This window comes from Pseudomonas sp. BIGb0176, from assembly GCF_024810175.1.
In the GTDB taxonomy this organism is placed as follows: domain Bacteria; phylum Pseudomonadota; class Gammaproteobacteria; order Pseudomonadales; family Pseudomonadaceae; genus Aquipseudomonas; species Aquipseudomonas protegens.
In genome coordinates, this window is sequence record NZ_JANUEC010000007.1 from 112,328 (window position 1) to 169,998 (window position 57,671).

A 57,671-nucleotide genomic window follows, 5' to 3' on the forward strand; every position below is an offset into this window, starting at 1 on the left:
TGGGTGGTGGTACGCGACGAGAAAGTCCTGGCCAGCGTGCAACTGGCCCTGTGCATGAAGGCCAACGGGCGCAACCGCGCCGAGGTGCAGAAGCTCCAGGTCCTGCACAGCGCCCGCCGCCGCGGCCTGGGCCAGCAGTTGATGAATGCCCTGGAACAGGCCGCCCGCCAGCACAAGCGCGGGCTGCTGTACCTGGACACCGAGGCCGGCTCCGCGGCGGAAGAGTTCTACCGCGCCCTGGGCTATACCCGGGTCGGCGAACTGCCCAACTACTGCCAGAGCCCGGACGGCACCTATACCGCCACCGCCATCTACTTCAAGACCCTGGGACAACCCCTATGATTCCTGGCCAATACCAGATCCAGCCCGGCGAGATCGAACTCAACGCCGGGCGCCGCACCCTGCGCCTGAACGTATCCAACAGCGGCGACCGGCCAATCCAGGTCGGCTCCCACTACCACTTCTTCGAAACCAACGACGCCTTGACCTTCGACCGAGCCGCCAGCCGCGGCATGCGCCTGAACATCGCCGCCGGCACCGCGGTGCGCTTCGAACCGGGCCAGACCCGGGAAGTGGAACTGGTGGAACTGGCCGGCAAGCGCCGGGTATTCGGCTTCGCCGGGCGGATCATGGGCGACCTCTGATCCCTCGACCCTACGCACGTAGGAGCCAGCTTGCCGGCGAATGCGGTCTTTCGGGCCCCTTCGCCGGCAAGCCGGCTCCTGCAAGACCTGTTTTTGTAAGGAGCTGCGATGAAGATTTCCCGTGAAGCCTACGCCGACATGTTCGGCCCCACCGTGGGCGACAAGGTGCGGCTGGCCGACACCGAGCTGTGGATCGAAGTGGAGAAGGATTTCACCACCTACGGTGAAGAAGTGAAGTTCGGCGGCGGCAAGGTGATCCGTGACGGTATGGGCCAGAGCCAGTTGCTGGCCGCCGAGGTGGTGGACACCCTGATCACCAACGCCCTGATCATCGACCACTGGGGCATCGTCAAGGCCGACGTCGGCCTCAAGGACGGGCGCATCGCCGCCATCGGCAAGGCCGGCAATCCGGACATCCAGCCCGACGTGAACATCGCCATAGGCGCCAGCACCGAGGTCATCGCCGGTGAGGGCATGATCCTCACCGCCGGCGGCATCGACACCCATATCCACTTCATCTGCCCGCAGCAGATCGAAGAGGCGCTGATGAGCGGCGTCACCACCATGATCGGTGGCGGCACGGGACCTGCCACCGGGACCAACGCCACCACCTGCACCTCCGGGCCCTGGCACATGGCGCGCATGCTCCAGGCGGCGGACGCCTTCGCCATGAACATCGGCTTTACCGGCAAGGGCAACGCCAGCCTGCCCGAGCCGCTGATCGAACAGGTCAAGGCCGGGGCCATCGGCCTCAAGCTGCACGAGGACTGGGGCAGCACCCCGGCCAGCATCGACAACTGCCTGAGCGTGGCCGATGAGTACGACGTGCAGGTGGCGATCCACACCGACACCCTCAATGAATCGGGCTTCGTCGAAACCACCCTGGGCGCCTTCAAGGGCCGCACCATCCATACCTACCACACCGAAGGCGCCGGCGGCGGCCATGCCCCGGACATCATCAAGGCCTGCGGCCTGGCCAACGTGCTGCCCAGCTCCACCAACCCGACCCGGCCCTTCACCCGCAACACCATCGACGAACACCTGGACATGCTGATGGTCTGCCATCACCTGGACCCGAGCATCGCCGAGGACGTGGCCTTCGCCGAAAGCCGCATCCGCCGGGAGACCATTGCCGCCGAGGACATCCTCCACGACCTCGGGGCCTTCTCCATGATCAGCTCCGACAGCCAGGCCATGGGCCGGGTCGGCGAAGTGGTGACCCGCACCTGGCAGACCGCCGACAAGATGCACAAGCAGCGCGGCCCGCTGCCGGGGGATGGCCCGGGCAACAGCAACTTCCGGGTCAAGCGCTACATCGCCAAGTACACCATCAACCCAGCGATCACCCACGGCATCAGCCATGAGGTGGGCTCCGTCGAAGTGGGCAAGTGGGCCGACCTGGTGCTCTGGCGCCCGGCGTTCTTCGGGGTCAAGCCGAGCCTGATCCTCAAGGGCGGGGCCATTGCCGCCAGCCTGATGGGCGACGCCAACGCCTCGATCCCGACCCCGCAGCCGGTGCACTACCGGCCGATGTTCGCCAGCTTCGGCGGCAGCCGTCATGCCACCAGCCTGACCTTCATCAGCCAGGCGGCACTGGAGGCCGGGGTGCCGGAGCAGTTGGGGCTGAAAAAACGCATCGCCGTGGTCAAGGGCTGTCGCAACGTGCAGAAAACCGACCTGATCCACAACGACTACCTGCCGGATATCGAAGTCGACCCGCAGACCTATCAGGTCAAGGCTGATGGCGTCCTGCTGTGGTGCGAACCGGCGGACGTGCTGCCCATGGCCCAGCGCTACTTCCTGTTCTAGGGCCGGCCCACCACTGGGCAGAGTGGCTGCTGAAATGTTCGATTAGGCGCTAAGATGCGTCTCGGTTTTCCACTCACTGCCCAGTAAGGTGCCCGGCTATGCGCCTGTCCGATTTTATCGTGCAGCACGTTGATCGAATCGTTGATGAATGGGAACAATTTGCCAGGAGCCTCGCCCAGGACTCCCTGACCCGCACGGACCTGCGTGACCACGCGCGCTCCATCCTGCTGGCCGCCGCCCGGGATATGTGCACCGCCCAGAGCCCCGGGGAACAAAGGGCCAAGGCCAAGGGCGAAGGCCCGGAAAAAACCCCCAGCCTGGATGCCGCCGCCGCCAGCCATGGCGAGCTGCGCCATCACGTGGGGTTCGACCTGGTGCAGATGACCTCGGAATTCCGCCACCTGCGAGCCTGCGTGATCCGCCTGTGGGTGGCCAGCCTGCAGACACCGGACCTGGCCTACCTGCAGGACATGATCCGTTTCAACGAAGCCATTGATGAAGCCCTGGCCGAGTCCACTGCGGCCTATGCCGAACAGGTCAGCCGCTCGCGGGATATCTTCCTGGCAATTCTTGGCCACGACCTGCGGGCGCCGTTGCAGGCAGTGAGCATGTCCACTGAAATGCTGGCACGCAAAGTCGCCCTGGACGGCGACGCCCAGGCCTTCGTTTCACGTATCAAGAGCGGCACCCGGCACATGGGCGCCATGGTCAGCGACCTGCTGGAGTTCGTGCGCAGCCGCCTGGGCAGCAGCCTGCCCATCGAACCTGCGCCCATGGACCTGGCCAGCGCGGCCAAGGCGGCCATGGACGAAGCCTGCGCCGGGCAGCCCGATTGCACCCCGCTGATGAGCTTCGAGGGCGACAGCCATGGCATCTGGGACCGCGGGCGCATCGAGCAGATGCTGCAGAACCTGATCGGCAACGCCCTGCAGCACGGCAACAACCGCCGCACCGTGACCGTGACCATCACCGGTGGCGCGGAACAGGTGCTGTTGACCGTGCACAACTACGGCACGCCGATCCCCCCGGAGGCCCTGGGCACCCTGTTCGACCCGTTGGTGCGCAGCGTCGACGAAGAACTGGGCAACCCCAGCACCAGCCTTGGCCTGGGGTTGTTCATCGTCAAGGAAGTGGTGGTTGCCCACCAGGGCAGCATCGAAGTCAGCTCCAACGCCAGCGATGGCACCACCTTCACCGTGGTCCTGCCGCGCGTCTCCCGCGCCACCCCGTAGGAGCTGGCTTGCCAGCGAAGGCGCCAGCACAAGCGACGCAAGGCTCAAGGGCCTCTTCGCCGGCAAGCCGGCTCCTACAGGGGGCGGTCAGTCCACCAGCAGGCGGCCCAGGCGCTGTTTGAGCATCTGGTTCTCGGCGCGCAGTTGCCGCACTTCGTCCAGCAGGTCCAGGGCCAGGGCCACGCCTTCCCATTCCAGGTCCAGGTCGCGGCGCAACTTCGCCGCGCGCTTGGCCAGGGACAGCTCATAGTCGTTGAAGCGCCAGTCCTTGGGCGCCCGGCCCTGAGGTTCGAGGATGCCGTGCTCGACGATTTCGATCACGTAGGCCGCCGACAGGTCGGCCACTTCACAGAACTCTTCCATGTCCAGCTGAACGATCAGGGTGCTCATGATCAGCGCCTCCTAGTGTCGAATCAGAAATTTTCCCGGGGGTCGAACGCTGCCTTCTTCGCCAGCTCCTGCCACAAGGCCTTGACGTCGTCGCCCGCCTGCTTGGGCATGACCGCCTTGAGTTGCACGAACAGGTAGCCGCGCTGGCCGGCCTTGTTCAGCAGGCCATGGCCCTTGGCGCGCATGCGCTGGCCATTCTGGCTGCCGGCCGGAACCTTGAGGTTGATCTTGCCGGTCAGGGTCGGTACCGCGACCTCGGTCCCCAGCGCCAGCTCCCAGGGGGCCAGTGGCAGGGTGATGATCAGGTTCTCGCCTTCGACATCGAACTTGGGATGCGGCGCGAAGCGAATAGTCAGGTACAGGTCGCCATTCGCGCCGCCGCCCACGCCCGGTGCGCCCTGGCCCTTGAGGCGGATGCGCTCGCCGTCGGTGACACCTGCCGGAATCTTCACGTTCAGGCTCTTGCTGGTGTTGCTGACGTGTTGTCCATTGGCGTTGTATTGCGGCACCTGGAAGCTGATCTTCTTCGACTCGGTGGACAGGGTTTCTTCAAGAAAGATCGGCAGTTCCATTTCCACATCCTGTCCACGACGACCGCTGCTGCGGCGCTGCTCCGGGCCGCCGAATCCTGGCCCCCGGTTACCAAAGATCGAACTGAAGAAGTCCGAGAAATCGCCACCGTCCTCGCCGCCGCCAAAACCGCCACGGCTCTGCCAGCCCGGCGGGCCCTGGAAGGGCTGGCCATGCTGGCCGTACTTGCGCAGGTCATCGTACTCGGCGCGCTTGTCGGCGCTTTTCAGCGCTTCATAGGCTTCCGAGGCGTCCTTGAACTTGGCCTCGGCATCCTTTTCCTTACTGACGTCGGGGTGGTACTTGCGCGCCAGCTTGCGATAGGCGGCCTTGATCGCCTTGTCGTCCGCTGTCGGCTCCACGCCGAGAATCTTGTAATAGTCTTTGAAGTCCATCGAGGGAATCACCATCCGTTATCAAAGTCGCGCGGCGTGCAGCACAGCATGCTCGGTCTGGCAGCATGAGAATTGATCAATCTCAATCCTCTGACTGAACGGCGCATCAGAAGTTTATCGGCAGCCGCGGGCGGATCTTGTGATCCCAGGTGGCTGCGCGGCCCATGCCTGCAAGTTTGGGGGTCAAGGATAGTCTTTCAAGGCACGACAGGGGGTGATTTAGCAGATAGTCGGCCTTTGCAAGGCGCGAGGACTGGCGTACGCTGCGCGGCCGTTTTTTTCACCGGATCCAAAGACATGAACAACGCCACCCCGGCCCGTGCCTGCGGCATTGACTTCGGTACCTCCAACTCCACCGTCGGCTGGCTGCGCCCCGGCGAGGAGACGCTGATCACCCTGGAGGACGACAAGATCACCCTGCCTTCGGTGGTGTTCTTCAATATCGAGGAACGCCGTCCGGTGTACGGCCGCCTGGCGCTGCACGAGTACCTGGAAGGCTACGAAGGCCGGCTGATGCGCTCGCTGAAAAGCCTGCTGGGTTCCAAGCTGATCAAGCACGACACCAGCGTGCTGGGCACTGCCATGCCGTTCAAGGACCTCTTGGGGCTGTTCATCGGCCAACTGAAAAGCCGCGCCGAAGCCGCCGCCGGTCGGGAATTCGAAGAAGTGGTGCTGGGGCGCCCGGTGTTCTTCGTCGATGACGACGCCGCCGCCGACCAGGAAGCCGAAGACACCCTGGTGGAAGTGGCCCGCAAGATCGGTTTCAAGGAAGTGTCCTTCCAGTACGAGCCCATCGCCGCGGCCTTCGACTACGAATCCACCATCGAGCGCGAGGAACTGGTGCTGATCGTCGACATCGGCGGTGGTACCTCGGACTTCTCCCTGGTGCGCCTGTCCCCCGAGCGCCGTGGCGTCGATAACCGCCACGACGACATCCTCGCCACCGGCGGCGTGCACGTCGGCGGTACCGACTTCGACAAGCAACTGAGCCTCCAGGGCGTGATGCCGCTGTTCGGCTACGGCAGCCGGATGAAGAGCGGCGCCTACATGCCCACCAGCCACCACATGAACCTGGCGACCTGGCACACCATCAACTCGGTGTACTCGCAGAAATCCCAGCTGGCCCTGGGCAGCATGCGCTATGACATCGAGGACACCGGCGGCATCGACCGTCTGTTCAAGCTGATCGAACAGCGCGCCGGGCACTGGCTGGCCATGATCGTTGAAGAGACCAAGATCCAGCTGACCCACGCAGAGAACCGCCTGGTAGCCCTGGACCGAATCGAGCGCGACCTCAGTGTCGACCTGAGCCGGGCCTTGTTCGAAACCTCCATCGACGGCCTGCTGGAGCGCATCCGTACCAGCGTCAGCCAATTGCTGAGCGACGCCAATGTCGGTGTAGGTCAGGTCGATACGGTGTTCTTCACCGGAGGTTCCAGCGGCATTCCGGCGCTGCGCCAGAGCGTGGCGGCGATGCTGCCCAATGCCCGGCATGTGGAAGGCAATATCTTCGGCAGCATCGGCAGCGGCCTGGCCATCGAGGCCAAGAAGCGTTACGGCTGAAACAGCTTCGCCGGCCCGCCGGCTCCTACAAGGTTCTGTAGGAGCCGGCGGGCCGGCGAACAAGGTTCACACCAATCCCGCCAGCTTCAACTCGCTCTTCAGGTACGCGTAATAGATCGGCCCCGCCACCACCCCGGGCAGGCCGAAGGCGGCCTCGAACACCAGCATCGCCAGCAGCAGCTCCCAGGACTTGGCACTGATCTGCCCGCCAACGATCCGCGCGTTGAGGAAGTATTCCAGCTTGTGGATAAAGATCAGGTAGCCCAGCGCCGCCACCGCCACCCAGATCGACAGCGACAGGCCGACGATGGTGATCAGTGTGTTGGAAATCAGGTTGCCGATCACCGGCAGCAGGCCCAGCAGGAAGGTCAGCACGATCAGGGTCTTGGTCAGCGGCAGCTTGACCCCGAACAGCGGCAGGATCAGCGCCAGGAAGATCCCGGTGAAGAAGGTGTTGAGCAGGGAGATCTTGATCTGGGCGAAGACGATGTTGCGAAACGCCTGGACCAGCAGGTGCAGACGGTCGAACAGCGCCGCCGCCAGAGGCTTGCGCTTGGTCAGGTCGGGGACCCGCTGCAGGGCAATGATCGCCCCCAGGACCATGCCGATCAGCAGGGTCACGAACATGTGCGCCGCGTCCTTGCCCACCAGTTGCAACTCGCTCAGGTGCTTGCTGGCCCAGGCACCGATGGCAGCCTGGAACTCGGCGGCGCTGGCCGGCAGGTAGGAATCGAGGAACGGCGGCAACTGGCCCCGGGCCTTGTCCACCACCACCATGAACTTGCCCAGCGAGGCACCCGGGTTCTCCGCCTCATGCAACAGGAAGCTGATGGCCCCGGCGAACAGTAGGGTCAGCAGGCTGACCACCAGGGTGCCCAGCAAGGCCACCGCCAGCCAGCGCGCACGCCGGCCTTCGATCAGCCGCTGCAGTTGCGGGGTGAGCATGTTGACCAGCTCGAACACCAGCAACCCGGCCAGCAGGCTGGGCAGCAGACGCAGGGGCAAGGCCAGCAACAGGCCACCGAAAATGATGATCCAACTGATGAACAACAGATGACGCTGTGAAAACGCTGGCATATAGCCTCAAGACAGACAGCGGGGAAAAGATCGGCAGTCTGCCAGCCTTCACCCCTGAGGAATAGTGGCAGGCGCCGTGAGGACGCGGGCTTACAGGGTACTGGAGTGTTGTGACAGGCGAAGGTTCAGTCGGCTTTGGCCCCGGGCGCCGGGGCCGAAAGGTCGGGCAGCGGCACATCGTAGCCGCAGTAGTGCAGGCGGGTCAGGGTCAGGCGCTTATCGGGGTAGTCATCGCCCCATCTCAGGTTCTGGTCGTAGCGCGACTTGAGATGGGCACACGCCTTTTGAATGCCGGCTCGAGCCTTGGCCAGTACCGGCTCTGGCAAGGGGTTGATCTTCAGGCTCTGGAACAACGGCTGGATAAACACCTTATCCAGGTCGTAGCCCTTGCTCCCCAAGGGCAGGCGCTGGCCGGCATGCACATAGAACGGCTGCTGCAGGCCGCTCTCCTGCTCCCAGCACCAGTACTTCACCTTGTCCTCAAAAATACCGACCGCCGCCCCTTCCCAACGCTCGTATGCACGCAGGCATTGATAGCCCTGCAGGGTCACCCAGTCGAGGCTACTGGGCTTGACGCCGGTATGGGATGGCAACGCCTGCCTGGCCAGCAAATCATCAAGAAATGCCTGCTTCGGATAGAGCAGCCCAACTCCCTGCCCATCGAGAAAGCTGTCGACCCGCATATAGAGCGCTGATGCCGTCACCTGGGTGTTGCCATAGGAAAAGGAACCGGAAGTTCCCACAGACAATGAGTCACTGGCCTTTTCATAATAAAACCCTCCGGTAACGGTTCCGCATTCGGCATGCCGGTAAGGCCCTGGCAAATCGAAGGAGTAGCGCTGCATCAGGGTGACCCGCTTCGCGCCTTCCTGGCAGAGCAGCCGGTTGTCGAAGCGAGCGTTTTCATAGACCAGGGGCGGACTACCACAGCCCGCCAGCCCCGCCAAAATCAGAAACGTCAGCGCTATTCGAAAAGGCATCACTTTGTCCCCAACAATTTGTCGTTGCCTTGGTGGTCGATCAGCGTCGGGACGATGTACTTACCGGCATCCTTGAAGCGCTGCTGAAGTCCGCTTGAGCCACCACCGCAAATATCTTTCGCGACACAGAGGTAGTTGGAATGCGGACTATTCACGCCCTTCAACTCTGCCACCGTGGCCAATGAGCCAAAGAATCGAGCGGTCGGATCAGAAGAGTGCCGGAAGTTCCCCCCCAACAGGTCAGAAACCGTATCGGTCACCGGCACCATGTCAAAGAACGTTCTGGAAGTAGGCCGGTTGACCTGGAAGTAGGCTCCCTCACTGATATCGAACCCGGCGTTTTGAGCGGCCTGGAAGAAATCGGCAGAACCCACAGGTGCTCCGGACAGTTGAATATTGCCTACCTTACCGTCCACCTTGAAGTTAAGACCAGCAATGGCCCGATACGTCAGCAATCCACCCTGGCTGTGTCCGAAAACATCCAGCATGTTGCCCTGGTCAATACCTGCGCCGAGGAAGTCATTGAGCTGTCGGGCATTGCCTGAACGCACGGCCCCCCCCAGGGCCACGTCCCACAGCGACTCCACCAGATCACCCAACAGGCCATGTTCGGGGTTGTAAGCCTGAATGAAGCTGTCCTGGCCTGTTTGCATGCCACCATTGACTAGAGCCGAATCCAGCGAGTTTTGAATGCCGTTGGTGAAAACAGCAGCATTGCCATCAGGTGTCAGCAGGTTGGTGAGAGAACCCAGTGTTTTCTCCACATCCATCACCGGTTTACCCGATACCGGATCAATCTCGACCTTGCCGTTCGCGTCTTTTTTGTACTCCATCTGCACACGATAGAAACTCATGTCGCCAGTGAGCAACGCGGGTATCTGTGTGACCACGCCACCATGACCGGTAACCCCAGGCATCGCGCCCAGCGTGTAGTAATCCGCATTATCCATGGCCTTCTGCAAGAACCCCGGTATCCAGGCCAGAGGCGCCAGTGCCGGGTTGTCTGCCAGGGCCTTGTCCGCCGCCTTGGTCAGGTCAGCGTATTGGGAAAACGCCGCCGAGGCATTCTTGCCATAGTCCTTGAGCCCCTGGGTCCATTGGTTCAGGGTCTGCACCGGATGACCCACCGCATCCAGGGACGACTGGGACACATACAGGTCGGTACGCTTTTCCTTGTCCTTGGTGATTTCATAGGCCAGGGACACATCGCGGTTCAGGCCTGCAGTGGAGTCGGCGCCAGTCTTGGCGTCGTTGCGCACGGTGATGGTGCCCGCGCCCACTGTGGCGCGCACTTCCTGCTCACGCTCCTTGCGGTAGTCATAGCCGCTGACGCTCCAGCCGGACGCCCCGGTCTTGCCCTTCCCTTCCTGGCTCTTGTCCGTGGTGAAGGCCACGTCCTTGCCGCCGGTGGCCTTGGCGCCATCGCCGCCGCCCCAGCCAAAGGTGCCGCCCGCATTGACGTAGTAGCTGTGCTCCTTGTCCTGGCCGGAGATATCTCGGAAGCCCAGGGTGCCGGTGTCCAGCTTGAGGTTGCCGTTGTCGGCGGCGACCAGCGCGCCGTCGAGCTGGGTGTGGTTCTCGGTGCGGATGTCCACTCCGTTCTTGCCGGTGATGCTGGTCTGCTCCTGGACCCAGTTGGTCTTGCCGGTGGTCTTGCCCATGCCCAGGGAACCGCTGACGCTGCCACCGCCGCCCAGGCCGATGCTCACGGTGACACTGGCATCCATTTCCTTGCCGCTGACCTTGCCGGTGTCCGGCACCGAGGACACGGTCAGGTCACCGCCAACCCGGCCGATGACCTCACCACCGCGCAGGGTGGCGCCGGCGATGGTGGTGTCCTTGCCACTGCTGAAGCGCAGCTGGTCGCCGGCTACCAGATTGGCGTTCTGCTGCCGCTGGTTGTCCCGGTCCAACTGGCCCTTGCCCATGTCGACGCTGGCGTAGACCGAGATGAAGTCCTTGCCGCCCACGGCCAGGCCCACTTCACCACCGCCGCTGTGGCGGCTGGACTCGCTGCTGGAATCGTTCTGCGCGGCGCGGATGGTCAGGTCGTTACCGGCGCCCAGGTCGATATCGCGCCCGGCCTGGACCTGGGTTCCGATCAGGGTCAGGTTGTTGCGCGCTTCAAGGCTGACATCACGCCCGGCGAGGAATACCGACGGGGTGTTGGTGCCCTGGTTCATCTGCTCGCTGGCCACACCGTTGCTGCCGCCGATACCGGCACGGGCGCTACCGCCGCCGCTCTGGCCATTGATGCCGCCCTGGCTGCGGGCGGTCTTGCTCTCTTCGGAGACCGAACCGCGGGCCACATCCACATTGATGTCACGGCCCACCAGGGTGATGTCGCGCCCGGCGTCGAACTGACCACCGCGAATGTTGATGTCATTGCCGGCCACGGCGCTGATATCCCGCCCGGCCCCCAGGCTGGCAGGGCTGTTGCTGTGCACTTCCTGGCGCGAGCTGCTGGACTGGCTGGCCGTACCGAAATGGGTCGCGGCGGTCGGGCCCGAGGTGAACTGGTTGATCGCATCCACGGTGCTCAGCACGCTGGAGGCCTTGCTGGTGTTGTCCTCGCCTTTGCCGGTGCCCTTGAGGGCGTCCATGGTGTTGCCGTAGTTGTGGCTGACATTGACCGTCAGGCCATTGCGGTCACGGCTTTTGCTACGTTCCTCGATCGAGGTTTCCTTGCCCGCGTCGATGCTGATATCGCGCCCGGCCTGCAGGTTGATATCACGCCCGGCATCCACTCGCGAGCCTTCCAGGGTCAGGTCACGTCCGGCCTTGATGGTTGCATCCTGCCCGGCCAGCAACTGGCTCGGCGCCACGGTCTGCTCGGCATTGCGCGATTTCTGCTTGAGGCCTTCGCTGCCCAGGAACGCGGTGACGCCATTGCGATCGCTCTCCAGGGACAGCCCCACATGCTTCTCGGATTTCCAGTTGCTCTGGTCCGAGCTGTTGCTGCCGGCCAGGACGTTGATGTCGCGTCCCGCCCCCACATTCAGGTTGCGCTCGGCCGCCGCCGTGCTGCCGATCATGTTGACGTCACGGGATGCCTGCAGGGTGGTGTCACGCCCGCCACTGACCACGCTGCCGACACTCTGGGATTGAATGTTTTCCTGGCCGGATTTCTTCGAGGAGGCAATCGAAGTGAAACTGCCGGAACTGGAGAACCCCACCTTGCTCTTGTACTTGTCGCTCTGGCTGCTGGAGGTGTTGGCCGCGTCCATCAGGTTGATGTCGCCGTTCTTGTCGATCAGCCCGGCGCGCACTTCGGCATCGCGCTTGGCTTCGATGGAACTGGCCGAGAGGTTGACGTTGGTCCCGGATATCACCACCGCGTCATTGCCGGCACTCAGCTCGCTGCCCACCTGGGTGGTGCTGCTGGAGGTGCGGCTGTTGCCGCTCTTACTCAGGCCGAAGCTGCCTTTCTTCTTCTGGCTGTAGGCGCTGTCCTGCTGCTCCTGGGCCGAGACCAGGCTGACGTCCCGGGTAGCGCCCACCAGCAGGTCGTTGCCGGCCTTGAGCTGGCTGCCGACCACGGTGACGTCGCGTCCGCCGTTGAGGCTGATACGGCCATCCTTGTCCTGGCTGACGTTGACCATCAGGTCGTGCCCGGCGCTGATCTCGGAGGCCACGTTGGTGGTGGAGGAATCGGCGCTGCGGGTGGTCTTGCTCTTGCCCCAGGAACCTTTCTTCTTCTGGTAGAAGGTCGAGGATTGCTCGTCCTGGGCCGAGGCGATGACGATGTCGCGCTTGGCATTGAGGGACAGGTCGTTGCCGGCGCTGACCTGGCTCGCTACCACCGCCAGGTCGCGCCCGGCATTGAGTTCCAGGTTGCCGCCGGTGGTCACGCTGGAGCCCAGGGTCTGCACCGTGTCGTTGGTCACCAGGCCGCGACGGATCGCGCTCTGGGTGAAGGTGTGGTCCTGCACCGCCAGCAGGTCGATGTCGCGACCGGCGCTGAGCTTGGCATCGCCGGCACTGGCGAGCTGGCCGAGGTTGGTCAGGTCGCGACCGGCGCTGAGGTCCAGCTGCTGGCGCGCGGTGATCTGGCTGCCCTGGTCGAAGATGGTGCGATTGCCCGAGCCGTAGCCGACGGCCACTGCGGTGCGGTCGTTGATGATGTCGCCCTTGATCGAGGTGACGCTGACCTGGTTGCCGCGGATTTCCCCGGCCAGGGCGTTGCGCACGCTGTCCTGGGCCATCAGGCTGACCCGCTCGTTGGCCTCGATCAGGCCGCCCTGGTAGAGGCTGCCGCCAGCATTCACGCTCAGGTCGTTGCTGGCCCGCAGGGTACCGACGTTGGTCAGGTCGCCGCCGGCGATCAGGGTCATGTCGCGCCCCTGTATCAGGCTGCCACCGCGCAGGTTGCGGGTTTCCGCCTGGGCCAGGTAGAGCACCGGCACCAGCACTTTCTCACCCTGCACTTCGCGGGTTTCCATCCACACGATGTCATGGGTCAGCGAGGCCACCTGGGCCGGGGTCAGGGACACGCCGATGCTCAGGTTCAACTGGTCCTTGGAAGCGATGGCGTTGTCCATCAGGTAGCGGTACTGGTCGTAGTCGCTGGTCAGCCCGGCCGCCAGGAAGCGCTGGCCGGTCTGGGCCAGCACTGCGTCGCGAATCAGCCGGGTCTCGTACAGGCCGTCGCCCAGGCGGCGCCAGGTCTGGTCGGTGTTGTAGTTGAGGTTGCCGAGCATGTAGTCCGAGCTCATGAAGCGCGACAGGTCGGTGAAGGTCGGATTGGTCTCGATCAGGTAGCGGCCCTGGGGGTTCTGGCTCTTGACGAACAGGCCGTACTCGCCCTGAGGCACGCGGAAGCTCGACAGCGAGGTCGGGTCCACGGCGGCGAACGGCACGCCGGAGAAATCCACCGGGACGAAGCTGACCTGGGTGGTGCCGTCGGCGCCGACCTTCTCGATGCGTTGCACATCCTTGGCCACCTGGTTGGCCGCCGCGGAGCTCTGGGCATTGACCGTGATCACCTGGCCGCCCACCTGGGCCAGGTTGTTCTGCAGCGTCTGCCCGGTGAGCTGGGCGCGGCTCTGTTCGCTCTGCACGCCGTTTTCAAGGGTGCCGCTGACCTGCAGGTGCAGGCGCTGGCCGGCCTGCAGGGTGGAGGCGTAGGCGCTCTGGGAACCCGGGGTGATCACCGTGTGGCTGGCGGGTTCGTAGATCGGGTACTGGGTCACCACGGTCGGCAGCGGGTCCTGCTGGCCCGGCGCGCGATTGGCGTTGGCGGCGTTCCAGGCGATGGTGGCGCGCTCGGCGGCGCGGAACGCGCCCTTGGAAACCCCGTGCAGGAAATAGCTGATGCTCTCGACCCGTTTGTTCAGGGTCAGGCCCCGGTTGTACAGGTTGTTGGCGGTGATGGAGACATCGCGGTTGGCGGCGATCAGGCTCTGGTCGTTTTCCACCGTATCGGCATTGATGGTCAGGTCACGGTTGGACACCAGGCGGGCGCCAGCGGAGTGCTCGCCCATAGTGCCTTCGTAGGTGGTGTTAACGATGTAAGTGGCGGTGTGGTAATCGCCGGAACAATCGGTGCAGTTGATCACGATATTGCGCTGGGTGATGGTTTCGCCGACCTGGTAATGGTCCATGGCGTTTTGCAGCAACGCCACGTTGAGGTTCATGTCGCCCTCGCTTTCGATGGTTCCGGAGCGGTTGCTCAGCAGGGCCGCGCGGCCCCCGTCGAGGGCGGCGAAGCTGAGGTTGCCGGCGCTGTAGATGTCGCCGTAGCTGTTGGCCAGGCCGTTGCCCCGCAGGAGCATGTCGCCGCCGCTGTAGATCAGGGTGTCGGCCGAGGTGGTGATGCCGTTGCTGGAGCGCAGCTGCATCTGCCCCAGGGCGCCCAGGGTGCCGCGGTTGTTGATCTGCCCCGCCGACACGTAGAGGTTCTGGCTGGCGATCAGCCGGCCCAGGTTGTCCAGGGTGCCGCGCAGGTTCAGCTCGGTGTCGCCGCCGCTGGCGATACGACCGCCGTTCTGGTTGAGGTCGCTGGCGCCCACCGTGAGCTTGCCCCGGGACGACAGCAGGCCGCTGTTGTTCAGGTTGCCCCCCAGGTCCAGGGTCAGGTAGCCGTCACTGGCCAGTTCCCCGGCGTTGTTCAGGGTGGCGGCGCCCACCCGCAGGCCGCTGGCGCTGGCGATACGGTCGCCCGCACTGAGGTTGAGATCGCCACCGGTGCTCAGGTCCAGGGCGCCGTTGAGCTGCATCAGCCCGCTGCGGTCCACCCAGCCGATGTCCCAGTCGCCCCGGCCCAGGCCGGTGATGCGCCCCTGGAGGCCCGAGAGCCCGCCCAGGTCGAGTTTGAACAGGCCGTTGCCAGCGTGCTCGATGCTGCCGCCGACGTTGTTCAGGTTGCCCGCATTCAGGCTGAAGGCGTTGGAGCCCAGGGCCAGGCTACCGCCCTGGTTGTACAGGCTGCCGCCCAGGCTGACCCGGCTTTGCTCCCCGCCTACGGCGCGGATTCGCCCGCCGGCACTGTTATCCAGGTTGCCGCCCACCAGCAGCAGCGAGCCGGCCGACTCCACCAGGCCGCCCTGGTTGTAGAGGTTGGCCGCGGTGGTCAGGTCCAACTGCTGGGCGCTGATTTCGCCGCCCCAGCGGTTGTCCAGGGTCTGTCCGGAAGCGCTGAGCAGGCCGTTGGCGTAGAGCTTGCCTGCCTGGTTGGTGAGGCGGTCCACCACCAGCTTCAGGTTGCCGGCCTGGCTGCTGATCAAGCCGGCCTTGCCGTTCAGGGCACTGTTATCCACAGCCCCGGCCGTCACCGCGAGGGTCGCGCCCTGCAGGGTGCCGCCACGGTTGTCCAGGCTGCCCTGGCCCAGGGTGACTTCACCATGGCCGCCCTGGGCCAGGATCATCCCTTCGGCGTTGTTCAGGCCCCCGGTCACCAGGTTCAGGCCGTCGCTGCCAGCGAGCAGTTGCCCCTGGCGGTTGTCCAGCGCGCCGCCATCGACCTCCAGGCGCTTGCCCTTGAGGGTGCCGCCCTGGTTGTCGAGACGGGCCAGCTGGGTGACCTTGAGTGCCTGGTCACCGGCGTCGATGACCCCGGCGCTGTTGTTCAATACGCCATTGTTGAGGGCCACATGCAGCCCCCCGGCCTTGGCCACCACTGCGCCCCTGGCGCTGTTGTCCAGGCCCGCGGCGTTGATCCCGACGCTCTCGCCGAGGATCACCCCGCCACTGTTGTTCAGTTGGCCGCCGTTGACTTGCAGATGCCCGTCGCTTTGCAGGCGCCCCTGGCTGTTGAGCAACTGCCCCGGGGTGGCGCCGTCGGCAGTCAAGGTCAGCAGCAAGCCGTCGCTGCCCGCCGCCAGCAAGCCTGCGCCCTGGTTGTCCAGGCGCTGGGTGCTCAGGCTCAGGCGGTCGCCCACCAGTTGCCCGCCACGGTTGTCCAAAAGGCCGTTGTTGGTCAGCAGCAATTGATTGCCCACCACCACGCCGCCCTGGTTGTTCAGGCTGCCGGAGCCGATCTGCACATCGCCGTTCTTGGCCTGCAAATGGCCCAGGGCGTTGTTCAGATGCTGCTTGACCGTCAGGGTCAGCTGGCCGGCTTCGGCGCTGAGTACCCCGCCCTGGTTCTGGCTGAGGCTGTCGAGGTTGGCAGTCAGTACGTTGCCGATCACCTGGCCCTGGTTGTTGGCCAGGTCCCGGGCTTCCAGCAGCAGGTTGTCCTTGCCTTGCAGCAGGCCGCCCTGGTTGTCGATATCCGCGGTGTGCAGCTCAAGCCCGGTGGCATCCACCGTGCCGCCCTGGTTATCGAGCTTGCCACTGCTGGTGAGGGTCAGCTGCGGAGCAACCAGGGTGCCAGCGCGGTTATCCACGCTGGCGGACTTGAGGCTGAGCAGCGATGTGGCCTGGAGCTTGCCACCCACATTGATCAGGTCCTGGGCGAGGCTCACCTGCAACTCGCCCTTCTCGGCGCTGACCAGGCCCTTCTGGCTGTTGTCCAGGCGCGTGCCAGTGATCTTGATCTGGTCGGCCAGCAGCTTGCCGCCCTGGTTGAGCAACTCTGCGCCCTGGGTTTCCAGCAGGGTCTGGGCCTGGAGCTGGCCACCGTTGTTGTTCAACTGCTCGCTGACCTTGAAGGTGGCGCTGCCCTGGCTGGCCCCGATCAGGCCCTGCTGGTTGTCCAGCCGTCCGGCGCTGATCTCTACCCGGTCGGCAATCATCGAGCCTTTCTGGTTGCTCACTTCGCGGGCCTTGAGGGTCAGGTCGGCGCCCGCCACTTCCAGGCGCCCGCCGTTGTTGTTCAGGCTATCCAGAGTGAGCGTCGCGGCCTGCTGCTCGCCAAAGCGGATCAGGCCGCCCAGGTTGGCGATGGCCGGGGTGGTCAGCACCAGCTCGTGCTGTGCCAGCACCCGGGCCTGTGCGCCCTGGTTGACCAGGCGCGCGGTCTTGACCTCGACCTTGGGCCCCTGAATCACCCCGTTCTGGTTGTTCAGGGCCTGGCGCGCGGTCAGCTCCAGGTTGCGGCTGGCCAGTACGTTGCCGCGGTTCTCCAGGGTGCCGGCGGTCAGCTTGACCTCGCCGTGATCGTTGCGGCTGTTGTCGGTGTTGACTCCGGCTTCGATGATGCCGTGGTTGACCACCTGCGCGGCGTCCACCACCTGGACCCGGTCCCGGGCCGCCAGGCTGGTCTGCACCTGGATCTGCTCGGCGGCCTGCAGGGTCGCCTCGGTGCCGGCGTAGGCCTTGCCCTTGAGCTCGATGCTCTGGGCCTTGATGGCGATGGCCTGGTTGGCGCCCATGCCGGCGACCGTGACCTTGCCGTTGGCGTCGATCTGGATATCACCGGTGCTGGCCGCCATTTCCCCGGACATGTTCACCCCCACGCCCTTTTCCGTGCCCACCAGGCGGATCGCCCCGGCGTACATGCCGCCCAGGGCCGAGCTGTCGATGGCCAGTTCCGGCTTGGCGCTGGCGTCGGCATCCCGGGCCGTGACACTCAGGTCATCGGCCTTGACGTCGTTGCGCCCGGTGATGACGTTGAGCTTCTTGGCGTACAGGTCGGCATTGAGCTTGGTACTGCGGGTGATCAGGTCGAACTGGTCGATGTTGCTGGCGTTGAGGCCGGCGCCTTCGATGCTGATGTCGCCGCCATCGACCTGGAAGCGATCGAGTTTCTGCCCTTCGATCACCGGCTTGCCGGTGGTCAGGGTGGCCCGTGGGGTGTTGATGAAGCCGCAGCCGTTGCAGGTGATGCCATGAGGGTTAGCGACGATCACCCGGGCCGACTGCCCGGCCACTTCGGTATAGCCCGCCAGCTTGCTGCGATTGCTGCCGGTGACTTCGTTGAGAATGACCTGGGCCGCCTGCCCCTTGAGGTTGGGGTTGCCCATGATGTAGCCGCCCAGCTGAGTGTTCTGGGTCGAGCCGGTACCGTTATTGAGGATCAGGCCGTTGCTGCCGACGTTGTATTCGCTGAACTTGTTGTGGGACAAGCCGGCGCCGTTGGCGGCGTTGATGTTGACGATGGGTACGCCATTGCCGGCCGCGCCGATGGTGGCGTTGCCCCCCGCGGCCGGGTCCAGGGCCAGGCCTGCGGCCACGCTGACGATCGGGTTGAGAAACAGGATCCCCGACAACGACAGGGCAATGCATTGGGCAAAAGGCTTGCGTACGTCCATGTGCGAATCATCCATTCAATAACGTTGCGGGCGAGTCAGAAGAACAGGTCTACCCGGAAGTACACCGGGTGCTCTCGCCTCTCGATAATTGCCGGTCGCTCCAGGGAGCGTGCGAAGCTGACGGATGCAGCCAGGTACTGGCCGCGGGCATTGAGTTCCAGGGCATTGCCGCTCATGCGGCCGCGGGCATCGTGGTTGTAGCGATCGCCCTTGATCACCCCCACGTCATACGCAAAGGCCATGCCGTATTCCTGGACAAAAGGCTGCAACGCCGGCCAGGTCACCGCACGGCGCCAGCGCAGTTGGTTGCGCCAGTAGCCGCCGCTGTTGCCGGACAGGGTCTGGTCCTGGAAGCCACGCACCGAGTTGAGGCCGCCGAGGCTGATGCGCTGGGGGCTGAAGAGCACGTCCTCGCTGCGCTGCCCGGTGGCCAGGCTGTCGAAGCTGAAGTTTTCGTTCCACAGGCGAAAGGGCTGCAGGTAGCTCAGGGTCAGGCTGTATTTGTTGTAACGGGCGACCGGCTCGCTGCCATGGGGATTGCCGCTGGCCTGGGCATCCAGGGCGCCGATGCCCTGCTGCCAGCCAATGTCGGCGTTGACCAGGGCATTGCCGATGCGCCGCCCATGGTTGAAGCCCAGCTGGCTTTCGGTGATGCGGTTGCTGGACACGTCGATCAGGTTGTCATCGATGTAGTTGCGCGTGCGCAACTGGCTCAGGCCCAGGCTCATGCCGGTCTTGCTCAGGTTGTCGCGGTGCAGCACCCGTTCGGCGCGCAACTGCTGGTTCTTGCTTTCGCCGTCCATGGTGAAGTCGAAGCCGGTGCTGTCATTGCGGGTGCGGTAGTAGCTCTGGCTGTAGGAATAACTGAGGGTCCACCAGCCCCAGGGCAGGCTGTAGAACAGGCTCTGGTTGTCGGAGTGGCGCCAGCGGTCACTGACCGTGTCCTGATTGGCCCGCAGGCTGAGCTGGTCTGCCAGGCCCAGGGGGCTGTCCCAGTCCAGGCCGAGGCCGGCCTGCTGCTCGCCGGTGCTCTTGTCGCCGCTGTTGTTGCGGGTGGCCGATACCCGCCAGGGTTTCAGACGCTGGCCCTTGAGCCCGACACGGCTGTCGCCCAGTTTCTCTCCCGGGGCCAGTTCCAGTTCCACCTGGCGCGAAGGCAAGCGAGTCAGCTGGTCCACCAGTTGCTCCAGCTCCCGCAGGTTGAGCACCTCGCCGGTGGTGCCGGGAAAGGCCATGGCCAGTTCCCGCGAGCTGGCCAGGGCGGAACTGTCCAGGCTCTCCAGGCGGCCTTCGACCACCACGATGGTCAGTTGCCCCGAGGCCAGTTCCTGGGCCGGCAGGTAGGCCCGGGTGGTCACATAGCCCTGCTGCAGGTAGTGATGGGTGATGGCTTTGAGCAGGGTGTTGATCTGCGTCACCGACAGGCACTGGTCGCGATAGGGCGCCACCAGGCGCTCGCGATCGGCGGCGGAAAGATGATCGGCACCCTTGAGAATCACGGTCTTGATGGTGAAACAGCGCTGCTCGCCCGGTTGCGGGGCAGGCTCGGGGGGCAAGGTCTTGCCGGGGAGTTGCTGGAGTTCGTCGAGGCGCTTCTGCTGCTCTTGCAGCAACTGCTGCTGGCGATCCCGAATCAGGTCGCGATCACCCGGCGTCTGCAGCGGCGCGGCGCTGAGCGCGAGCGAAGCAGACAAAGCACAAAACGCTACTACAGGCCTGAACAAGCCAAAACGCGACATGCTTTCCATTCCCTAGAATCACGGATTTTGGCTGGCCAAACGTCCGCGTGGTGCGTCCCGGCACCTGTTTTCGAAGGGAACAAAGTGTAAATGTAAAAAAATTTACATAACAAAAAAGCGACGAGCGGTAGCTGCCAGACCTATCTCATTGAAAGCTAATGGTTTACGTGCTGCGAAACTCTGAAAAACCGATGCAGGCCAAGGTCCTGTAGCGCGCGCGATACCTCGGCCCCATCGATTCAGGCTCATTTCTTCTTCAGGCAATCACTCATGAACGCCTTGCGCGCATCGCCCTTGAGCGCCTGGGTGGTGGCCGTGGCGTTGCAGGTCTTCATTCTTTCCTGAGGCGTGGACGGGGTAGCCGCAGCTGCCGGGGCCGCCTTGAGGCAAGTGCTCATGAAGGCTTTGCGCTCATCGCCCTTCAGGGTCTTGGCGGTGGCCTCGGCATTGCAGGTAGTCATCTTGTTCTGCTGGGCGGTGGCGGCAAAACCCTGGGAGCACAGCAGCAGGCCCACCATCAACAACGGAATACGCAACATCTTCATGGAGTTTTCTCCTTGTCACCGCACCGACGGGCACGGCCTCCAGCGCAGTGTAGACAAAGCCTGTTACACCTTCACCTGTTCTGCAGGCCGGCCCGGCGATACTGCTCCGGCGTGCTGCCAGCCTGGCGCTGGAACATCGCGATAAACGCCGAGGCGCTGCTGTAGCCCATGTCGAAGGCGATTTCCTGGATGCTGCGCGAGCTCTCCAGGGCCTCGATGGAGGCCAGGAAACGCTGGCGCTGGCGCCATTCGCCAAAACTCATGCCCAATTCCCGCACGAACTGCCGGGCCAGGGTCCGCTCGCTGACATGGGCCAGCCCCGCCCAGTGGGCCAAAGGCTGGTTGTTGCCCGGTTCGGCCTGCAGGGCCTGGAGCACCCGCAGCAGGTCGGGGCTGCTGGCGTAGGGCAGGTAACAGGTATGCACCGGCGCCTGGCGCAACTGGTCCAGCAGCACCTGGGCCAGGCGCTGGTCGGCCTCGCCCTCGGGGATCTGCACGTCACGGGCGGCGAAGTCCTTGAGGATCGCCTTGAGGATCTCGCTGATGGCCAGGGTACTGCCCCCGGCCGGCAACTCGGCACACAGCTCCGGGGCCAGCAGTACGGCGCGGTAGTTGATCGGCTGCGCGGTGTAGAAACTGTGGGGCGTCTGTGGCGGCACCCACACCGCATATTGCGGCGGCGACATGAAACGCTGGCCGGCAATCTCCATGTGCATCACGCCGTGGGCCGAATACTCCAGGCAGCCCCAGGGGTGGCGATGCTCCAGGGCATGGCTGTGGGCGGCGAAGTCGGCATAGCGGAAGTACACCGGCGCGGGCAGCCCGTGGAAATCCAGGAGATCGATGTGTTTTTTGCTCATGCTGTCCGGATGTCGGGGCGGGTTGTCCGGTTCGCAGTATAGGCATTGATCCGGACAAGAGGATAATCAGCCTTCATCAACTTTCTGGTTGTCTCCATGCAATACGCTTATCCACTGCTGGCCATCTTTATCTGGGCCGGCAATACCGTGATCAACAAACTCGCCGTGGGCGCGATCTTTCCCGCGGAGATCGGCTTCTATCGCTGGTTGCTGGCGGGCCTGCTGTTCACCCCCTTCATGCTCAAGCCGGTGATCAAGCACTGGCCGGAGGTCCGCCCCAACCTCTGGCGCATCGCCATTCTCGGCGTGCTGGGCATGGCGGTGTACCAGAGCCTGGCCTACTTCGCCGCCAGCCTGACCTCGGCCACCAACATGGGCATCATCCTTTCGCTGATGCCGCTGATGTCCCTGGCCATGGCCATCGCGGCCCTGGGCCAGCGCCTGACTGCCGGAGCCCTGGTGGGCGCCGTGCTGTCCTTCGCCGGGGTGCTGGTGGTGGTGTCCTCCGGCAGCCTGGCCGCGCTGCTGCAACACGGGGTCAACCTGGGGGACGCGATGATGCTGGTGGCCACCCTGGCCTACGCCATCTACAGCACCCTGCTGAAGAAATGGCAGCTGCGCCTGCCGCCGCTGGTGCTGTTGTATCTGCAGGTGCTGGTGGCGGTCGTGGTGCTGCTACCGTTGTTCCTGGCTTCGCCGAAGGTAGGCCCGACTCTGCAGAACATTCCGCTGGTGCTCTATGCCTGCCTGCTGGCTTCGATGCTCGCGCCCTTGGCCTGGATGCAGGCGGTGGTGCGCCTGGGGCCAAGCCGGACCACGCTGTTTTTCAATCTGCTGCCGTTGATCACGGCGCTGATTGCGGCAGTGGTGCTGCATGAGCAGTTGGCCTGGTTCCATTTGGTGGGTGGCTTGCTGACCTTGGGCGGGGTGATTCTCTCGGAACGCTGGACCACCGTACTGGGACCGCTCGCCGGCAAGCCGGCTTCTGCCGGGCAACGCTGAGATCAGAGGCCGGCGGCCTTGAGGCGCCGGGCATGTTCGACGAACAGGCGGATCGGCTCCGCGCCCTTGCCCACCAGCCCCAGGGACTGATTGACGATATCGAAATGGTCCAGCGGGTAATCATCGCCAATGACCTGCCCCAGGTGCGAGCTGTAGCGCCCCACCATGCCGTCGCACTGGCCGGCTTCACGGACGAAGGTGCGGGCGAACAGCCGGCAACTGCGGTTGGTGCCGTCGAACAGGTTACGCCCGCGGTTGGTCTTGCCCGGCTGCAAAATGCCGGACCAGGAGTAGTAGTGCACACCGTCGACCTGCGCCGGCCCTTGCCCGCCCCATTCCTGCGGCAACCCCTGGGGGTACTGGCGGTTGAACAGGGCCACGCCCTCGGTGGTCAGGGACTGGTGCGAAGCATGGATATCCACCGGCTGCTTCGGTCCGCGATAGCCGGTTTCCAGCAACCGCATCAGGCTTGAAATCCCCCTCAGCAGCAGGCTCAGCACTCGCCCCCGCAGGCTATGGGCGGGTGAATGCCGTTGCAGATAATCCGCCAGCTCGGAGCCATGGTTGGGCCCCGCCACCGACGTTACCGAGGCCACCCAGTCCGGGCGCTTGGCGGCGGCGTAACGCGCGGTGAGCGCGCCCTGGCTGTGGCCGATCAGGTTGACTCGGGCGGCGCCGGTCTCGGCCATGATCCGCTGGATCTGCGCCAGCAACTGCTCACCGCGCACCTCGCTGGAATTGAGCGGCGAGACCTGCACCGCGATCACCTGCGCCCCGCCCCGGCGCAAGGCCGGAATGATCCCGTACCAGTAGGGGTACAGCAGCAGGCGGACAAAGCCGAGCATGCCGGGCACCAGGACCAGGGGGTAACGGGTGGCAAGCTCTTGGGACATGCGGCGACATCCTTGTGCGAAGGCAGCGGGGCTGGCTGAAAGCTAGACCATAACCGGGGCCGTCGTCAGCCCCCATGACGCTTTGGCGACAAACCGGTGACAGCCCGTTTCTCCCGGTAGCTACTTCAGCCCGGCCACCCCCGCCACGATCAGCCCCACCGACACCAGCTTGACCGCCGTCAGGCTTTCTCCCAGCAGCAGGCAGCCCAGCAGCACCGTGCCCAGGGAACCGATGGCGGTCCAGATCGGGTAGGCCACGCTCACCGGCAACTCGCGCATGGCCAGGGTCAGGAAATAGATCCCGCCCACCGCCGCGACCACCGTCAGCAGCGACGGCCAGGGCCGGGTAAAGCCCTCGGCGTACTTCATGCCCATGGCGAACGTGACCTCGAAGGCCGCCGCCAGCAGCAGGAACATCCAGGCCATGGCGCCGCCCCCTCAGAAACTCTGCGCCAGGGCCAGCAGGCGCTGCTGGGCTTCGCCACAGGACTGCGCGAATCGCTCGGGCGCCGACTCCTCGCCTTCCGCCGCAACCACGGTGACGTCTTCGATACCGATAAAACCCAGGGCGGTGCGCAACCAGCGGTCCGCGTGGTTCATCGCTTCATGCTCGCCCCCCGGGCCAAAGCCGCCCCCGCCGCGGCTGGTAACGATCAACACCTTCTTGCCCTGCACCAGGGGCTGGTACTGGGCCACGCCGTTGTCCTGCTGGGTGTTGAAGGTCAGCCCCAGGCGCACGATGTGATCGACCCAGGCCTTGATCCCGCTGGGCACGCTGAAGTTGTGCATTGGCGCCGAGATCACCAGGCGCTGATGGCCAAGCAACTCCGCCACCAGTTCGTCGCTCAGGGCCAGGTCGGCCTGCATCGACAGAGGCCGCGCCTCGGGCTGTGGATAAAACGCGGCGGCGATAAAGGCTTCGCTGACGTGGGGCAAGGCACCCCGGCCAACCTCGCGCCGGGTCAACCGCCCCTGGGGATTGGCCGCTTGCCAGGCCTGGAGGAAGGCGTCGGCCAGGCGCCGGCTGTGGGAACGCTCGCCCCGTGGGCTACCGTGGATCGCAAGAACTGTACTCATCTCATCTGCCTCAGAGGGGTTGCTGATGGAGGCCTTGAAACCAAGGCCGATCCGCGCTAAAGCTAAGAGCACAGCCGCACTGCAACAAATGAACAGAATTTCTTCCAGATGAATTTATCTCAGCCATGGAGCACTCGATGTTCGCCCACCTGCCCCTCACCGCCCTGCGCACTTTCGAGTCCGCCGCGCGCCTGCTGAGTTTCAAGGCCGCCGCCGAGGACCTGTCGGTGACGCCCACCGCGGTGTCGCACCAGATCCGCAGCCTGGAGCACTGGCTGGGGGTGGCGCTGTTCGAACGACTGCCGCGCCAGGTGCGCCTGACCGAGCCCGGCCAGCGCTTGTTTCACAGCTTGCACGGTGCTCTTTTGGAAGTGACCCAGAGTGTCGATACGCTGCGGCCCACGCCCAGCAACGCCCAACTGACCGTTTCCACCACCGCGGCCTTTGCCGCCCTGTGGCTGGTGCCGCGGCTGGGGCGCTTCTATGCCCGGCACCCCGGCATCAGCCTGCGCCTGGATACCCAGTGCGAGGTGGTGGACCTGCAACAGGACGCCAGCATCGACGTGGCGATCCGCTACAGCCAGGAGGGCTACCTGGACCTGCACGGCCTGTGCCTGTTCGACGAACGTTTCGCAGTCTACGGCTCGCCCCAGCAGGTGGCCCTGGCCCGCCAGCAGGCGCCGACCCTGATCAGCGTGCACTGGCGCAACTCCCGGCTGTATGCCGACGGTTGGCAGGCCTGGTGCGCCCAGGCCGGGGAAAGCTGGTTCGATGACGCGCCGCTGATCCGCTCCTACGACGAGGAACAGTACGCCCTGCAAGCGGCCATTGCCGGCCAGGGCCTGGTCCTGGCCAGCGACATCCTGGTGTCCCAGAGCGTGGCCAGCGGCCTGCTGCAGCCCTACCGACCCGAAGTCCAGGTGGACCGCGCCGGCTACAGCGCCCTGTGCGTGCCCGGCCGCGAGCGCCATCCGCCGGTGCGCGCTTTTCTTCAATGGCTGCAGCAGGAATCATTGCTGGCCGGGCACCCGCCACTGGCACGCAGTTGACCGCCGGGCACATCCGATAAAACTTTTTGCCGCCGCCGCGACTCACAACCAAGGTAGCGATCAGGCCAACAGAGCCTGGCGTAAATCGGATTAGCCTCCAGGAGATCGAGATGAGCGACATGCATTTGTCTGATGTGAACACCCTGCGCGAACGGGCCCGCCAACACGTGGAAAACGGAGCCGTGACCGAGGGCTACAACGCCGATCGCGAGGAGATACTGCGCCTGCTCAACGAGTCGCTGGCCACCGAGCTGGTCTGTGTGTTGCGCTACAAGCGCCACTACTTCATGGCCAACGGGATCAAGGCCAGCGTCGCCGCCAGCGAGTTCCTAGAGCACGCCACCCAGGAAGCCGAGCACGCCGACAAACTGGCCGAGCGCATCGTCCAGCTCGGTGGCGAACCGGAGTTCAACCCCGACCTGCTGTCCAAGCACTCCCATGCCCAGTACGTGGCCGGCAACACCTTGAAGGAAATGGTCTACGAGGACCTGGTGGCGGAGCGCATCGCGGTCGACAGCTACCGCGAGATCATCCAGTACATCGGTGACAAGGACCCCACCACCCGCCGCCTGTTCGAAGAGATCCTGGCCCAGGAAGAAGAACACGCCGACGACATGGCAGACATCCTCAACGACCTGTAACGCCCTCTCCCCCAAGCCCGCCCTGCCTGCAGCGGCGGGCTTTTTTCTGGCCGCGCGCCCAGGCCCTTAATGAGTCGGTTTCACCGTCACCGGTGCCTTGCCCGAGCGCATCTGCTGCAACAGCGGCGCGCACTGGTTGGGCTCATCGCCGCTGGGCGCCACCAGCGCCAGCAGCCCCGCCGCCGGCCCGGCGATCACCCCCAGGGCCACCATGCCGGCACCGCGCAGTACCAGGGGCACGGCCTTGACCCCGGCACTGGGCTGGATGAACTTGCCCTGTACATAAAGCGGCGAGCGCAGGGAGAACAGGCGCAGGCCCTTGGATTCCGGAGTGATGGTCAGGTCCAGTTGCTCGCTGGCCATATTGGCGGTGCCATCGATGTAGATGATGGCGTTCTCGGTGTCGAAGACGAACAGCCGGGAAGTCGCCAGGCCGCTCTTGATGCCGAAGTCGGCCGCCGCGCAATTGATCTTCACTTCCTTGTCGCCAAACATCTTGCCGACCACATAGTTGCCGACGTTGAGCCCGGCGATTTCCATCAGGCTGCGGCTGATGGCGCCATCGTTGATCAGCATCTTCAGGTCACCGTTGGCGCTGCCCAGCAGGGCCGCCACCGAGTTGCCGCGACCGGCGATGTCGGCATCGCCATTGAGCTCGCCAAAGCTGGTCTTCATCGGTTCGAAGGTGGGGAACAGTTGCTTGAGCTTGAAATTGCGCGCCGTCAGCCTGGCCCGGCCCTCCAGCGGCGTGGTGTGGCCGTTGAGGCGGATCTGGGCGTCGAGCTTGCCGCCGGCCACGCCGAAGCGCAGGGGCTCCAGGCTGAGCTGGCCGTCGTTGAGCACCAGGTGGGTGTACAGATCGGTGAACGGCAGCTCGGCGCTGTGGACGATGCGCTTGCCGGTGAATTCCACATCGGCGTCCATGTCCCGCCAGCGCTCGGTGCGGAACTCTTCCACCGGCAGCACCTTGTCCGCCGGCTGCTTGCTCTCGCCGCCCCGGGCCTTCTGCTTGGCGTTGGAGTCGGCGCCGATCAGCGGCGCCAGGTCGCTCATCAGCAACTGGTTGGACACCAGCGCGCCACTGAGCTTGGGCCGTGGCTGGCTGGCCACGTAGGTCAGGTTGCCGTGGATGTCGCTGTCGCCGATCTTGCCGTTGAAGTCCTGGTAACTGAAGGTCGCGCCCGCCGGATCGTGCAGCTTGGCGGTCAGGTGGCCGTCGGTGGAATAGGGCGGCGAATCCGGCAGGGTCACCCCGGTCAGCGGGTAGAGGTTGCCCAGGCTGGTGCCCGCCAGCTTCAGGCGCAGATCCAGGGCGCCGAGGTTCAGCGGGTCGGTCAGGCTGCCGCGCAGCTCCACCTTGGTGTCGCCGATCTGCGCCTGGGCCTGCAGCGGAAACGGCTTGCGGGAATCCTGCAAGGCCAGCAGGCCGCCGATCTTGCCGGTGCCGGCGAGCTTCTGCCCGTGATACTGGCCCTTGACCTTGAGGGCGAAGGCATAGGCCTGGGCCTCGGCGCCTTTCTCGGCCACCTTCTTCGCTTCACTTTCACCGACGATATCGCTGAACGGGATCGGCTTGCCGAGCAGTTCCACCTGCAGGTCCAGCTGGGTCTTCAGGCTCTGGTCATCGAGGGTCACGTGGCCCTTGTCGAAACCGATGGCACCGATGTCCACCGTCCAGTTGGACGGTTCGGCGTTCGGGTCCTTGGGGTCGAACTTGAAAGTCCAGTTGGCGCGCCCGTCGGCCAGGCGCTGCAACGCGGCGTCGGGCTCGGTGAGGTCGATGCGCGGAATGCTCACCCGTTGCGCCAGCAGGGCCAGAGGCGAAATGCGCAGCTCAACCCGCTTGAGGCTGACCATCTGCGGCGCCTTGGACCAGTCCGGGTTGCCCAGGGTCAGGTCCTGGGCCACCACGTGAGGCCAGGGCACCCAGGCCCGCCAGCCACCTTCGTCAGGTTCGCGTTGCCAGACCACCGACAAATCGCCATTGATCGCGAAGGGCCGGTGCAACTCCTCGGAGACCTTGGCATTGAGCGTGGGTTTGATCCGGTTCCAATCGAAGAACGCGATCACCAGTACCAGCACCGCCAGTAGCAGGATCAGGCCAGTGATGGACCAGGCGAGAATTTTACGAGTGCGCGTCATTGCACGAGGCTCCTGAAGACAACTGAGCGCCCAACCACGACGCATCGATGAACTGCCGATGGAAAAATCACCGGCCATGAAAACTACGACTGACAAAGCCCGCGCAGGTTTAATCCGGCTACCCGATCCGCTGAAAAAACCTGCTTTCCTGATCACTCGGACAGCTTTGTGTTACCTCGAGCCGCCCCTCCCTGAAGCGGCAGTGAGTCGAAAATACCCACCCTGGTGCAAAAGCAATCGGCGTTAACGCCCGAGCTAGAGCCTTCGCGGCAAACAATCAATTCCGTTGATTATTACCATTGTGTTTATGAACTTTTATATCGATTTAGCGGCGGTAACATTAGCTCCGTACCCAATTTATCGCCCTACCAAGGAGCAACCCATCATGAAACGCCAACTTTTACTGAGCCTCGCCTTATCTGTTCTGGCTGCCAACGCCTTCGCCCTGCCAGCCGCTGAACAAGCCACCCCACAGGTCAAGGCCAGCCACAGCGTGTTCACCCAGACCCTGGCCGAAGGCGGTTCGGATCGCCTGATCGAACGCAACAAAGTCGCTGCCGACGGTTATGACCGTACTCCACAAGGCCAGAGCGTTGCCGAAGACGGCTATGATCGCACCCCTCAAGGCCAGAACGTTGCCGAAGATGGCTACGACCGTACACCTCAAGGCCAGAACGTCGCCGAAGATGGCTACGACCGCACCCCACAAGGTCAAAACGTAGCTGAAGGCGGCCGTGATCGCCTGGAAGAGAAAGGCCTGGTGGAAGATGGCTACAGCCGTACACCTCAAGGTCAGACCGTTGCCGAAGGCGGTGCTGATCGCCTGGCCGAACGTCATCAAGCTGCGAGCTGAGGCCATGCTGGCCCTGGAAAAAAGCCCGATCCCTGGATCGGGCTTTGACTTTTATAGCAGCTGCATTTTTCCCCCTGCCTCTCCCGCCTGTCTCTGACAGCAGTTCGACTCCGGCAAAGTTGATTTGCTAGAGTGCGCCGCTCCCATTGAGCAAAGAACGCCCCGCCGATGCTGCCCCGCGCCGAACAGAAGCAACAGACCCGCAACGCCCTGATGGATGCCGCCCGGCACCTGATGGAGTGTGGCCGTGGGTTTGGCAGCCTGAGCCTGCGGGAAGTGGCGAAAGCCGCGGGTATCGTGCCCACCGGTTTCTACCGGCACTTCAGCGACATGGACCAACTGGGCCTGGAACTGGTCAGCGAAGTCGGCCAGACCTTTCGCGAAACCATCCGCCTGGTGCGCCACAATGAATTCGTCATGGGCGGCATCATCGATGCCTCGGTACGCATCTTCCTCGATGTAGTGGAAGCCAAGCGCTCGCAGTTCCTGTTTCTGGCCCGAGAGCAGTACGGCGGCTCACTGCCGGTTCGCCAGGCCATCGCCACCTTGCGCGAGAACATCAGTTCGGACCTCGCCGCCGACCTCACCCTGATGCCCAAGCTCCAGCACCTGGACGCCGCCGATCTCAGCGTCATGGCCGACCTGATCGTCAAAAGCGTGTTCGCCACCCTGCCCGACATCATCGATCCCCCGGCCCAGGCCCTGCCCGAACACCTCACGCCCCAGGCCAAGATCACCCAGCAACTGCGCTTCATCTTCATCGGCCTCAAGCACTGGCAAGGCCTGGGCAGCACCGAGTAACTCGCCCGCACCACTGCCCCCTTCACACTATGCGCCCCGCTCTAGGCTGCGCGTTTGCGCCTGCCTGCCCGCCGGGCACCGGATTGCAGCAAAAACATTTCCCGCGCACCAACTCAGTGCTATAAATCAGCTCAGCGCATCAATTTGTAACAAGATGAAACAAGGTTTTGCCCCTTTTTCAGGCGCAGTTCCGGCATCGAGAAAGGGTTTTTCCTCTCCACCGAGTGATTGGCAAGGCCCTTGCTCTGGCTTGTGCATCGCTCATAGCTGGAAGCTTTCCGATGCTGGTGATCCACCGCAGAACCGCCCCCCAAGCCACCTGGTCCGCCGAACTGCACCTGACTTACGAGGCCCGCAGCAAAAGCCGCCTGCGCTGTTTCAGTGCCGCCGGTGAAGACGTCGGCCTGTTTCTGGAGCGGGGCCAGCCACCGCTGCACGATGGGGAGTTCCTGGAGGCCGAGGACGGGCGCATCGTCAAGGTCTGCGCCCGCCCGGAAGCCCTGCTGCACGTCACCTGCCGCAACGCCTTCGAACTGACCCGCGCCGCCTATCACCTGGGCAACCGCCACGTGGCCCTGCAGGTGGGTGACGGCTGGCTGCGCCTGCTGGACGACTATGTGCTCAAGGCCATGCTCGAACAGCTGGGGGCCAGCACCGCGCCCCTTGAGGCACCGTTCCAGCCCGAGCATGGCGCCTATGGCGGCGGCCACCATCATTCGCGCCACGGCGATGAAGACTTCAACTATCCGCCGCGCCTGCACCAGTTCGGCGTCCGCCCATGAACCCGGCCTGGGCCCTGCTGCGCCTGGCCAGCCCGCAGTTGCCGATTGGCGGCTACAGCTATTCCCAGGGCCTGGAAATGGCCGTGGAGCAGCAGCGGGTAAATGATCAGGCCAGCGCCCGCCGCTGGATCAGCGATCAACTGCTGCTGAACCTGGCACGCTTCGAAGCACCGCTGCTGCTCGCCCACTGCCAGGCCGCAGCCGACCAGGACTGGGCCCGCTTGCAGCAGTTGAGCGAGGAACATCGGGCCAGCCGCGAAACCCGCGAGCTTTACCAGGAAAGCCGGCAGATGGGTTATTCCCTCAAGCAACTGCTGGAGGGTTTGCCGGAACTGGACAGCGATGCCAGGGAACTGCTGACGCACCAGGACGAACCACACCTGGCCCTGGGCTGGGCCCTGGCGGCACGGGCCTGGGGCATCAGCCCGGCGGACGCCCTGGCCGCCTGGCTGTGGAGCTGGCTGGAAAACCAGCTGGCGGTGCTGATGAAGACCCTGCCCCTGGGCCAGCAGGCCGCCCAACGCCTGACCAGCGAGCTGCTGCCCCTGTTGCAGCAAGCCCAGCACCACGCCGCGAACCTTGACCCCAACCATCATGGCAGCGCCGCTTTCGGCCTGTCCCTGGCGAGCATGGCCCATGAGCGCCAGTACAGCCGCCTGTTCCGTTCCTAGGAGAAACTCATGAACGCACAACCTCTGCGCGTCGGCATCGGCGGCCCGGTGGGCTCCGGTAAAACCGCCCTGACCCTGGCCCTGTGCCTGGCCCTGCGCGAGCGCTACAACCTGGCGGTGGTGACCAACGATATCTACACCCGCGAAGACGCCGACTTCCTGGTACGCAATGAGGCCCTGGCGCCGGAACGGATCATCGGCGTGGAAACCGGCGGCTGCCCGCACACCGCGATCCGCGAAGACGCCTCGATCAATCTGGAAGCGGTGGACCAGTTGAACCGGCGCTTTCCCGGGCTCGACCTGATCCTGGTGGAGTCCGGCGGCGACAACCTCTCGGCCACCTTCAGCCCCGAACTCTCCGATCTGACCATCTATGTGATCGACGTTTCCGCCGGTGACAAGCTGCCGCGCAAGGGCGGTCCGGGCATCTGCAAATCCGACCTGCTGGTGATCAACAAGATCGACCTGGCGCCGCTGGTGGGAGCCTCCCTGGAGATGATGAACAGCGATACCCAGCGCATGCGCGGCGGCAAGCCGTTCGTCTTCAGCAACCAGAAAACCGGCCAGGGCCTGGCGGACATCATCGCCTTCATCGAACGCCAGGGCCTGCTCACCGCTGCCTGATCCCCGCCCCCAATCCGCTCAACAAGGAAAGCCACTCCATGACCCTAAAACGCATCCTCGGGGCCCTGGCCCTGCTGCTGACCCCGGCCCTGGCCATCGCCCACCCGGGCCATGGCGACAACGGCCTGATGGCCGGTATCAGCCACCCCATCAGCGGCCTCGACCACCTGCTGGCCATGCTCGCTGTCGGCCTGTGGGCCGCCCAGCAGCAAGGCGCCGCGCGCTGGGCGCTGCCTTGCACCTTCGTCGGCACCATGCTGATCGGTGGTGTGCTGGGCTTCGAGGGCCTGGAGTTGCCGGCCCTGGAAAGCGGCATCGCCGCTTCGGTATTGGCCCTGGGCCTGGCCGTGGCCCTGGCCGTGCGCCCGCCCCTGAGCCTGGCGATTGCCGCCACCGCGCTGTTTGCCCTGTTCCATGGCGTGGCCCACGGCCTGGAACTGCCGGACATGTCCAACCCTTGGGCCTATGCCGCCGGTTTTGTGGCGGCCACTGCGGCCCTGCATGCCGCCGGCTATGCCGTGGTACGGGTACTGCCTCAGGCGGCAGCGCCGCTGGTGCGCCTGGCCGGTGCGGCCTCGGCCGCTACGGGCGTGTGGTTGCTGGCAGGCTGATCCCTGCTTCATCTGCAGGAGCCGGCTTGCCGGCGAAGGCGGTCTTGCGGGCCTCCTTCGCTGGCAAGCCAGCTCCTGCCAGCAGGTCGTGCTCGGCGGGCAAGCCGCCTTGTGGGGCTTCTCTGGTAACATGTCGCGCATTCAAAACTGCCGTGACGACGCCAGCCAATGCCCGATGTATCCCGCTCCGCCACCTCGCCTGAATCGAGCGCTCTGTTCAACGCCATGCAGCAGCATTTCCACAAGGTGATAGTGCCGCTGTGGCAAGGCCCGGGCTGGAATCCGCAGTTGGCGCTGCCCTATGAGGCGCTGGACGCCGAGCATCGGCCGCTGCCGCCGCAGCGCTATCGAGCCATGGCCTGTGCCCGGCAGTTGTATCTGTTCTCCCAATTGATCGGCGATGCCGCCGCGCCCTTTGCCCAGGAGCGCGCCGCCGCGCTGTTTCGCTCGCTGCAGCGGCACTTCCACGACGCCGAGCACGGTGGCTGGTTCTACAGCATCGACCCCGAAGGCGCGCCGCTGGATAGGCGCAAGGACCTCTACACCCACGCCTTCATCCTCTTCGCCTGCGCTCACTACTGGGCCAAGGTCCGCGAGCCGTTGGTGGAGTCGGTGCTCAACGCCGCCCTGGAAGTGGTAGCCCAGCGCTTCGCCCGCGGCGACGGGCTCTACGAAGCCAGCCTCGCCGAGGACTGGTCCATATTGGGTTCGGGGCCGCTGCAAAATCCACTGATGCACCTGGCCGAAGCCTTTCTCGCGATCCTGGCCGTACGCGAGGACGCTGCGGTGCAAGCCGCGTTGCTGGACCTGTGCCAGGCCATGCAGCAGCAGTTCATCGACCCCCAGCACGGGGTGATGATGGAGAAGCCCCTGGGAGCTGTGGATAACTGGTTCGAGCCGGGGCACCAGTTCGAGTGGTACTTCCTGCTGGCCTCGTCACAGTTACTGCGCGGCAGCGCCCTGCACGCTTGCGTGGAACGAGCCTTCGCCTTTACCGAGCAACTGGGAGTCGAGCCCGAGAGCGGCGCCGTGTGCGCCATGCTCGAACTGCCGCCCCGAGCCGGCGTCAAGGACGCCACCCAGCGCATCTGGGCCCAGGCCGAATACCTGCGTGCCCTGACCTTGCGCCCGGCTGGCCAGGCGCCCTTGCTGCGTCAGCTAAAAGCGCTGCAAGCGCATTTCCTGCATGCAGGGGGCTGGAATGAATGCCTGGATGCCAACGGCGCGGTCAGCCGGCGGGATATGCCCTCGACCACGCCTTATCACCTGGCGACCTGCTATCGCGGGCTGGCGGAATATTTTGCCTGAGGCCCTTGGCCGGCAAGCCGGCTCCTACGCGGTGTTGTAGGAGCCGGCTTGCCGGCGAAACAGGCGCCGCCCCTCAAGCGATCCACTTGCGATCCCCGGTAAAGCTGATGGTCAGCCAGCGCGCTGCGTCGGCCTCTCCCAACTGGCTGGAAATCTCCTCGCGCAAGCGGTCCAGAGTCGCCACATCCTGCAGCGGATAGTGCGCCGGCAAGACGATATGGATCTCGATAAACCGCGCCCGACCGTGCTTCTGCACGTAGCTGATGTAGTCGTCGAAACCATGGGCGGCCTTGGCCTGCTCCATCACATTGCGGACCTTTTCGTCCAACTGGTCCGGGGCGATCCCCAGCACATCACGCAGGGCCGGGCGCAGGATCTTCAGCGCCGGCGGCAACATGCTCAGGGCCAGCAGGATCAGGATCGCCGGGTCGACATACACCGCCCACTGGCCGTGCCCGTACTGCTTGAGCAGCAAGGCGATGATGAAGCTCACCAGCAGCCCCACCGATAGCATCGCGTCCACCAGCCAGCTGATGTTGTCGAACTGGATCAGCGACGACTTGAGCTTGCGGTTACGCCGGCGCACGTAGAAGAAGTAGGCGAACTCCGCCACGGCGAAAAACGCTGCATAGAAAATCACCAGCCCCAGCTCGACCTCGCGGCCACCGTTGATGATGCCGAACACCCCATTGAGGAAGGCGTAGATGGCGATCAGCATCAGGAAGCTGCCTTCGATCAGCAGCACCATGGGTTCCAGGTGCCAGAAGCCGAACTGGAAACGGTGGTTGCTTTCCTTGGCGATCAGCTTGGCGGTGATCAGCATCAGGACCTTGATGAAGGTGGCGATCAGCGAAAAAAATCCATCGAACAGGATGGATTGGGCGCCAGAAACAAAACCCGTGACGATACCGGCGATCGCCACGGCGAACATCAGTACGGTCGATTGTTTGAGCAGAGCCTGCTCACCTCGGTTACTCACGATTCCTCCTATCGAACTTCAAAAACGCCGCCTCGTGTGAGGCAGCGGCGAAATTTCTGGCGGGAATTCTAACCTGTCAGGGCTGACCACAAGCTGAAACGAATCAGCTTATGTGTATCCGAGTACAACTGTAGCCGCTGCCGAGCGATGGCGAGGCTGCGACCGCCTCCGCAGGAGGCGCAAGATCTTGCGGGCGCTGGAGGGCCCTGCGGCCCTGTCGCAGCCTGCGGCAGCGGCTACAGGGGGCTCATGACTTGGCGTTGCGTTCGATGGCGAAACCGGCCCAGGTCTGGCTCACAGGCATCAGCTCCAGGCTGTTGATGTTGACGTGTGCCGGGGTATTGAGCACCCAGAAAATGGTGTCGGCGATGTCCTCGGGCTGGATTGGCTCGGCCCCGGCGTAGGTGGCGTCGTAGCGTGCCTGGTCACCGGCGAAGCGCACCAGGGAGAACTCGCTTTCGCACAGCCCCGGCTCGATGTTGGTGACGCGCACGCCGGTGCCCTGCAGGTCGCAGCGCAGGTTCAGGGAGAACTGTTTGACGAAGGCCTTGCTCGCGCCATAGACGTGGCTGCCCGGGTACGGGTAGTTGCCGGCGATGGAGCCCAGGTTGACGATGCCTGCGCCGCGGCCATGGGCGATCAACCGTGGCAGCAGCAGGCGGGTGCTGTACATCAGGCCCTTGATGTTGGTGTCGACCATGGTGTCCCAGTCATCCAGGTCGCACTTGGGCGCCGGGTCCACGCCCAGGGCCAGGCCGGCGTTGTTGATCAGCCCGCGCAGCTTGCTGAACGAAGGCGGCAACTGGGCGATGGCCTCTTCCATAGCCTTGCGGTCGCGCACATCGAGCACCAGGCCATGCACCTCGGTCTGTTTGGACAGCTCCGCGCACAGGGCGCTGAGGCGCTCCTCGCGGCGGCCGGTCAGTACCAGGGACCAGCCGGCTGCGGCAAAGCGCCGGGCGCAGGCTTCGCCAAAACCGGAAGTCGCGCCCGTAATGAACAGTGTGGAAGTCATGGTGTTCTCCTTGCTGGGTGGCGAGCCGCCGTTTCGATAAAAAACGCTTCGCAGCATGCCCGGGCCGGCTCCTACCGGCAACCGCGCCGTTGGCCGTAAAGAGCCGCAAGCGGTGAGCGCGCCCGATGCTCGCTGTACAAAAAACACTCACCAGGCGCCAAGCCACGGGTTACATGGCCTGCAGCCATGTGCACGCACCTTATCCACAGGCCGGTCCACAGTCTTTGGGGGCAAGTGCAAAGGGCTGAAAGCCGCTATCCACAGGGCCTGCGCGGGTCCAGCAGAAGTTTTTTGCTTGACCCGGACCGCGGGTCCATGCAGCCGGCCCGGGCAAAGATGACCGCACGGTCAAGGTTGACAAGGCCAGAGGCCAGTAACTACGCCGCTCAGAGCCGTCTTTCCAGAGTTTAATCACAGACTTATCCACAGGCTTATCCCAACCCTTTTCCAGGTACAGCTGCGACAATAAAAAGGTTGACAAGCGCACCTTCAGCTCCCATAAAAAGCACCGATCAAAAAACAACCAATCGCCTGCAAGCCACGTGGTTAAAGGCCTGCAGCCAGCTACACCCACGTTACCCACAGCCCGCTCCACAGCAAACGGGGACAAGTCAAAACAGTGGAAAAACAACTGTTTGCAGCGTCTTTATGCCGCGTTAAAGCAGCTTGCCAGGAATGTTTTCCACAATTACCGGACACAGGCTTGGTGCAGGCGCAAAGCGCCAGTCGGCGCTCGGTGAAATCAGAAAGGCGGTCAGGCGGCCCCCTTCGCTGGCAAGCCAGCGCCTACAGGGGAGGACGGGATGGGGTGGGCATAACAATGCCCCGGCGGCGCGGGCCGGCGGGGCATGCTTTATCCACAGAGCGGACGGTCAGTGGCCGCCCAGGTAAGCGTTGCGCACCTCCTCGTTGACCAGCAGTTCCTTGCCGGTGCCGCTCAGGCGGATCTCGCCGTTGACCATCACGTAGGCGCGGTCCGAGAGCTTCAGCGCGTGGTTGGCGTTCTGCTCCACCAGGAAGATGGTCATGCCGGTGGCCGCCAACTCCCTCAAGGTGGCGAAGATCTGCTTCACCACGATCGGCGCCAGGCCCAGGCTCGGCTCATCCAGCAGCAGCAACTTGGGCCGGCTCATCAATGCCCGGGCAATGGCCAGCATCTGCTGCTCGCCGCCAGACATGGTCATGGCCCGCTGGGTACGCCGTTCCTTGAGGCGGGGAAACAGCTCGAACATGCGCTGCATGTCCTCATTGGCGTACTTGTCGCCAATGGGGATGGTGCCCATCAGCAGGTTTTCCTCCACGGTCATGTCGGGGAACACCCGACGCCCTTCCGGGGACTGGGCGATACCGTTGGAGGCGATGTAGTGGGACGACTTGTGGGTGATGTCCACACCGCGATAGAGAATCTGCCCGGACTCCGCCCGGGGCTGGCCGAAGATCGACATCAGCAGGGTCGACTTGCCGGCGCCGTTGGAGCCGATCAGGCTCACGGTTTCCCCTTCGTTGATGTGCAGCGAGACTTTCTTCAGGGCCTGGATCGGGCCGTAGTACACGTCCAGGTCCTTGAGTTCGAGGATAGGTTGAGTCATGCCAGCTCCTCTTCGTCGGCACCCAGGTAGGCGGCAATCACTTTCGGATCATTGCGGATCGCCTCCGGGCCGCCCTCGGCGATCACGTTGCCGTGGTCGAGCACCACGATGTGGTCGGAAATACTCATCACCATGCCCATGTCGTGTTCGATCAGCACCACGGTCAGGTCGTGCTCGTCGCGCAGCAGCCGGATCATTGCGCTCAGCGCCTCGGTTTCCTGGGGGTTGAGGCCGGCGGCCGGCTCGTCGAGGCAGATGATCTGCGGCCGGGTGCACATGGCCCGGGCGATCTCCAGGCGCCGTTGCTGGCCGTAGGACAACTCGCCGGCCAGGCGGTTGGCGCAGTCCACCAGGTCCACCACCTCCAGCCAGTAGAAGGCATGGTCCAGGGCGGCGCTTTCCGCCTTGCGGTAGCCCTTGGTGTTGAGGATGCCCGCCAGCAGGTTGCGGTTGACCCACATGTGCTGGGCCACCAGCAAGTTTTCCACCACGGACATTTCCTTGAACAGGCGAATGTTCTGGAAGGTCCGCGCCAGGCCGGCGCGGTTCACCAGGTGGGTGCCGCCGAACATCTTGTAGTACAGGCGGCTGGCGAAGCTTTTCGGCGAGACGAAGTCGGTGGCGCGAAAGGGCTCGCCCAGGAGCTTGATGACGTTGGTCTGCCGGCCCCGGGTATTGAGCTCGATGCGCCCGCCGGAGGCCTTGTAGAAGCCGGTCAGGCAGTTGAACACCGTGGTCTTGCCGGCGCCGTTGGGGCCGATCAGGGCGAAGATCGAGTTGCGCTTGACCTTCAGGCTGACGTCGCTGAGGGCCTTGATGCCACCGAAGTGCATCATCAGGTTTTCGACCGAAAGAATGTATTCGCTCATGGCGCGTTCCCCTCAGTCAGAGCACCTTTGCGTGGAGTGACGCCAGTACGGCTGATGCGGATCAGCCCTCGCGGTCGCCAGATCATCATCAACACCATGAGAATGCCGAACAGCAGCACCCGGTACTCGGAGAAGCTGCGCAGCAACTCCGGCGCCACAGTCAGCACGAAGGCCGCGATCACCACGCCCACCGTCGAGCCCATGCCCCCCAGCACCACGATGGCCAGGATCAGCGCCGATTCGAAGAAGGTGAACGACGACGGGTTGACGAAGCCCTGGTAGCTGGCGAAGAACACCCCGGCCAGGCCGGCGGTGGAAGCACCGATGGTGAAGGCCGAGAGTTTGACCAGCACATGGTTCAGGCCCATGGCGCGGCAGGCGATCTCGTCTTCACGCAGGGCTTCCCAGGCCCGCCCCACGGGCATGCGGGTCAGCCGGTGCTTGATGTAGAGCACCAGCAGCACCACCAGGAACAGCACGATGTAGATGAACAGGAACTTCAGGTTGGGGTTGTATTCCAGGCCGAAGAACTCATGAAACGGCACCCCGCCGTCCTTGGCCTTGCGGCCGAACTCCAGGCCCAGGAAAGTCGGCGACGGTACCGGCATGCCGTTGGGGCCACCGGTGAAGGACAGCCAGTTATTGAGCACCAGGCGGATGATCTCGCCAAAGCCCAGGGTCACGATGGCCAGGTAGTCGCCGTGCATCCTCAGCACCGGGAAGCCCAATATGCACCCCGCCAGGGCCGCGGCAATCGCCGCCAGGGGCAGCACGCTCCAGAATCCCAGGCCCAGGTACTGGTAGCCCAGGGCCAGGCCGTAGGCGCCGATGGCGTAGAACGCCACGTAGCCCAGGTCCAGCAGGCCCGCCAGCCCCACCACGATGTTCAGCCCCAGGCCCAGCAGTACGTATATCAACCCGAGAATGACCACGGTCAGCAGGTACTTGTTGGCGAAGAACGGAAACACGATGGCGATCACGATCAGGGCCGGGATGATCCAGCGCAGCCGCGACTTGTAGTCCGGCGCCAGCACATGCACGCCGGAGCCGGTGCTTTCAAAGCCCTGGAGAATCTTCAGGCCCTTGGGGGTTTGCAGGAACAGGCTCAGGGCCAGCCGGCCGGCCATGACAATGGCTACCAGCCAGGCCACGCGAGTCGGCTGCAGGTTGAAACTGTAGCCATCGAGCACCACACCCACGATGGGGCCAAACACGATCAGCGAGATCAGCCCGGCCAGCACGGCGTCGATGACGCTCTTTTTGATATCAATCGGTTTATTGGCAGCAGACATACTTACACCTTCGCCACGAGTGGGCGACCCAGCAGGCCTTGGGGACGGAAGATCAGGATCAGCACCAGCAGCGAGAAACTGAACACGTCTTTGTAGTCGGAGTTGATCAAGCCGGAGAACAGCGACTCGGAGATGCCGAGGATGATCCCGCCGAGCATCGCCCCAGGCAGCGAGCCGATGCCGCCGAGTACCGCCGCGGTGAACGCCTTGATGCCGATGACGAAGCCGGCATAGAAGTCGAACGTGCCGTAGTTCATGGTGATCAGCACCCCGGCCAGGGCCGCCATGGCCGCGCCGATGACGAACACGTAGGAGATCACCCGGTCGGTGTTGATGCCGAGGATCGAGGCCATCTTGCGGTCTTGCTGGGTGGCCCGGCACATACGCCCGAGCTTGGTGTACTTGATGATGTAGGTGAGCAGCGCCATGCCGGCGAACGCCGCCACCAGGATGAAGATCTTGGTGTAGGTGAGCTGCACGAAGCCTGTGCCGATATCGACTTTCCAGGCCCCGGCCAGCAGGGTCGGAACCCCTTGCTGCTTGGCGCCCTGGCTGATCTGCGCGTAGTTCTGCAGGATCAGCGAAATGCCGATGGCGCTGATCAGCGGCGCCAGGCGGGTGGAGTTGCGCAGGGGTTTGTAGGCCACGCGCTCGATGACCCAGCCATAGATCCCCGTCACCACGACGGTGAAGATCAGCGTGCCGAGAATGAGTAGCGGGAAGGATTCAATGCCGAAATAGGCCAGCAGAGCCAGACTGATTGCCGCGAGGTAGGCGGAAATCATGTAAACCTCGCCGTGGGCGAAGTTGATCATGCCGATGATGCCATAGACCATTGTGTAGCCGATGGCGATCAGACCGTAGACGGACCCGAGGGTCAGCCCATTGATCAGTTGCTGCAGGAAAATACCATCCATAACGCAATCTCACGGACTTGAGAGACTGCACAGGCCGTCGACGCCGGACAGGGATCACCCGTCTGCGCAACACGTCCGTTGTGCAGCTCTACGAGAAAAGGCAAGTACTGCACGAGCAGGGACCGGTACCAGGGGGTGGTACCGGCCCGTTCGGACTCATGTCACTTCTGTTTTTCCAGCTGGTGGTACTTGCCGTCCTTGTCCCACTGATAGACCACGTAGTCGGAAACCTTGAGGTCACCCTTGGCGTCCCAGGACTTCTCGCCCATCACGGTTTTCACCGGATTGGCCTTGAGCCATTTGGCCGCATCTTCGCCCTTGTTGGACTTGGCGCCGCCGAAGCCGGCCGCCAGGGCCTGGATCGAGGCATAAGCGTACAGGGTATAGCCCTCGGGCTCGGTGCCGGCCTTGCGGAAGGCATCCACCACAGCCTTGCTGTCCGGCAGCAGGCGCGGGTCGGCGCCGAAGGTCATGTACACGCCGTCAACGTATTGCGGGCCACCGGCGGTGGTCACCAATTCGTCGGTAACGATGCCGTCGTCGGACATGAACTTGACGTCCTTCAGGCCCTGCTCGCGCAGTTGGCGTACCAGCGGACCGGCTTCCGGATGCAGGCCGCCGAAGTACACCACGTCGGCGCCGGCGGCGCGGATCTTGGTCACCACGGCGCTGAAGTCTTTCTCGCCACGGGTCAGGCCCTCGTACAGCACCGGGGTCACGCCGCGCTTGGTCAACTGTGCCTTGGTGGCATCCGCCAGGCCCTGGCCGTAGGTGTCCTTGTCGTGCAGCACCACGACTTTCTTGCCCTTGAGCACATCGATGATGTAGTCACCGGCGACGATGCCCTGCTGGTCGTCACGCCCGCACATGCGGAACATCGCGGAGAGGCCACGCTCGGTGACCTGGGGGTTGGTGGAGCCCGGGGTGATGGCAATCACACCGGCGTCGCTGTACACCTCGGAAGCCGGAATGGTCGACGAGGAGCAGAAGTGCCCGACCACGCCGGCCACCTTGTCCTGGTCCACCAGGCGGTTGGCCACTGCCACCGCCTGCTTGGGTTCACAGGCGTCGTCGCCCTTGACCAGGACGATCTTCTCGCCGTTGACCCCGCCCTTGGCGTTGATCTCGTCAGCCGCTGCCTGTGCACCCTTCATGTACTGCTCGCCAAATGCCGCGTTGGCGCCTGTCATGGGACCCGCTACACCGATCTTCAGGTCGGCTTGAGCAAACGCAGAAACACCCAGCGCAGTTGCCACTGCGAGGGCCAGAAAGCCTTTCTTGTAAAACGTCTGGGACATGAGGTGGTGCTCCAAGGTTTTTTTAGTTGGCACTGCGACTTCACTAAGGTTGCTCAGAGCAAGCGCCGTGCCAGTGGTTTTTTATTCTGAAAAAAGTCGCTGTCTTATTGTTATTTCGACTGTTTCGAGCCCTTTTTCATTGGGCGTGCAACCGTCTAAACCGCGGAAGGTAAAACCCTACTTTTTAATGGGCGCAACCCATGCGTGCCATCATTGCAACCGCGACACAATTCAACGTGCAACCCTGCTGTAACAGCTCGCGTCACCGAACTGCACACTGCTGGTGCGAGACTGCTACGAGCCGCACCATTACAGGCTAGTCGCTGCATCGAAAAGCGTCGTCGGCCGCCCACTATTTCCTTGTTCAGATCACAATTCGCAGGCACTGGCCCGCGTGGTAGAGGGAGAAGCCGGCTTCGTACAGGCAACTGCGCAAGCCCACGCCGGCCAGGGGCTGCATGGCTGCGAAGGGGATCGGCAGGGCCTGGGGATCGCCGTTGCACAGGTAGTCGGCGAAGGCCTTGCCCACCACGGTTCCGGTGGTCACGCCCCGGCCGTTGTAACCGGTGACAGCCACCAGGCCCGGGGCCGGCTCGAACAGGCGCATCAGGTGATCGGGGGTGAAGGCGATGCAGCCGGTCCAGGTGCATTCCCACTCCACCGGCTTGAGGTACGGGAAGTAATGCTGCTGTACGCGGTCGGCCCAGGCCTTGAGGAACCACAAGGGCTTCTGGCTGCCATTGCCCAGGCTGCCCAGCAACAGGCGGCCCTCAGCATCCCGGCGGATGCTGCTGAGCACCTGTCGGGTATCCCAGGAGCCCTGGCCCCCGGGCAGGATCTGCTGCGCCGCTTCTTCGGTCAGGGGCGCGGAAGCCACCTGGTAGTAGTAGCCGGGGAAGAAGTTGCGCCGCAGCTCGGTCCAGTCGCCCTCGGTGTAAGCGTTGGAGGCGATCACCACCTGCTCGGCCAGCACCGAGCCCTGCTCGGTCTGCACCGACCAGCGCTGGCCCTGGCGCTCCAGGCGGGTGACCGGGGAATGGTCGAACAGACGCCCGCCCAATTCCGTCGCCGCCCTGGCCAGGCCGCTGACGTAAGCCATGGGGTTGAGGGTTCCCGCCCGCCGGTCGAGCAGGGCCGCGGCAATCTTGCGAGTGCCGGTGGCCGCTTCGCACGCCACGCCGGTCAGCAACTCCACGGGGGCCCCGCGACGTTTCCACTGTTCTTCACGGCTGCGCAGATCGGCCTCGCCCCGGGCGTTGTGGGCCATGTGCAAAGTGCCTTCGCGGCGCAGCTGGCAATCGATGTGGTACTTGTCCACCAGGCTGAACACCAATGACGGCGCCGCGCCGAGCATGCGGTTGAGCTGGCTGCCCACCTGCTCGCCGAAACCGGCCTCGATCTCGTCCGGCGGGATCCACATGCCGGCGTTCACCAGCCCGACGTTGCGCCCTGAACCGCCGTGCCCCGCGCGATGGGCTTCGACCACACAGACCCGCTTGCCCTGCTCCAGCAAATGCACGGCGGCCGACAGCCCGGTGAAGCCGGCGCCGATGATGCACACATCCGCCGTCAGCTCGCCCTTGAGCGGCGCCCTGTCAGGCCGTTGCGGAGTGAGTGTTTCCCACAGACATTGTTCTTGTAGCGCCATTGCCAGACTCCGAAATCAACGAACCACAGACGCTGAAACGCACTTGCCGCTGTTCGCCAGCAAGCTGGCTCCTACAAACCTCCCCGTAGGAGCGAGCGTGCTCGCGAAAAGACTCAATCGAAGGTGATGCCCTGGGCCAGCGGCAGCTCCCGGGAGTAGTTGACGGTGTTGGTCTGGCGCCGCATGTAGCCGCGCCAGGCATCGGAGCCGGATTCGCGACCGCCGCCGGTTTCCTTCTCGCCGCCGAAGGCGCCGCCGATCTCTGCGCCGCTGGGCCCGATGTTGACGTTGGCGATGCCGCAGTCGCTGCCCACCGCCGACATGAACTGCTCGGCTTCACGCACGTCGGTGGTGAAGATGCAGGACGACAGGCCCTGAGGCACGGCATTGTTCAGGCGCAGCGCTTCTTCGAAGTCGTTGTAGCCGATCACATAGAGGATCGGCGCGAAGGTTTCGCTGCACACCACCTCGCTCTGCTCGGGCATTTCGACGATGGCCGGCGACACGTAGTAGGCGTTGGGGAACTGGTCCTGCAACTGGCGCTGGCCGCCGAAGACCCGGCCGCCCTCGCTCAGGGCCTGCTCCAGGGCATCCTGCATGGCCTCGAAACTGTGCTTGTCGATCAGCGGGCCGATCAGATTGCCTTCCAGCGGATGGCCGATGCGCACCTTGGAATAGGCCGTCTTGAGGCGGCTGATGATTTCCTCTTTCACCGACTCGTGGGCAATCAGGCGACGCAGGGTGGTGCAACGCTGGCCGGCGGTACCCACGGCGCTGAACAGGATGGCGCGCACCGCCATGTCCAGGTCGGCGCTGGGGCCGAGGATCATGGCGTTGTTGCCGCCCAGTTCGAGAATGCTGCGGGCAAAGCGTGCGGCCACTTTCGGCGCCACTTCGCGGCCCATACGGGTACTGCCGGTGGCGCTGATCAGGGCGACCCGCGGATCGTCCACCAGGGCGGCACCGGCATCACGGCCGCCGATGATCACCTGGCTCAGGTATTCGGGAGCATCCTGGAAGTTCTTCAACACGCGCTCCAGCAGCGCCTGGCAGGCCAGGGCGGTGAGCGGGGTCTTTTCCGAGGGTTTCCAGATCACCGGGTTGCCGCAGACCAGCGCCAGGGTGGTGTTCCAGGCCCAGACCGCTACCGGGAAGTTGAAGGCGCTGATCACCCCGACAACCCCCAGGGGATGCCAGGTTTCACGCATGTGATGGCCCGGGCGCTCGGAGGCGATGGTCAGGCCGTAGAGCTGGCGCGACAGGCCGACGGCGAAGTCGCAGATGTCGATCATTTCCTGCACTTCCCCCAGGCCTTCCTGGGTGATCTTGCCGGCTTCCCAGGACACCAACTCCCCCAGGTCGGCCTTGTACTCGCGCAGCACCTCACCGAATTGCCGCACCAGCTCGCCGCGACGGGGTGCCGGCACCTTGCGCCACAGGGCGAATGCATGCTCTGCGCGACTGACCTGCTGCTCCACCTCGGCGGCGCCCTGCCAGTTCACCGCGGCGATCCGGCTGCCGTCGATGGGCGAGTGCACAGGCTGGGTGCCCGACTGGTACAGGGCCGGGTTAACACCCAGACGATCAAGCAATGCGGCAACCATGGGGTTACTCCTTACAGATGAAAGCGAAAGAACCAGGCCGCTGCGACGGCCATCAAGGCTAGTAGTTGTAGCTGGCCCGAGACTTGCCAACAAACGACCTTTAAGCGAGATATCATTCCGTTTATTCATGCTGAGCCGCTCGCTGGCACCCATAAGAACAAGGACCACCCATGCTCAACAAACGCTACTTGCCGTCGATCACCGCCCTGCAGTGCTTCGAGGCCGTGACCCGGCACCTGAGCTTCACCCGTGCGGCCGAAGAGCTCAACCTGACCCAGAGCGCGGTGAGCAAGCAAGTGGCGCAACTGGAAGAGCTGCTGCAACACCTGCTGTTTCGTCGGGTACGGCGGCGCCTGCAACTGACTCCGGCCGGCGACCTGTACCTGGTGGAGGTGCGTAAGATCCTCACCCAGGTGGAGATGTCTACCCATTACCTGCGTTCCTACGGCGGCGAGACCGAAGTCCTACGAGTCTCCACGCCTTACACTTTTGGCGCCCGCTGGCTGGTGCCGCGCCTCAAGGGCTGGCGACTGCGCCACCCGCACATCCACCTGGACCTGTGCAATGAGCAAGAGCCTGACGAACTGCTCCAGGGCCATGCCGACCTGGCCTTCTACTTTGGCCAGGGTTCACGCCCCGGCACCGAGAGCCTGAAGCTGTTCAGCGAAGAGCTGGTGGCGGTCTGCGCCCCCGACAGCCTGCCCGCCGAGCCCTTGACCGACCCCAGGCAACTCACTGAACTGGTGCTGTTGCAGAACGCTTCACGGCCCCAGGGCTGGCACGAATGGTTCGACCAACAGGGCTACCAGACCGAGCACAGCTACCACGGCCCACGCTTCGAAACCTTCTATATGTGCATCCGTGCGGCCCAGGTCGGCTGCGGGGTCGCCCTGCTGCCACGTTTTCTGGTGGAAGAAGAACTGGCTGAAGGCAAGCTGGTGATCGCCTGGGAATACGCCATGCCCAGCCAGGACGCCTATTACCTGGCCTACCCCGAACACTCGGCGGAAGTGCCCAAGGTCCGGGACTTCGTGCGCTGGATGCTCGAACACAACGACTCGCCCCTCCCGTAGGAGCCGGCTTGCCGGCGATGGGGCCCTTGAGCCCTGCTCAAGACTGAAGATCCGTTCGCTGGCAAGCCAGCTCCTACGGCCGGAGAATGGCCCGCCACAAAAAACACTGGCAAAGCGCTGCGCGTCTATGCGCCACTAGCGCCTTCATTGAAAGAGCTGAATGCCGCACTTGTCCGTCGCGGCCAGCATGGAGATTCCCGTTATGAGCGAGAGTGTGTTTGCCGATCGCATCGTGCAGAACCTGCTCGACACCGACTTCTACAAACTGACCATGATGCAGGCGGTGCTGCACAACTACCCCAACGTCGAGGTGGAATGGGAGTTTCGTTGCCGTAACAGCGAGGACCTGCGGCCCTATCTGGCAGAGATCCGCTACCAGTTCGAACGCCTGGCGGAACTGAGCCTGAGCGCCGACCAGTTGGGCTTTCTCGAACGGATCAGCTTCCTCAAGCCGGATTTCCTGCGCTTTCTCGGGCTGTTTCGCTTCAACCTGCGCTACGTGCATACCGGCATCGAGGACGGCGAGCTGTTTATCCGCCTGCGCGGCCCCTGGCTGCACGTGATCCTGTTCGAAGTGCCGATGCTGGCCATCATCAGCGAGGTGCGCAACCGCTACCGCTATCGCGAGATCCAGCTGGTCCAGGCCCGCGAGCAGCTGTACCGCAAGTTCGACTGGCTGACCGCCAACGCCAGCAGCGAAGAACTTTCCGAGCTGCAAGTGGCGGATTTCGGCACCCGCCGACGCTTTTCCTACCGGGTCCAGGAAGAAGTAGTGAACGTGCTCAAGCACGATTTCCCCGGACGTTTTGTCGGCACCAGCAACGTGCACCTGTCCCGGGAACTGAACATGAAACCCCTGGGCACCATGGCCCACGAATGGATCATGGCCCACCAGCAACTGGGGCCGCGGCTGATCGACAGCCAGATCGCCGCCCTCGACTGCTGGGTCCGCGAATACCGTGGCTTGCTGGGCATCGCCCTGACGGATTGCATCACCACCGATGCCTTCCTCGGCGATTTCGACCTGTTCTTCGCCAAGCTGTTCGACGGCCTGCGCCACGACTCCGGCGACCCAATCCTCTGGGCAGAAAAGGCCATCGCCCACTACCACAAGCTGGGCATCGATCCGATGAGCAAGACCCTGGTGTTCTCCGACAGCCTGAGCCTGCCGCGCGCCCTGGAAATATTCCGTGCGCTGCGGGGACGGATCAATGTCAGCTTCGGCATCGGCACCAACCTGACCTGTGACATTCCCGGTGTCGAGCCGATGAGCATCGTGCTTAAAATGGCTGCCTGCAATGGCCAGCCCGTCGCCAAGATCTCCGATGAAGCGGGCAAGACCCATTGCAAGGATCCGAACTTCGTCGCTTACTTGCGCCACGTTTTCCAAGTACCTGCCCAACCTGGCAAGGAGTGAATCATGCAAGCCGTACAGCGTGAGATTGCGCAGCAGCTCAAGGTCCAACCACCTTTTCCCGACCACGCCGCCCTTGAGGCAGAAATCGCCCGGCGCATCCGCTTCATCCAGGACTGCCTGGTCAATTCCGGGCTCAAATCCCTGGTGCTGGGCATCAGCGGCGGTGTCGACTCCCTGACCGCCGGCCTGCTGGCCCAACGGGCGATGCGTGAATTGCGCGAACGCAGCGGAGACGATGGCTACCGCTTCATTGCCGTGCGCCTGCCCTATGAGACCCAGTTCGACGAACACGATGCCCAGGCCTCGGTGGACTTCATCAACCCTGACGAACGCCACACCGTGAACATCGGCCCGGCGGTCAGGGCCCTGGCCAACGAAGTGGCGGCCTTCGAGGGGCAGCACGCGGTGTCCCGGGATTTCGTACTCGGCAACACCAAGGCGCGGATGCGCATGGTGGCCCAGTACACCATCGCCGGCGCCGCCCATGGCCTGGTGATAGGTACCGACCACGCCGCCGAAGCGGTGATGGGTTTCTTTACCAAGTTCGGTGACGGCGCCTGCGACCTGGCGCCCCTGAGCGGCCTGGTGAAAAACCAGGTGCGCTCCATTGCCCGCTATTTCGGCGCGCCGGAGTCCCTGGTGGAAAAAGTCCCTACCGCCGACCTCGAAGACCTGTCGCCGGGCAAGCCGGACGAAGCGTCCCACGGCGTCACCTACGCCGAGATCGACGCCTTCCTGCATGGCCAGCCGGTACGTGAGGAAGCCTTCAAGATCATCTGCGACACCTACCGCAAGACCCATCACAAACGCGTCATGCCCTTCGCCCCATGACCCGCCTCGCTCTGTAGGTGCCGGCTTGCCGGCGAAAGGGCCGCTTGTGCTGCACAAGGCTCGAGGGCCTCTTCGCGGGCAAGCCCGCTCCTACGGATGCACACAAAAAAAGCGCCCCTGGGGGCGCTTTCTTGTTGCAGCCGGGCCTGATGCTTACTTCAGGACCACAGCGCCTTTCATCATCGAGTTGTGGCCTGGGAACGAGCAGAAGAACTGGTAGCTTTCGCCAGCGGTCAGCTTCGATACGTCGAAGGTCACCGAATCTTTCTCGCCGGCACCGATGATCTTGGTGTGGGCGATGACACGGGTGTCGCCTTCCTTCAGGTAGCTCTTGTCGATGCCGGCGGCCATGCCGTCGGTGGCGATGCCTGCCATGTCTGCGGTCTTGCTCAGTACCCAGTTGTGGCCCATGACGTTCTTCGGCAGGCTGCCGGAGTGGGTCAGGTTCACGGTGAAGGTCTTGCAGCTCTTGTCGATGGTGATTTCCTTAGTGTTGAAGGACATCTGGTCGGTAGAGTCGACATCGACCTTGCATTCGGCGGCCATCAGTTGGCTGCTGGCCAGTGTCAACAGGGATACCGCAACGAGTTTGGCAAACATGGTGAATCTCCAAGGCAGGGTTAACAAAATCCATCTGAATCCATGGGACGGAAGACTGCCTGAATTTCTCGCAAGTTCCTATGATTTGCATCAAAAAATTGTATACAACTCTCTGCTATCGACCTGATCAAGACAATCAACCGGCCAGCGGCATGGCACGCTTCTAGAATCACGCCATCGTCCCTGATCGGAGTCACCCTCATGCCGTTGAACAGCCTGTTTCGCAGCTTGCTCGCCGCCTACGCCTGTGGCGCCAGCGGTACCCATGAAACCCCGCAACGGGAGGTTTAATACTTGGAGCGAGGCCGGCGAGCCTTTACTCTGAGGCCATCAATGACCTCGGAGTAAGGCATGTCGTTAACTTCTGTCTGTGTATTCTGTGGCGCCAGCACCGGCGCCAACCCTCTCTATCGTGAAGCCGCCCAGGCCTTGGGCCGGGCCATCGCCGAGCGCAAGCTGACCCTGGTGTATGGCGGCGGCGCGGTAGGGCTGATGGGCATCGTCGCCGACGCGGCCCTGGCGGCCGGGGGCGAAGTCATCGGGATCATTCCGCAAAGCCTGAAGGACAAGGAAATCGGCCATCGCGGCCTGACCCGCCTGGAAGTGGTGGACGGCATGCACGCCCGCAAGGCGCGCATGGCCGAGCTCAGTGATGCCTTCATCGCCCTGCCCGGCGGCCTGGGAACCCTGGAAGAACTCTTCGAAGTCTGGACCTGGGGCCAGTTGGGCTACCACCACAAGCCGCTCGGCCTGCTGGAAGTGAATGGCTTCTACGAAAAACTCAGCGGTTTTCTCGATCATATCGTCGGCGAAGGCTTCGTCCGTGCCCCGCACCGTGACATGCTGCAAATGAGCGAGTCGCCGGCCGGCCTGCTGGATGCGCTGGACGCCTGGCAACCGACGGTCCCGGACAAATGGGCCGAAGGCAAACCCAGCTAACCACCCGGCCCCGATAACAGGCAGAATACGCGCCGCTCAACCTCACCTTCGACCCCAGAGGATCGCCCATGGCCAAACCCAACTACTCCTTCGCCAAACGTCAACGTGACTTGGCCAAGGAACAGAAGAAAGAGGAAAAGCTGCAACGCAAGAAAGCCGCCGCTGAAGAAACCAGCGCACTGAACCCGGATGCAGAAGGTGAAGTGAGCGTCGACGACGCCGAGCCCGAGGCCCCCCAGGCCTGACCTGCCCCGTAGGAGCTGGCTGGCCAGCGAAAGCGCTCTCCAGCCCTACGCAATATCCGCAGGCCCCATCGCTGGCAAGCCGGCTCCTGCAAGGTCGGAGATGGCAGTGTCATGCCAGGGGCATGACGGTGACCCGAACATCCGGGTCATGGCTGCCCCCTCCCAGAATCACCCCACGCAACGGCGACACATCGGAAAAATCCCGGCCCCAGGCCAGGGTGATGTGCTCCAGCGCCGGCTGCACGTTGTTGGTCGGGTCGAAATCCACCCAGCCCAGCACCGGGCAAAACACTGAAACCCAGGCATGGGAAGCATCGGCGCCGATCAGCCGCGGCTGCCCCGGCGGTGGCTGGGTCAGCAGGTAGCCACTGACATAGCGCGCCGCCAGCCCTCGCGAGCGCAGGCAGGCCAGCATCAGGTGGGCGAAGTCCTGGCACACCCCGCGCCGACGTTCCAGCACCTCCACCAGCGGCGTCGCCACCTGGGTGGCTTCGGCGTCGAAAGTGAACTCACTGAAGATCTTCTCCATCAACGCCTGGGCGCCCTGCAACAGCGGCCGCCCCGGTACGAAGCAACTGGCGCAGAACTCGACAAAACTCTGCTTCAGATGCACATAAGGCGATTCGAAACGGTAGCGACAGGCTTCCAGCAACGCCTCGGACAAGGGCTGGCCACTGTAGGTCAGGGCGCCGCGGGCGGCATCCCAGGGCAGTGACGCGGCAAAATCCAGCGCCGGCCGCTCCAGCACCTCGACACTGAGCTGGGCATTGACCAGCAATTCGTCATGGGGCCGCTCGAAGGCCAGGCGGGTCAGCGGGTTGCCGAATACATCCTGCTCGTCACGACGGCTGGTAGGGTCGGGGCTGATCAGCAATTGCCGCTCGCTGCACAGTTGCCAGGCACAGGCCCGGGGCCACAGGTGCGCCAGTTGCTGGGCCAGGGACACCGGGCTGTCGTAGCGGTAGTGGGTGTCGTGGAACACCTGGTAGCGCGCGCTCATCAGACCGACACCGTTTGCTGGCTGACATCATCCACATGGGCGAAATGCCGCAGCGCCAGGCGGTCCGAAACCTGCCCGCTGACCTCGGCGATCTCCTGCAGCAGGTCCGCCAGGCCCTCCACTGCGGCGCGCACACTGGTCTCGCCGAACAGCGAGTTCTCCAGGCAGCCCAGGTCGAAATGCGCCAGGCGCTCCACCAGCCGCGGCAGCGCCAGCTCGCGGGGCACGCCGAAATCATCGTTGAGGCGCTTGAGGGTGCGGGTCACCAGCTTGAGCTGGAACAACACGGCGTGGGGGTTCTGTTCATCCAGCAGCAACAGGTCGAGGACCGGAATCAACTGCGCCACCGCCAGGTAGCGCGACCGGTAGGTGATGCTGCTGTTACCCAGCTCCAGCAGCCAGTCCAGGCCGGCCTGGTCGAAGGCCGCGGTGCCCCGCAGGAAGGCCGCGAGGCTGCTGCTGAGGAACTGCAGGCGCTCGATGCGCCGGCCAATCATCAGGAAGCGCCAGCCTTCGTCGCGGGTCATGTCGTCCAGGGCGAACCCGGAGAGCGCCGCCAGGGACATCACCAGGCGGTTGAGAAAATCCAGCAGTTCGGCGAAATCCGGCTCCGGAGTGTCCAGCTCCTGGGCCTCGCGCTGCAGCTCCACCAGGGCCTGCCAGTTTTCCCGGGACAGCTTGCCGCGTACCTGGGAAGCCGCCCACTGCAAGCGTTGCAGGTTGGAGCGCAGGCTGAAGGACCAGTCCTCACCCAACAGGGCCGCCAGCAGGCGCTCGGGCAGCTCGCCCTCATCCGGCAGCAGCATCAGGCTTTCTCCCAGGTCCACCGCGGCCAGCAAGGCTTGAGGGTCATCGCCGTCGACATAGCGCGCCAGCATGATCCGCAGCAGCCGCGCACTGTCGTCACAGCGCTCGCAATAACGGCCGAACCAGAACAGGTTTTCCACCACCCGCGACGGCAGGTAGGGATCGCGGCGCACCAGGTCATACACGCCGATGGTGCGCTGGGCCTTCCACTGCTCGCCGCTGGGCGCCCGCTCCCCCAGCACCCAGGTGTCCTTGCTGGCGCCACCGCGCTGCATCGACACCACTTCGGCACCGGCCTGGGCAGCGACCCGGGTCAGGCCTCCGGGCAGCACCCGGTAGCCGTCCTCGCTGGCCACCGCGTACACCCGCATGCCGATGGCACGGGGCTGCAGCTGCCCGTTCTCGGCCTGCCAGACCGGCGCCTGGGACAGTTGCGGCAATTCCTGGGCGACATAGGCATAGGGCCGCGCCCGCATGCGCTCAGCCAATTGCCGGCGTTGCTCGGGGTCCAGGTCGCGGCCCAGCACCGGGGTGAAGCTCTGGGAGGCGAAGGCCGGCTTGACCAGCAGATCCGGGAGTTTTTCCAGGGCCTGCTGCAGCACCGGGGCCTCGCCGCACCACCAGGTAGCGATGGACGGCAGAAGCAGTTCCTCGCCCAGCAGAAACTGGCTGATCTTCGGCAGGAAGCCCAGCAGGCCGGGGGACTCCAGCACCCCGCTGCCCAGGGCGTTGGCCACCAGCACCCGGCCCTGGCGCACCGCGTCCAGCAGCCCGGGAACCCCCAGGGCCGAGTCGGTGCGCAACTCCAGCGGATCGCAGAAATCGTCGTCCAGGCGACGCATGATGGCGTGCACCCGGCGCAGGCCGCTGAGAGTCTTGAGGTACACCGTGGCATCACGCACGGTCAGGTCGCCGCCCTCCACCAGCGGGTAGCCAAGCTGTCGCGCCAGGTACAGGTGCTCGAAATAGCTCTCGTTGAACCGCCCTGGCGTCAGCAGCACCACCAGCGGCGCTTCGCTGTCCCGGGGTGCCTGGCGGGCCAGGGTTTCCTGCAGGGTGCGGAAGAACCCGGCCAGGTGCTGCACTTGCAGGTCGCGGTACAGGTCGGGGAACGCCCGGGACACGCTCATGCGGTTCTCCAGGGCATAGCCGGCCCCGGAGGGCGCCTGGGTACGGTCGGCGGTGACCCACCAGCGCCCGTCCGGGCTGCGTGCCAGGTCCACGGCATACAGGTGCAGGAAGGTCTGTTCCGGCGGGCAGATGCCCTGGCACGGCCAGAGGAAATTGTTGTGGCCGAACACCAGTTCCGCCGGCAGCAGCCCTTCGCGGATCAACCGCTGCGGGCCATACAGGTCCGCCAGCACGGCATTGAGCAGGCGAGCGCGCTGGGCGATTCCGGTGGACAGCAACTGCCATTCATCCGCCGCGATCACATGGGGCAACAGGTCCAGTTCCCAGGGCCGGTCGGCGCCCTTGGGGTCGGCATAGACGTTGTAGGTGACGCCGTTCTCGTGGATCTGCCGGGTCAGCAGCGCCTGGCGCTGGGCCAGTTGACCGGGGCTGCTGCGCTGCAACTGTTCCAGCAGCCGCTGCCAGTGCGCCCGGACCTGGCCCTGGTCATCCAGCAACTCGTGGTAGGTACCCGCCGTCAGCGGGTAACGGTCTAGCAAGTCAGGCATGGAACACTCGGCAGACGGCAGGGAAAGTCAGATTAACGCACCGCCATGACGCCCGGATATGGCTATCTCACAGGCGTCGCAGGTGGATTAGAAACGTCGCAAATCCAGGGTCAGCGGCAGCTCGGCATTGATCACCACTGGCGGCACCTCCAGGCTTCCCGGGCTATGGCCCAGGCGGAAGAAGCGCGCCATGCGCCGGCTTTCCGCCTCGTTGGCATTCACCGGCAGGCTGTCGTAATTGCGCCCGCCGGGGTGGGCCACATGGTATTGGCAGCCGCCCAGGGAGCGCTGCATCCAGGTATCGAGCAGGTCGAACACCAACGGTGCATGCACCGGGATAGTGGGTTGCAGGCAATTGGCCGGCTGCCAGGCGCGGTAACGTACCCCGGCGACAAACTCACCGACCCGCCCGGTGGGATGCAGGGGCAGCGCCACGCCATTGCAGGTCAGCACATGGCGCTCGGGTACCAGGCCGCCGACCTTGACCTGCAGGCGCTCCAGGGAAGAGTCGACATAACGCACCGTGCCACCCGCCGCGCCCTCCTCCCCCAGCACATGCCAGGGCTCCAGGGCCTGGCGCAGTTCCAGCTCGATGCCACTGACGGCGTAATCGCCGACCTTGGGAAAGCGGAACTCCAGGTGCGCGGCAAACCATTCGGCCCGCAGCGGGTAGCCGGCGGCATTCAGCTCCACCAATACATCAGCGAAATCCTGTTCGATAAAGTGCGGCAACAGAAAACGATCGTGCAGTTCGGTGCCCCAGCGCGCCAACCGGGCCGGCGCGTAAGGCTCGCGCCAGAAGCGCGCCACCAGCGCCCGCAACAGCAGCTGCTGGGCCAGGCTCATGCGCGCATGGGGCGGCATTTCAAAGGCCCGCAGCTCCAGCAGGCCAAGGCGCCCGGTGGCGCCATCCGGCGAATACAGCTTGTCGATGCAGAACTCGGCGCGATGGGTGTTGCCGGTGACATCGATCAACAGGTTGCGCAGCAGGCGGTCCACCAACCAGGGCGCGCACTCCTGGCCGGGAGCCGGCATCTGCGCAAAGGCAATCTCCAGCTCGTACAGCGCGTCATTGCGTGCCTCGTCGACCCTCGGTGCCTGGGACGTGGGGCCGATGAACAACCCGGAAAACAGGTAGGACAGCGACGGGTGGTTGTGCCAGTAACTGATCAGGCTGCGCAGCAGGTCGGGGCGCCGCAGGAACGGCGAGTCGGCCGGGGTGGCTCCGCCAAGGACAAAATGGTTGCCGCCACCGGTGCCGGTGTGGCGCCCATCGATCATGAACTTTTCGCTGGTCAGGCGCGTCTGCCGGGCCTGCTCATAGAGAAACTCGGTGCGCTCCACCAACTCGTCCCAACTGACCGAGGGCTGCACGTTGACTTCAATCACCCCCGGGTCCGGGGTCACCCGGAAGTTGCACAAGCGAGGGTCCGCCGGCGGCTCGTAGCCCTCCAGCAAGACCGGGCAGCGCAGCTCCTCGGCCGTGGCCTCGATCACGCTGACCAGTTGCAGGTAATCCTCCAGACGCTCCAGGGGCGGCATGAACAGGTACAACCGCCCCTCGCGCGCCTCGGCGCAGAGCGCGGTACGGGTCAGCCAGCCGGCGGACTCGTCCACCTGGGGCACCCACTCGTCCGCCACTGCCGGCTCATCAATCGCTGCCAGCTGAGCCGCGCCCGCCAGTTCGGGAAAATCCTGGTTCGGATCGGTGGCGTGAATGAACGGATACTCCGCCGCCGTCACCCATGGCTGGGACGCCAGGGGCAAGCGATAGCCCAGGGGCGAATCACCCGGTACCAGCCGGCAATGGCTATCGCGCAGGTACCAGCGCCCGCTCTGCCACTGGTCGCCCTTGGCGGTACGGGCCAAGGGCAGGACCTGGCCGATGACCTTGTCCAGCCCCTGGCTGAAAACCTTGCGCAGGCGCTCCCGCTCCAGGGCATCCTCCAGCCGCGAATCCTCGGCGCTGACATTCAGCGGCAGGCTGCCTTCGCGCCACAGGTAGTAGAAATTGTCCTCGTAGGCGGGAAACACAAAACGCGCAGGCAGCTTCAGACGCTCGGCGACACTGGCCAGAAAACGTCCGGCCAACAGTGCATCGGCGGCGTAATCTTCATGCTCGTCGGCAATCAGCGCGTTGTTGCGCCACACCGGTACACCGTCACGACGCCAGTGGCAATTCAGCGACCAGCGCGGCAGTTGCTCTCCCGGGTACCACTTGCCCTGGCCGAAGTGCACCAGGCCCTGGGGCGCATAGTGCTGGCGCAGGCGCTGGAACAGCTCGCCGGCCAGGCGGCGCTTGTTCGCCCCCAGGGCTGCCGTGTTCCACTCCGGGCCATCGGGATCGTCGATGGCGACGAAAGTCGGTTCGCCGCCCATGGTCAGGCGCACATCCGCCTCCAGCAGGTCGACATCGATCTGCCGGCCCAGGGCCTGGATCGCCAGCCATTGCTCGTCGGTGTAGGGCTTGGTCACCCGGGGCGCTTCCCAGATGCGCTCCACACTCATCTCATGGCTGAATTCGCATTCACAGGGCTCCACCAGCCCGGTGATGGGCGCCGCTGAAGAGGGGTCGGGGCTGCAGGCCAGGGGAATATGCCCTTCCCCGGCGAACAGCCCGGACGTGGCATCCAGGCCGATCCAGCCGGCGCCCGGCAGGTAAACCTCGCACCAGGCATGCAGGTCGGTGAAGTCCACCTCGGTGCCGGAGGGGCCATCCAGGGATTTGACGTCCGCCGTCAGCTGGATCAGGTAGCCGGAGACAAAGCGCGCCGCCAACCCCAGGTTGCGCAGCAATTGCACCAGCAGCCAGGCCGAGTCCCGGCAGGAGCCGGAGGCGTTGAGCAGGGTCTGCTCCGGAGTCTGCACCCCGGGCTCCATGCGGATCAGGTAGGCGATGTCGGCACTCAACCGCTGGTTCAGGCCCACCAGGAAATCCACCGCCGGCAGCGGTGAGCGCGAAATGGCGTCCAGGTAAGCCTGGAACCTCGGCGTCAGGGGCAGGGTTTCCAGGTAGGGCGCCAGCTCGCGCTGTTCATCGGCGGCATAAGCGAAGGGAATCTGCTCGGCGTAGGGTTCGAGGAAGAAATCGAACGGGTTGAACACCGCCATTTCCGCCAGCAGGTCGACTTCGATCCGCAGCTCGCTGGTTTTTTCCGGGAACACCAGACGCGCCAGGTAATTGCCCTGCGGGTCCTGCTGCCAATTGATGAAATGCTGCTCGGGCTGGACCTTCAGCGCATAGGAAAGAATTCGCGTGCGGCTGTGGGCCGCCGGGCGCAGGCGAACGATCTGCGGGCCCAGTTCGACGGCGCGGTCGTAGCGATAGTGCGTGACATGGTGCAATGCGACATGAATCGACACGGCGTGCCTCCTGCGAGCCTGAACGGTGGGAGAACCTGCGCAAGACTTATGCCAGCGCGCAAGTCCATGGGGTTGTTCAGCGACCCTGGGCAGTACAGCACCAAAACCGCGCAATCGATGCATCCCGGTGCAGGCAATTGCACATAAATGCGCCAGAAGGCAGGCGACGAATCAGCCGCGCTTGCGCTGCTGCTTGAAGCGCTGGCGCTGCTGGCGGATCTGCAGCAGCCGTTCGCGCATTTCCCGGTGCCGCTTGCTGTTGAGCAGCAACAGCCCGAGCAGCGGCAGCAACACGCCGAACAGGTACACCCCCTGGTGCGGGTGATACTGAAACATCGGCACCACCCCAAGCAGGCAGGCGACAAAGTAGCCGGCCACCAACCATACCGCGCGGGAAATGCCACGCACTATCAGCAGGTTGCCCAGCACCAGCAGCGGGATCAGTACCAACAGGCCAAACAGCAGGTATTCGTCGCGCTGGGGCGGTGCCATGGCGCGCCAATAAGTGGTGCCGGCCAGGGACAGCAGGAGCGAGGCACTGAAGCAGCCCAGCAGCACGGTGAGCATGAAGGTCGGGAAATAACGTACCAGGAAGTCTCTCATGCGGCCGCCA

General features: G+C 64.2%; 46 protein-coding genes (2 of these 46 running past the window's edge). 20 read left to right on the plus strand and 26 right to left on the minus strand.

Translation table 11 applies throughout. The features are described 5' to 3' along the window. The 4 genes from M2395_RS30700 to M2395_RS30715 all read left to right on the plus strand — a co-directional run. Positions 1 to 342, plus strand: partial view of a GNAT family N-acetyltransferase gene (locus M2395_RS30700; RefSeq protein WP_011059001.1) — the 3' portion only. The gene continues 192 nt to the left of window position 1, outside the view; only the last 342 of its 534 coding nucleotides appear in the window; the start codon falls outside the window, past its left edge; the stop codon is at positions 340 to 342. Continuing rightward, complete coding sequence (locus M2395_RS30705) at positions 339 to 644, plus strand: urease subunit beta (RefSeq protein WP_011059000.1); 306 nt, start codon at positions 339 to 341, stop codon at positions 642 to 644. Before M2395_RS30700 ends, M2395_RS30705 begins: the two co-directional genes overlap by 4 nt. A 108-nt stretch (positions 645 to 752) precedes the next feature. Then, positions 753 to 2,453: an urease subunit alpha gene (ureC, locus tag M2395_RS30710; protein ID WP_041115656.1), complete on the plus strand. Its 1,701-nt coding sequence runs from the start codon at positions 753 to 755 to the stop codon at positions 2,451 to 2,453. Between the two features lie 98 nt (positions 2,454 to 2,551). Beyond that, entirely contained in the window at positions 2,552 to 3,685 is a 1,134-nt protein-coding gene (locus tag M2395_RS30715) for a sensor histidine kinase KdpD (RefSeq protein WP_053148822.1), read from the plus strand. Between the two features lie 87 nt (positions 3,686 to 3,772). Here the strand turns inward: M2395_RS30715 and M2395_RS30720 are convergent, their stop codons facing one another. Both M2395_RS30720 and M2395_RS30725 read right to left on the minus strand, forming a co-directional pair. Further along, positions 3,773 to 4,075, minus strand: coding sequence for a chaperone modulator CbpM (locus tag M2395_RS30720; protein ID WP_011058997.1), 303 nt, complete (start codon positions 4,073 to 4,075; stop codon positions 3,773 to 3,775). Between the two features lie 23 nt (positions 4,076 to 4,098). After that, on the minus strand, positions 4,099 to 5,040 hold the full coding sequence (locus M2395_RS30725; protein WP_011058996.1) for a DnaJ C-terminal domain-containing protein: 942 nt from the start codon (positions 5,038 to 5,040) through the stop codon (positions 4,099 to 4,101). Positions 5,041 to 5,337: 297 nt separating this feature from the next. Here M2395_RS30725 and M2395_RS30730 point away from each other — a divergent pair, with 297 nt between their 5' ends. After that, a complete protein-coding gene (locus M2395_RS30730; protein ID WP_123431190.1) occupies positions 5,338 to 6,603 on the plus strand; it encodes an Hsp70 family protein in 1,266 nt (421 codons plus the stop codon). A 66-nt stretch (positions 6,604 to 6,669) separates the two neighbouring features. Here M2395_RS30730 and M2395_RS30735 read toward each other — a convergent pair whose 3' ends face one another. The 6 genes from M2395_RS30735 to M2395_RS30760 all read right to left on the minus strand — a co-directional run bounded on the left by M2395_RS30735 (position 6,670) and on the right by M2395_RS30760 (position 21,439). Continuing rightward, on the minus strand, positions 6,670 to 7,680 hold the full coding sequence (locus tag M2395_RS30735; protein WP_011058994.1) for an AI-2E family transporter: 1,011 nt from the start codon (positions 7,678 to 7,680) through the stop codon (positions 6,670 to 6,672). 125 nt (positions 7,681 to 7,805) lie between these two features. After that, positions 7,806 to 8,660: a hypothetical protein gene (locus M2395_RS30740; RefSeq protein WP_123431191.1), complete on the minus strand. Its 855-nt coding sequence runs from the start codon at positions 8,658 to 8,660 to the stop codon at positions 7,806 to 7,808. Then, positions 8,660 to 18,310: a hemagglutinin repeat-containing protein gene (locus M2395_RS30745; protein WP_233447089.1), complete on the minus strand. Its 9,651-nt coding sequence runs from the start codon at positions 18,308 to 18,310 to the stop codon at positions 8,660 to 8,662. Before M2395_RS30745 ends, M2395_RS30740 begins: the two co-directional genes overlap by 1 nt. 20 nt (positions 18,311 to 18,330) lie before the next feature. Further along, positions 18,331 to 20,034, minus strand: coding sequence for a ShlB/FhaC/HecB family hemolysin secretion/activation protein (locus M2395_RS30750; protein ID WP_053156233.1), 1,704 nt, complete (start codon positions 20,032 to 20,034; stop codon positions 18,331 to 18,333). Positions 20,035 to 20,279: 245 nt separating this feature from the next. Beyond that, entirely contained in the window at positions 20,280 to 20,579 is a 300-nt protein-coding gene (locus M2395_RS30755) for a PsiF family protein (RefSeq protein ID WP_011058988.1), read from the minus strand. A gap of 71 nt (positions 20,580 to 20,650) precedes the next feature. Beyond that, complete coding sequence (locus M2395_RS30760; protein WP_011058987.1) at positions 20,651 to 21,439, minus strand: helix-turn-helix transcriptional regulator; 789 nt, start codon at positions 21,437 to 21,439, stop codon at positions 20,651 to 20,653. A gap of 96 nt (positions 21,440 to 21,535) precedes the next feature. Here M2395_RS30760 and M2395_RS30765 point away from each other — a divergent pair, with 96 nt between their 5' ends. Beyond that, a complete protein-coding gene (locus tag M2395_RS30765) occupies positions 21,536 to 22,441 on the plus strand; it encodes a DMT family transporter (RefSeq protein WP_011058986.1) in 906 nt (301 codons plus the stop codon). Between the two features lie 2 nt (positions 22,442 to 22,443). Here M2395_RS30765 and M2395_RS30770 read toward each other — a convergent pair whose 3' ends face one another. The 3 genes from M2395_RS30770 to M2395_RS30780 form a co-directional block, all read right to left on the minus strand. Then, a complete protein-coding gene (locus tag M2395_RS30770; RefSeq protein ID WP_019094041.1) occupies positions 22,444 to 23,334 on the minus strand; it encodes a triacylglycerol lipase in 891 nt (296 codons plus the stop codon). 120 nt (positions 23,335 to 23,454) lie between these two features. Further along, a complete protein-coding gene (locus tag M2395_RS30775; RefSeq protein WP_011058984.1) occupies positions 23,455 to 23,760 on the minus strand; it encodes a multidrug efflux SMR transporter in 306 nt (101 codons plus the stop codon). 12 nt (positions 23,761 to 23,772) lie between these two features. After that, the gene (locus M2395_RS30780) at positions 23,773 to 24,411 is read right to left on the minus strand and encodes an FMN-dependent NADH-azoreductase (RefSeq protein WP_072452016.1); all 639 of its coding nucleotides are present in this window, start codon (positions 24,409 to 24,411) and stop codon (positions 23,773 to 23,775) included. 125 nt (positions 24,412 to 24,536) lie between these two features. Between M2395_RS30780 and M2395_RS30785 the strand changes: the two genes are divergently transcribed. Further along, positions 24,537 to 25,460 (plus strand): LysR substrate-binding domain-containing protein, encoded by a 924-nt coding sequence (locus tag M2395_RS30785; RefSeq protein WP_185057799.1) that lies wholly within the window; start codon positions 24,537 to 24,539, stop codon positions 25,458 to 25,460. A 110-nt stretch (positions 25,461 to 25,570) separates the two neighbouring features. Beyond that, complete coding sequence (locus M2395_RS30790) at positions 25,571 to 26,101, plus strand: bacterioferritin (RefSeq protein ID WP_015633957.1); 531 nt, start codon at positions 25,571 to 25,573, stop codon at positions 26,099 to 26,101. 66 nt (positions 26,102 to 26,167) lie between these two features. Here the strand turns inward: M2395_RS30790 and M2395_RS30795 are convergent, their stop codons facing one another. Then, on the minus strand, positions 26,168 to 28,243 hold the full coding sequence (locus M2395_RS30795) for an AsmA family protein (protein ID WP_015633956.1): 2,076 nt from the start codon (positions 28,241 to 28,243) through the stop codon (positions 26,168 to 26,170). A gap of 385 nt (positions 28,244 to 28,628) precedes the next feature. On the opposite strand from M2395_RS30795, the gene M2395_RS30800 reads away from it, so the two are divergent. The 7 genes from M2395_RS30800 to M2395_RS30830 all read left to right on the plus strand — a co-directional run bounded on the left by M2395_RS30800 (position 28,629) and on the right by M2395_RS30830 (position 33,893). After that, on the plus strand, positions 28,629 to 29,096 hold the full coding sequence (locus M2395_RS30800; protein ID WP_011058979.1) for a hypothetical protein: 468 nt from the start codon (positions 28,629 to 28,631) through the stop codon (positions 29,094 to 29,096). A gap of 168 nt (positions 29,097 to 29,264) precedes the next feature. Next, on the plus strand, positions 29,265 to 29,897 hold the full coding sequence (locus M2395_RS30805) for a TetR family transcriptional regulator (RefSeq protein ID WP_011058978.1): 633 nt from the start codon (positions 29,265 to 29,267) through the stop codon (positions 29,895 to 29,897). Between the two features lie 281 nt (positions 29,898 to 30,178). Continuing rightward, positions 30,179 to 30,679 carry an urease accessory protein UreE gene (ureE, locus tag M2395_RS30810; protein WP_015633955.1) on the plus strand — a complete coding sequence of 167 codons (501 nt, stop codon included), beginning with the start codon at positions 30,179 to 30,181 and terminating at the stop codon, positions 30,677 to 30,679. Further along, positions 30,676 to 31,350 carry an urease accessory protein UreF gene (locus M2395_RS30815; protein WP_011058976.1) on the plus strand — a complete coding sequence of 225 codons (675 nt, stop codon included), beginning with the start codon at positions 30,676 to 30,678 and terminating at the stop codon, positions 31,348 to 31,350. The genes ureE and M2395_RS30815 overlap by 4 nt, the downstream gene beginning before the upstream one ends. Before the next feature lie 9 nt (positions 31,351 to 31,359). Next, positions 31,360 to 31,974 carry an urease accessory protein UreG gene (gene ureG / locus M2395_RS30820; protein WP_011058975.1) on the plus strand — a complete coding sequence of 205 codons (615 nt, stop codon included), beginning with the start codon at positions 31,360 to 31,362 and terminating at the stop codon, positions 31,972 to 31,974. A 38-nt stretch (positions 31,975 to 32,012) separates the two neighbouring features. Continuing rightward, positions 32,013 to 32,585, plus strand: coding sequence for a HupE/UreJ family protein (locus M2395_RS30825; protein ID WP_123431194.1), 573 nt, complete (start codon positions 32,013 to 32,015; stop codon positions 32,583 to 32,585). Positions 32,586 to 32,753: 168 nt separating this feature from the next. Then, complete coding sequence (locus tag M2395_RS30830; RefSeq protein ID WP_053148795.1) at positions 32,754 to 33,893, plus strand: AGE family epimerase/isomerase; 1,140 nt, start codon at positions 32,754 to 32,756, stop codon at positions 33,891 to 33,893. A 73-nt stretch (positions 33,894 to 33,966) separates the two neighbouring features. Here M2395_RS30830 and M2395_RS30835 read toward each other — a convergent pair whose 3' ends face one another. The 9 genes from M2395_RS30835 to M2395_RS30875 all read right to left on the minus strand — a co-directional run bounded on the left by M2395_RS30835 (position 33,967) and on the right by M2395_RS30875 (position 45,104). Further along, a complete protein-coding gene (locus M2395_RS30835) occupies positions 33,967 to 34,872 on the minus strand; it encodes a cation diffusion facilitator family transporter (protein WP_011058972.1) in 906 nt (301 codons plus the stop codon). 247 nt (positions 34,873 to 35,119) lie between these two features. Then, a complete protein-coding gene (locus tag M2395_RS30840; protein WP_041115482.1) occupies positions 35,120 to 35,887 on the minus strand; it encodes an SDR family oxidoreductase in 768 nt (255 codons plus the stop codon). 872 nt (positions 35,888 to 36,759) lie between these two features. Beyond that, positions 36,760 to 37,476 (minus strand): ABC transporter ATP-binding protein, encoded by a 717-nt coding sequence (locus M2395_RS30845; RefSeq protein WP_011058970.1) that lies wholly within the window; start codon positions 37,474 to 37,476, stop codon positions 36,760 to 36,762. Beyond that, positions 37,473 to 38,345 carry an ATP-binding cassette domain-containing protein gene (locus tag M2395_RS30850; RefSeq protein WP_011058969.1) on the minus strand — a complete coding sequence of 291 codons (873 nt, stop codon included), beginning with the start codon at positions 38,343 to 38,345 and terminating at the stop codon, positions 37,473 to 37,475. Before M2395_RS30850 ends, M2395_RS30845 begins: the two co-directional genes overlap by 4 nt. Next, positions 38,342 to 39,637 carry a high-affinity branched-chain amino acid ABC transporter permease LivM gene (livM, locus tag M2395_RS30855; RefSeq protein ID WP_015633950.1) on the minus strand — a complete coding sequence of 432 codons (1,296 nt, stop codon included), beginning with the start codon at positions 39,635 to 39,637 and terminating at the stop codon, positions 38,342 to 38,344. The genes M2395_RS30850 and livM overlap by 4 nt, the downstream gene beginning before the upstream one ends. Before the next feature lie 2 nt (positions 39,638 to 39,639). Then, the gene (locus M2395_RS30860; protein ID WP_011058967.1) at positions 39,640 to 40,554 is read right to left on the minus strand and encodes an ABC transporter permease subunit; all 915 of its coding nucleotides are present in this window, start codon (positions 40,552 to 40,554) and stop codon (positions 39,640 to 39,642) included. Between the two features lie 161 nt (positions 40,555 to 40,715). Beyond that, on the minus strand, positions 40,716 to 41,852 hold the full coding sequence (locus M2395_RS30865; protein WP_011058966.1) for a branched-chain amino acid ABC transporter substrate-binding protein: 1,137 nt from the start codon (positions 41,850 to 41,852) through the stop codon (positions 40,716 to 40,718). A 364-nt stretch (positions 41,853 to 42,216) separates the two neighbouring features. Further along, positions 42,217 to 43,500: an FAD-binding oxidoreductase gene (locus tag M2395_RS30870; RefSeq protein ID WP_123431195.1), complete on the minus strand. Its 1,284-nt coding sequence runs from the start codon at positions 43,498 to 43,500 to the stop codon at positions 42,217 to 42,219. Positions 43,501 to 43,613: 113 nt separating this feature from the next. Beyond that, positions 43,614 to 45,104, minus strand: a complete 1,491-nt coding sequence (locus M2395_RS30875) for an aldehyde dehydrogenase family protein (RefSeq protein ID WP_011058964.1) — start codon at positions 45,102 to 45,104, stop codon at positions 43,614 to 43,616. Positions 45,105 to 45,274: 170 nt separating this feature from the next. Here M2395_RS30875 and M2395_RS30880 point away from each other — a divergent pair, with 170 nt between their 5' ends. The 3 genes from M2395_RS30880 (at position 45,275) to nadE (ending at position 48,425) form a co-directional block, all read left to right on the plus strand. Further along, complete coding sequence (locus M2395_RS30880) at positions 45,275 to 46,177, plus strand: LysR family transcriptional regulator (RefSeq protein ID WP_015633948.1); 903 nt, start codon at positions 45,275 to 45,277, stop codon at positions 46,175 to 46,177. Between the two features lie 202 nt (positions 46,178 to 46,379). Beyond that, entirely contained in the window at positions 46,380 to 47,594 is a 1,215-nt protein-coding gene (pncB, locus tag M2395_RS30885; protein WP_015633947.1) for a nicotinate phosphoribosyltransferase, read from the plus strand. A 3-nt stretch (positions 47,595 to 47,597) separates the two neighbouring features. Further along, positions 47,598 to 48,425 carry an ammonia-dependent NAD(+) synthetase gene (gene nadE, locus M2395_RS30890; protein WP_123431196.1) on the plus strand — a complete coding sequence of 276 codons (828 nt, stop codon included), beginning with the start codon at positions 47,598 to 47,600 and terminating at the stop codon, positions 48,423 to 48,425. Between the two features lie 153 nt (positions 48,426 to 48,578). Here nadE and azu read toward each other — a convergent pair whose 3' ends face one another. Beyond that, entirely contained in the window at positions 48,579 to 49,025 is a 447-nt protein-coding gene (azu, locus tag M2395_RS30895; protein WP_011058960.1) for an azurin, read from the minus strand. A 351-nt stretch (positions 49,026 to 49,376) separates the two neighbouring features. Between azu and M2395_RS30900 the strand changes: the two genes are divergently transcribed. Further along, complete coding sequence (locus M2395_RS30900) at positions 49,377 to 49,964, plus strand: TIGR00730 family Rossman fold protein (RefSeq protein WP_019096143.1); 588 nt, start codon at positions 49,377 to 49,379, stop codon at positions 49,962 to 49,964. Positions 49,965 to 50,032: 68 nt separating this feature from the next. After that, positions 50,033 to 50,209 carry a hypothetical protein gene (locus M2395_RS30905; RefSeq protein WP_011058958.1) on the plus strand — a complete coding sequence of 59 codons (177 nt, stop codon included), beginning with the start codon at positions 50,033 to 50,035 and terminating at the stop codon, positions 50,207 to 50,209. 109 nt (positions 50,210 to 50,318) lie between these two features. On the opposite strand, the gene M2395_RS30910 is transcribed toward M2395_RS30905, so the two are convergent. The 4 genes from M2395_RS30910 to M2395_RS30925 form a co-directional block, all read right to left on the minus strand. Continuing rightward, on the minus strand, positions 50,319 to 51,209 hold the full coding sequence (locus M2395_RS30910) for a transglutaminase family protein (protein WP_011058957.1): 891 nt from the start codon (positions 51,207 to 51,209) through the stop codon (positions 50,319 to 50,321). Then, the gene (locus M2395_RS30915) at positions 51,209 to 53,695 is read right to left on the minus strand and encodes a circularly permuted type 2 ATP-grasp protein (RefSeq protein ID WP_053148784.1); all 2,487 of its coding nucleotides are present in this window, start codon (positions 53,693 to 53,695) and stop codon (positions 51,209 to 51,211) included. Before M2395_RS30915 ends, M2395_RS30910 begins: the two co-directional genes overlap by 1 nt. A gap of 87 nt (positions 53,696 to 53,782) precedes the next feature. Then, on the minus strand, positions 53,783 to 57,058 hold the full coding sequence (locus tag M2395_RS30920) for a DUF2126 domain-containing protein (RefSeq protein ID WP_123431197.1): 3,276 nt from the start codon (positions 57,056 to 57,058) through the stop codon (positions 53,783 to 53,785). Between the two features lie 171 nt (positions 57,059 to 57,229). Beyond that, on the minus strand, positions 57,230 to 57,671 hold the 3' portion of the coding sequence (locus M2395_RS30925) for a hypothetical protein (RefSeq protein WP_011058954.1). Its footprint extends 8 nt past the window's final position; only the last 442 of its 450 coding nucleotides appear in the window; its start codon lies off the right edge, out of view; its stop codon occupies positions 57,230 to 57,232.

What these genes read in the sequence shown, in the direction of transcription:
- M2395_RS30705 (WP_011059000.1), top strand. Translation starts at nt 339, where the DNA reads ATGATTCCTGGCCAATACCAGATCCAGCCCGGCGAGATCGAACTCAAC.
- ureC (WP_041115656.1), top strand. Translation starts at nt 753, where the DNA reads ATGAAGATTTCCCGTGAAGCCTACGCCGACATGTTCGGCCCCACCGTG.
- M2395_RS30715 (WP_053148822.1), top strand. Translation starts at nt 2,552, where the DNA reads ATGCGCCTGTCCGATTTTATCGTGCAGCACGTTGATCGAATCGTTGAT.
- M2395_RS30720 (WP_011058997.1), bottom strand. Translation starts at nt 4,075, where the DNA reads ATGAGCACCCTGATCGTTCAGCTGGACATGGAAGAGTTCTGTGAAGTG.
- M2395_RS30725 (WP_011058996.1), bottom strand. Translation starts at nt 5,040, where the DNA reads ATGGACTTCAAAGACTATTACAAGATTCTCGGCGTGGAGCCGACAGCG.
- M2395_RS30730 (WP_123431190.1), top strand. Translation starts at nt 5,338, where the DNA reads ATGAACAACGCCACCCCGGCCCGTGCCTGCGGCATTGACTTCGGTACC.
- M2395_RS30735 (WP_011058994.1), bottom strand. Translation starts at nt 7,680, where the DNA reads ATGCCAGCGTTTTCACAGCGTCATCTGTTGTTCATCAGTTGGATCATC.
- M2395_RS30740 (WP_123431191.1), bottom strand. Translation starts at nt 8,660, where the DNA reads ATGCCTTTTCGAATAGCGCTGACGTTTCTGATTTTGGCGGGGCTGGCG.
- M2395_RS30745 (WP_233447089.1), bottom strand. Translation starts at nt 18,310, where the DNA reads ATGGATGATTCGCACATGGACGTACGCAAGCCTTTTGCCCAATGCATT.
- M2395_RS30750 (WP_053156233.1), bottom strand. Translation starts at nt 20,034, where the DNA reads ATGTCGCGTTTTGGCTTGTTCAGGCCTGTAGTAGCGTTTTGTGCTTTG.
- M2395_RS30755 (WP_011058988.1), bottom strand. Translation starts at nt 20,579, where the DNA reads ATGAAGATGTTGCGTATTCCGTTGTTGATGGTGGGCCTGCTGCTGTGC.
- M2395_RS30760 (WP_011058987.1), bottom strand. Translation starts at nt 21,439, where the DNA reads ATGAGCAAAAAACACATCGATCTCCTGGATTTCCACGGGCTGCCCGCG.
- M2395_RS30765 (WP_011058986.1), top strand. Translation starts at nt 21,536, where the DNA reads ATGCAATACGCTTATCCACTGCTGGCCATCTTTATCTGGGCCGGCAAT.
- M2395_RS30770 (WP_019094041.1), bottom strand. Translation starts at nt 23,334, where the DNA reads ATGTCCCAAGAGCTTGCCACCCGTTACCCCCTGGTCCTGGTGCCCGGC.
- M2395_RS30775 (WP_011058984.1), bottom strand. Translation starts at nt 23,760, where the DNA reads ATGGCCTGGATGTTCCTGCTGCTGGCGGCGGCCTTCGAGGTCACGTTC.
- M2395_RS30780 (WP_072452016.1), bottom strand. Translation starts at nt 24,411, where the DNA reads ATGAGTACAGTTCTTGCGATCCACGGTAGCCCACGGGGCGAGCGTTCC.
- M2395_RS30785 (WP_185057799.1), top strand. Translation starts at nt 24,537, where the DNA reads ATGGAGCACTCGATGTTCGCCCACCTGCCCCTCACCGCCCTGCGCACT.
- M2395_RS30790 (WP_015633957.1), top strand. Translation starts at nt 25,571, where the DNA reads ATGAGCGACATGCATTTGTCTGATGTGAACACCCTGCGCGAACGGGCC.
- M2395_RS30795 (WP_015633956.1), bottom strand. Translation starts at nt 28,243, where the DNA reads ATGACGCGCACTCGTAAAATTCTCGCCTGGTCCATCACTGGCCTGATC.
- M2395_RS30800 (WP_011058979.1), top strand. Translation starts at nt 28,629, where the DNA reads ATGAAACGCCAACTTTTACTGAGCCTCGCCTTATCTGTTCTGGCTGCC.
- M2395_RS30805 (WP_011058978.1), top strand. Translation starts at nt 29,265, where the DNA reads ATGCTGCCCCGCGCCGAACAGAAGCAACAGACCCGCAACGCCCTGATG.
- ureE (WP_015633955.1), top strand. Translation starts at nt 30,179, where the DNA reads ATGCTGGTGATCCACCGCAGAACCGCCCCCCAAGCCACCTGGTCCGCC.
- M2395_RS30815 (WP_011058976.1), top strand. Translation starts at nt 30,676, where the DNA reads ATGAACCCGGCCTGGGCCCTGCTGCGCCTGGCCAGCCCGCAGTTGCCG.
- ureG (WP_011058975.1), top strand. Translation starts at nt 31,360, where the DNA reads ATGAACGCACAACCTCTGCGCGTCGGCATCGGCGGCCCGGTGGGCTCC.
- M2395_RS30825 (WP_123431194.1), top strand. Translation starts at nt 32,013, where the DNA reads ATGACCCTAAAACGCATCCTCGGGGCCCTGGCCCTGCTGCTGACCCCG.
- M2395_RS30830 (WP_053148795.1), top strand. Translation starts at nt 32,754, where the DNA reads ATGCCCGATGTATCCCGCTCCGCCACCTCGCCTGAATCGAGCGCTCTG.
- M2395_RS30840 (WP_041115482.1), bottom strand. Translation starts at nt 35,887, where the DNA reads ATGACTTCCACACTGTTCATTACGGGCGCGACTTCCGGTTTTGGCGAA.
- M2395_RS30845 (WP_011058970.1), bottom strand. Translation starts at nt 37,476, where the DNA reads ATGACTCAACCTATCCTCGAACTCAAGGACCTGGACGTGTACTACGGC.
- M2395_RS30850 (WP_011058969.1), bottom strand. Translation starts at nt 38,345, where the DNA reads ATGAGCGAATACATTCTTTCGGTCGAAAACCTGATGATGCACTTCGGT.
- livM (WP_015633950.1), bottom strand. Translation starts at nt 39,637, where the DNA reads ATGTCTGCTGCCAATAAACCGATTGATATCAAAAAGAGCGTCATCGAC.
- M2395_RS30860 (WP_011058967.1), bottom strand. Translation starts at nt 40,554, where the DNA reads ATGGATGGTATTTTCCTGCAGCAACTGATCAATGGGCTGACCCTCGGG.
- M2395_RS30865 (WP_011058966.1), bottom strand. Translation starts at nt 41,852, where the DNA reads ATGTCCCAGACGTTTTACAAGAAAGGCTTTCTGGCCCTCGCAGTGGCA.
- M2395_RS30870 (WP_123431195.1), bottom strand. Translation starts at nt 43,500, where the DNA reads ATGGCGCTACAAGAACAATGTCTGTGGGAAACACTCACTCCGCAACGG.
- M2395_RS30875 (WP_011058964.1), bottom strand. Translation starts at nt 45,104, where the DNA reads ATGGTTGCCGCATTGCTTGATCGTCTGGGTGTTAACCCGGCCCTGTAC.
- M2395_RS30880 (WP_015633948.1), top strand. Translation starts at nt 45,275, where the DNA reads ATGCTCAACAAACGCTACTTGCCGTCGATCACCGCCCTGCAGTGCTTC.
- pncB (WP_015633947.1), top strand. Translation starts at nt 46,380, where the DNA reads ATGAGCGAGAGTGTGTTTGCCGATCGCATCGTGCAGAACCTGCTCGAC.
- nadE (WP_123431196.1), top strand. Translation starts at nt 47,598, where the DNA reads ATGCAAGCCGTACAGCGTGAGATTGCGCAGCAGCTCAAGGTCCAACCA.
- azu (WP_011058960.1), bottom strand. Translation starts at nt 49,025, where the DNA reads ATGTTTGCCAAACTCGTTGCGGTATCCCTGTTGACACTGGCCAGCAGC.
- M2395_RS30900 (WP_019096143.1), top strand. Translation starts at nt 49,377, where the DNA reads ATGTCGTTAACTTCTGTCTGTGTATTCTGTGGCGCCAGCACCGGCGCC.
- M2395_RS30905 (WP_011058958.1), top strand. Translation starts at nt 50,033, where the DNA reads ATGGCCAAACCCAACTACTCCTTCGCCAAACGTCAACGTGACTTGGCC.
- M2395_RS30910 (WP_011058957.1), bottom strand. Translation starts at nt 51,209, where the DNA reads ATGAGCGCGCGCTACCAGGTGTTCCACGACACCCACTACCGCTACGAC.
- M2395_RS30915 (WP_053148784.1), bottom strand. Translation starts at nt 53,695, where the DNA reads ATGCCTGACTTGCTAGACCGTTACCCGCTGACGGCGGGTACCTACCAC.